The sequence below is a fragment of the Aeromonas sp. CU5 genome, from assembly GCF_002586745.1.
GTDB lineage: Bacteria > Pseudomonadota > Gammaproteobacteria > Enterobacterales > Aeromonadaceae > Aeromonas > Aeromonas sobria.
In genome coordinates this window covers 2,299,432-2,356,726 of sequence record NZ_CP023817.1, presented here as the reverse complement: position 1 = coordinate 2,356,726, position 57,295 = coordinate 2,299,432, and the positions used below count along the sequence as shown (strand labels likewise).

49 protein-coding genes and 2 pseudogenes (1 of these 51 cut by a window edge) are annotated in these 57,295 nt (G+C 60.6%); 27 read left to right on the top strand and 24 right to left on the bottom strand.

Annotated features, from left to right (window positions below; all coding sequences use genetic code 11):
* The 7 genes and pseudogenes from CK911_RS10265 to CK911_RS10235 all read left to right on the top strand — a co-directional run.
* A pseudogene (locus CK911_RS10265) lies at positions 1 to 2,425 on the top strand (efflux RND transporter permease subunit) (it extends 751 nt beyond the left edge of the window).
* Positions 2,426 to 2,452: 27 nt separating this feature from the next.
* Positions 2,453 to 3,592, top strand: coding sequence for an efflux RND transporter periplasmic adaptor subunit (locus CK911_RS10260; RefSeq protein WP_098969856.1), 1,140 nt, complete (start codon positions 2,453 to 2,455; stop codon positions 3,590 to 3,592).
* The gene (locus CK911_RS10255; RefSeq protein WP_098969855.1) at positions 3,585 to 4,274 is read left to right on the top strand and encodes an ABC transporter ATP-binding protein; all 690 of its coding nucleotides are present in this window, start codon (positions 3,585 to 3,587) and stop codon (positions 4,272 to 4,274) included. The genes CK911_RS10260 and CK911_RS10255 overlap by 8 nt, the downstream gene beginning before the upstream one ends.
* Entirely contained in the window at positions 4,275 to 5,489 is a 1,215-nt protein-coding gene (locus tag CK911_RS10250) for an ABC transporter permease (protein ID WP_098969854.1), read from the top strand.
* Positions 5,489 to 6,688 (top strand): ABC transporter permease, encoded by a 1,200-nt coding sequence (locus CK911_RS10245; protein ID WP_098969853.1) that lies wholly within the window; start codon positions 5,489 to 5,491, stop codon positions 6,686 to 6,688. The genes CK911_RS10250 and CK911_RS10245 overlap by 1 nt, the downstream gene beginning before the upstream one ends.
* A gap of 113 nt (positions 6,689 to 6,801) precedes the next feature.
* The gene (locus tag CK911_RS10240) at positions 6,802 to 7,818 is read left to right on the top strand and encodes a lipoate--protein ligase A (protein ID WP_098969852.1); all 1,017 of its coding nucleotides are present in this window, start codon (positions 6,802 to 6,804) and stop codon (positions 7,816 to 7,818) included.
* A 223-nt stretch (positions 7,819 to 8,041) separates the two neighbouring features.
* Positions 8,042 to 9,736 (top strand): pyridoxal-dependent decarboxylase, encoded by a 1,695-nt coding sequence (locus tag CK911_RS10235; protein ID WP_098969851.1) that lies wholly within the window; start codon positions 8,042 to 8,044, stop codon positions 9,734 to 9,736.
* Positions 9,737 to 9,893: 157 nt separating this feature from the next.
* Here the strand turns inward: CK911_RS10235 and CK911_RS10230 are convergent.
* From CK911_RS10230 to yiaY, 3 genes and pseudogenes are all read right to left on the bottom strand, one after another.
* Positions 9,894 to 10,522 (bottom strand): annotated as a pseudogene (locus tag CK911_RS10230) (NAD(P)H-binding protein).
* A 183-nt stretch (positions 10,523 to 10,705) separates the two neighbouring features.
* Positions 10,706 to 11,044 carry an outer membrane protein assembly factor BamE gene (gene bamE, locus CK911_RS10225; RefSeq protein WP_042018688.1) on the bottom strand — a complete coding sequence of 113 codons (339 nt, stop codon included), beginning with the start codon at positions 11,042 to 11,044 and terminating at the stop codon, positions 10,706 to 10,708.
* Between the two features lie 136 nt (positions 11,045 to 11,180).
* Positions 11,181 to 12,332: an L-threonine dehydrogenase gene (yiaY, locus tag CK911_RS10220; RefSeq protein WP_098969850.1), complete on the bottom strand. Its 1,152-nt coding sequence runs from the start codon at positions 12,330 to 12,332 to the stop codon at positions 11,181 to 11,183.
* 382 nt (positions 12,333 to 12,714) lie between these two features.
* On the opposite strand from yiaY, the gene udp reads away from it, so the two are divergent.
* Positions 12,715 to 13,470, top strand: a complete 756-nt coding sequence (gene udp / locus CK911_RS10215) for a uridine phosphorylase (RefSeq protein ID WP_042018691.1) — start codon at positions 12,715 to 12,717, stop codon at positions 13,468 to 13,470.
* A 169-nt stretch (positions 13,471 to 13,639) separates the two neighbouring features.
* Here udp and CK911_RS10210 read toward each other — a convergent pair whose 3' ends face one another.
* Positions 13,640 to 14,335 (bottom strand): RluA family pseudouridine synthase, encoded by a 696-nt coding sequence (locus CK911_RS10210; RefSeq protein WP_098969849.1) that lies wholly within the window; start codon positions 14,333 to 14,335, stop codon positions 13,640 to 13,642.
* Positions 14,336 to 14,593: 258 nt separating this feature from the next.
* On the opposite strand from CK911_RS10210, the gene rihA reads away from it, so the two are divergent.
* Entirely contained in the window at positions 14,594 to 15,529 is a 936-nt protein-coding gene (gene rihA, locus CK911_RS10205) for a pyrimidine-specific ribonucleoside hydrolase RihA (protein WP_098969848.1), read from the top strand.
* A 33-nt stretch (positions 15,530 to 15,562) separates the two neighbouring features.
* The gene (locus CK911_RS10200) at positions 15,563 to 16,030 is read left to right on the top strand and encodes a hypothetical protein (protein ID WP_098969847.1); all 468 of its coding nucleotides are present in this window, start codon (positions 15,563 to 15,565) and stop codon (positions 16,028 to 16,030) included.
* A gap of 138 nt (positions 16,031 to 16,168) precedes the next feature.
* Here CK911_RS10200 and CK911_RS10195 read toward each other — a convergent pair whose 3' ends face one another.
* From CK911_RS10195 to CK911_RS10185, 3 genes are all read right to left on the bottom strand, one after another.
* Entirely contained in the window at positions 16,169 to 16,465 is a 297-nt protein-coding gene (locus tag CK911_RS10195) for a helix-turn-helix domain-containing protein (RefSeq protein ID WP_042018697.1), read from the bottom strand.
* Positions 16,462 to 16,992, bottom strand: a complete 531-nt coding sequence (locus CK911_RS10190; protein WP_042018699.1) for a DUF1523 family protein — start codon at positions 16,990 to 16,992, stop codon at positions 16,462 to 16,464. The genes CK911_RS10195 and CK911_RS10190 overlap by 4 nt, the downstream gene beginning before the upstream one ends.
* A 175-nt stretch (positions 16,993 to 17,167) precedes the next feature.
* Positions 17,168 to 18,790, bottom strand: coding sequence for a methyl-accepting chemotaxis protein (locus tag CK911_RS10185; protein ID WP_098969845.1), 1,623 nt, complete (start codon positions 18,788 to 18,790; stop codon positions 17,168 to 17,170).
* Positions 18,791 to 19,021: 231 nt separating this feature from the next.
* Here CK911_RS10185 and CK911_RS10180 point away from each other — a divergent pair, with 231 nt between their 5' ends.
* A complete protein-coding gene (locus CK911_RS10180) occupies positions 19,022 to 19,654 on the top strand; it encodes a LysE family translocator (RefSeq protein WP_098969844.1) in 633 nt (210 codons plus the stop codon).
* Between the two features lie 72 nt (positions 19,655 to 19,726).
* Here CK911_RS10180 and CK911_RS10175 read toward each other — a convergent pair whose 3' ends face one another.
* The 8 genes from CK911_RS10175 to CK911_RS10140 all read right to left on the bottom strand — a co-directional run bounded on the left by CK911_RS10175 (position 19,727) and on the right by CK911_RS10140 (position 27,240).
* Positions 19,727 to 20,935 (bottom strand): sodium:proton antiporter, encoded by a 1,209-nt coding sequence (locus tag CK911_RS10175; RefSeq protein WP_098969843.1) that lies wholly within the window; start codon positions 20,933 to 20,935, stop codon positions 19,727 to 19,729.
* Between the two features lie 194 nt (positions 20,936 to 21,129).
* The gene (locus tag CK911_RS10170) at positions 21,130 to 22,233 is read right to left on the bottom strand and encodes a beta-N-acetylglucosaminidase domain-containing protein (RefSeq protein ID WP_098969842.1); all 1,104 of its coding nucleotides are present in this window, start codon (positions 22,231 to 22,233) and stop codon (positions 21,130 to 21,132) included.
* A 43-nt stretch (positions 22,234 to 22,276) separates the two neighbouring features.
* Positions 22,277 to 24,004 carry a potassium/proton antiporter gene (locus tag CK911_RS10165; protein WP_098969841.1) on the bottom strand — a complete coding sequence of 576 codons (1,728 nt, stop codon included), beginning with the start codon at positions 24,002 to 24,004 and terminating at the stop codon, positions 22,277 to 22,279.
* A 281-nt stretch (positions 24,005 to 24,285) separates the two neighbouring features.
* A complete protein-coding gene (locus CK911_RS10160) occupies positions 24,286 to 24,435 on the bottom strand; it encodes a hypothetical protein (protein WP_098969840.1) in 150 nt (49 codons plus the stop codon).
* Entirely contained in the window at positions 24,432 to 25,121 is a 690-nt protein-coding gene (locus tag CK911_RS10155; protein WP_098969839.1) for a M15 family metallopeptidase, read from the bottom strand. The genes CK911_RS10160 and CK911_RS10155 overlap by 4 nt, the downstream gene beginning before the upstream one ends.
* Complete coding sequence (dapE, locus tag CK911_RS10150) at positions 25,118 to 26,245, bottom strand: succinyl-diaminopimelate desuccinylase (RefSeq protein ID WP_098969838.1); 1,128 nt, start codon at positions 26,243 to 26,245, stop codon at positions 25,118 to 25,120. Before dapE ends, CK911_RS10155 begins: the two co-directional genes overlap by 4 nt.
* A 9-nt stretch (positions 26,246 to 26,254) precedes the next feature.
* Positions 26,255 to 26,605 carry an ArsC family reductase gene (locus tag CK911_RS10145; protein ID WP_098969837.1) on the bottom strand — a complete coding sequence of 117 codons (351 nt, stop codon included), beginning with the start codon at positions 26,603 to 26,605 and terminating at the stop codon, positions 26,255 to 26,257.
* Positions 26,606 to 26,925: 320 nt separating this feature from the next.
* Complete coding sequence (locus tag CK911_RS10140; protein ID WP_172953999.1) at positions 26,926 to 27,240, bottom strand: hypothetical protein; 315 nt, start codon at positions 27,238 to 27,240, stop codon at positions 26,926 to 26,928.
* Positions 27,241 to 27,525: 285 nt separating this feature from the next.
* On the opposite strand from CK911_RS10140, the gene dcuC reads away from it, so the two are divergent.
* Positions 27,526 to 28,902: a C4-dicarboxylate transporter DcuC gene (dcuC, locus tag CK911_RS10135; RefSeq protein WP_098969835.1), complete on the top strand. Its 1,377-nt coding sequence runs from the start codon at positions 27,526 to 27,528 to the stop codon at positions 28,900 to 28,902.
* 117 nt (positions 28,903 to 29,019) lie between these two features.
* Positions 29,020 to 30,159 (top strand): M20 family metallopeptidase, encoded by a 1,140-nt coding sequence (locus CK911_RS10130; RefSeq protein WP_098969834.1) that lies wholly within the window; start codon positions 29,020 to 29,022, stop codon positions 30,157 to 30,159.
* Between the two features lie 471 nt (positions 30,160 to 30,630).
* On the opposite strand, the gene CK911_RS10120 is transcribed toward CK911_RS10130, so the two are convergent.
* The 3 genes from CK911_RS10120 to asnS all read right to left on the bottom strand — a co-directional run bounded on the left by CK911_RS10120 (position 30,631) and on the right by asnS (position 34,615).
* Positions 30,631 to 31,974, bottom strand: a complete 1,344-nt coding sequence (locus tag CK911_RS10120) for an anaerobic C4-dicarboxylate transporter (protein WP_042036941.1) — start codon at positions 31,972 to 31,974, stop codon at positions 30,631 to 30,633.
* Positions 31,975 to 32,348: 374 nt separating this feature from the next.
* Positions 32,349 to 33,104, bottom strand: coding sequence for an ABC transporter substrate-binding protein (locus tag CK911_RS10115; protein WP_098969833.1), 756 nt, complete (start codon positions 33,102 to 33,104; stop codon positions 32,349 to 32,351).
* A 110-nt stretch (positions 33,105 to 33,214) separates the two neighbouring features.
* A complete protein-coding gene (asnS, locus tag CK911_RS10110; RefSeq protein WP_098969832.1) occupies positions 33,215 to 34,615 on the bottom strand; it encodes an asparagine--tRNA ligase in 1,401 nt (466 codons plus the stop codon).
* A 180-nt stretch (positions 34,616 to 34,795) separates the two neighbouring features.
* On the opposite strand from asnS, the gene CK911_RS10105 reads away from it, so the two are divergent.
* Entirely contained in the window at positions 34,796 to 35,158 is a 363-nt protein-coding gene (locus tag CK911_RS10105) for a hypothetical protein (protein ID WP_098969831.1), read from the top strand.
* A gap of 4 nt (positions 35,159 to 35,162) precedes the next feature.
* Here CK911_RS10105 and CK911_RS10100 read toward each other — a convergent pair whose 3' ends face one another.
* Positions 35,163 to 35,981 carry a HAMP domain-containing protein gene (locus tag CK911_RS10100; RefSeq protein ID WP_098969830.1) on the bottom strand — a complete coding sequence of 273 codons (819 nt, stop codon included), beginning with the start codon at positions 35,979 to 35,981 and terminating at the stop codon, positions 35,163 to 35,165.
* Between the two features lie 176 nt (positions 35,982 to 36,157).
* Complete coding sequence (bioA, locus tag CK911_RS10095) at positions 36,158 to 37,432, bottom strand: adenosylmethionine--8-amino-7-oxononanoate transaminase (RefSeq protein WP_172953998.1); 1,275 nt, start codon at positions 37,430 to 37,432, stop codon at positions 36,158 to 36,160.
* Between the two features lie 192 nt (positions 37,433 to 37,624).
* On the opposite strand from bioA, the gene bioB reads away from it, so the two are divergent.
* The 5 genes from bioB to htpX all read left to right on the top strand — a co-directional run bounded on the left by bioB (position 37,625) and on the right by htpX (position 42,429).
* Entirely contained in the window at positions 37,625 to 38,713 is a 1,089-nt protein-coding gene (gene bioB, locus CK911_RS10090) for a biotin synthase BioB (RefSeq protein WP_098969828.1), read from the top strand.
* Complete coding sequence (bioF, locus tag CK911_RS10085) at positions 38,710 to 39,906, top strand: 8-amino-7-oxononanoate synthase (protein ID WP_098969827.1); 1,197 nt, start codon at positions 38,710 to 38,712, stop codon at positions 39,904 to 39,906. The genes bioB and bioF overlap by 4 nt, the downstream gene beginning before the upstream one ends.
* Entirely contained in the window at positions 39,899 to 40,714 is an 816-nt protein-coding gene (bioC, locus tag CK911_RS10080; RefSeq protein WP_098969826.1) for a malonyl-ACP O-methyltransferase BioC, read from the top strand. The genes bioF and bioC overlap by 8 nt, the downstream gene beginning before the upstream one ends.
* Before the next feature lie 60 nt (positions 40,715 to 40,774).
* Positions 40,775 to 41,452, top strand: a complete 678-nt coding sequence (gene bioD / locus CK911_RS10075; protein ID WP_098969825.1) for a dethiobiotin synthase — start codon at positions 40,775 to 40,777, stop codon at positions 41,450 to 41,452.
* 104 nt (positions 41,453 to 41,556) lie between these two features.
* Complete coding sequence (gene htpX / locus CK911_RS10070) at positions 41,557 to 42,429, top strand: protease HtpX (RefSeq protein WP_068977564.1); 873 nt, start codon at positions 41,557 to 41,559, stop codon at positions 42,427 to 42,429.
* 84 nt (positions 42,430 to 42,513) lie between these two features.
* Here the strand turns inward: htpX and CK911_RS10065 are convergent, their stop codons facing one another.
* Together CK911_RS10065 and CK911_RS10060 are read right to left on the bottom strand one after the other, a co-directional pair.
* Positions 42,514 to 44,226: a methyl-accepting chemotaxis protein gene (locus tag CK911_RS10065; protein WP_068977563.1), complete on the bottom strand. Its 1,713-nt coding sequence runs from the start codon at positions 44,224 to 44,226 to the stop codon at positions 42,514 to 42,516.
* A gap of 221 nt (positions 44,227 to 44,447) precedes the next feature.
* Complete coding sequence (locus tag CK911_RS10060) at positions 44,448 to 46,250, bottom strand: MOSC N-terminal beta barrel domain-containing protein (protein WP_098969824.1); 1,803 nt, start codon at positions 46,248 to 46,250, stop codon at positions 44,448 to 44,450.
* A gap of 125 nt (positions 46,251 to 46,375) precedes the next feature.
* Here CK911_RS10060 and CK911_RS10055 point away from each other — a divergent pair, with 125 nt between their 5' ends.
* The 7 genes from CK911_RS10055 to yciA all read left to right on the top strand — a co-directional run bounded on the left by CK911_RS10055 (position 46,376) and on the right by yciA (position 55,703).
* On the top strand, positions 46,376 to 47,128 hold the full coding sequence (locus tag CK911_RS10055) for an ABC transporter substrate-binding protein (protein WP_068977561.1): 753 nt from the start codon (positions 46,376 to 46,378) through the stop codon (positions 47,126 to 47,128).
* Between the two features lie 176 nt (positions 47,129 to 47,304).
* Entirely contained in the window at positions 47,305 to 48,951 is a 1,647-nt protein-coding gene (locus CK911_RS10050; RefSeq protein ID WP_098969823.1) for an NAD(P)-binding protein, read from the top strand.
* Entirely contained in the window at positions 48,948 to 52,523 is a 3,576-nt protein-coding gene (nifJ, locus tag CK911_RS10045; RefSeq protein ID WP_098969822.1) for a pyruvate:ferredoxin (flavodoxin) oxidoreductase, read from the top strand. The genes CK911_RS10050 and nifJ overlap by 4 nt, the downstream gene beginning before the upstream one ends.
* 301 nt (positions 52,524 to 52,824) lie before the next feature.
* Complete coding sequence (locus CK911_RS10040; protein WP_157774552.1) at positions 52,825 to 53,622, top strand: hypothetical protein; 798 nt, start codon at positions 52,825 to 52,827, stop codon at positions 53,620 to 53,622.
* A 166-nt stretch (positions 53,623 to 53,788) separates the two neighbouring features.
* Positions 53,789 to 54,205, top strand: a complete 417-nt coding sequence (locus tag CK911_RS10035; RefSeq protein ID WP_098969820.1) for a hypothetical protein — start codon at positions 53,789 to 53,791, stop codon at positions 54,203 to 54,205.
* 185 nt (positions 54,206 to 54,390) lie between these two features.
* Positions 54,391 to 55,239 (top strand): SDR family oxidoreductase, encoded by an 849-nt coding sequence (locus CK911_RS10030; protein ID WP_098969819.1) that lies wholly within the window; start codon positions 54,391 to 54,393, stop codon positions 55,237 to 55,239.
* A 59-nt stretch (positions 55,240 to 55,298) separates the two neighbouring features.
* Positions 55,299 to 55,703, top strand: coding sequence for an acyl-CoA thioester hydrolase YciA (gene yciA / locus CK911_RS10025; protein WP_068977556.1), 405 nt, complete (start codon positions 55,299 to 55,301; stop codon positions 55,701 to 55,703).
* On the opposite strand, the gene CK911_RS10020 is transcribed toward yciA, so the two are convergent.
* Entirely contained in the window at positions 55,704 to 55,928 is a 225-nt protein-coding gene (locus CK911_RS10020; RefSeq protein WP_033138934.1) for a hypothetical protein, read from the bottom strand.
* A 106-nt stretch (positions 55,929 to 56,034) separates the two neighbouring features.
* Between CK911_RS10020 and CK911_RS10015 the strand changes: the two genes are divergently transcribed.
* Positions 56,035 to 56,880, top strand: a complete 846-nt coding sequence (locus CK911_RS10015) for an endonuclease/exonuclease/phosphatase family protein (RefSeq protein ID WP_098969818.1) — start codon at positions 56,035 to 56,037, stop codon at positions 56,878 to 56,880.
* Between the two features lie 108 nt (positions 56,881 to 56,988).
* Here the strand turns inward: CK911_RS10015 and CK911_RS10010 are convergent, their stop codons facing one another.
* Positions 56,989 to 57,252 (bottom strand): GrxA family glutaredoxin, encoded by a 264-nt coding sequence (locus CK911_RS10010; protein ID WP_042018746.1) that lies wholly within the window; start codon positions 57,250 to 57,252, stop codon positions 56,989 to 56,991.
* Between the last annotated feature and the right edge of the window lie 43 nt (positions 57,253 to 57,295).

Sequence of the window (57,295 nt, the reverse complement as noted above, 5' to 3'; positions counted from 1 at the left end):
TACAGGTGGGGCAGTTCCTGCAAAGCGAGCAGCAGGCCCGCGAGCTGGTAGTGGGGCTGCACGACGGCAAGCCGGTCTATCTGGGGGAGGTGGCCAAGGTCTCTCTGGGTCAGGAGACTCCGACCAAGCGCAGCTGGATGGGGCTGGGGGATCGCAGCTATCCGGCGGTGACCCTGGCCATCGGCAAACAGCCGGGCCAGAACGCGGTCGATGTGGCCAAGCGGGTGGAGGTGCGGGTCGAGAGTTTGCAGAACCGGCTTATCCCTGCCGGGGTCGAGGTGACGGTGACCCGGGACTACGGCGTCACCGCCGAGACCAAATCCAACACCCTGATCGGCAAGCTGATTTTTGCCACCACGGCGGTGGTGCTGCTGGTGCTGGTGAGCATGGGCTGGCGCGAGGCGCTGGTGGTGGGGGTGGCCATCGTTATCACCCTGGCACTGACCCTGTTTGCCAGCTGGGCCTGGGGCTTTACCCTCAACCGGGTGTCGCTGTTTGCGCTGATCTTCTCCATCGGCATTCTGGTGGATGACGCCATTGTGGTGGTGGAGAACATTCACCGCCATCGCGGTTTAGGCAAGGGGTCGCTCAAGGATCTTATTCCGGGGGCGGTGGACGAGGTAGGCGGGCCGACCATACTGGCGACCCTGACCGTGATCGCGGCCCTGCTGCCGATGGCCTTTGTCAGCGGTCTGATGGGCCCCTACATGAGCCCCATCCCCATCAATGCCAGCATGGGGATGCTTATCTCCCTGCTGGTGGCCTTTATCTTCTCCCCCTGGCTGGCGAGCCATTTGCTCAAGGGGGAGGTGCAGGCTGCCCACGGCGAGGCCAAGGCTGGCCTCTTCCAGCGGCTGATGACCCCCTTCCTGATCGGTGACGGCGCCAAGAGGGCCAGACGCAAGCTCTGGCTGGTGGTGTTGCTGCTGGTCGGGGCGGCTGCCGCCATGCCGGTGGTGCAGTGGGTGGTGCTCAAAATGCTCCCCTTTGACAACAAGTCGGAATTTCAGCTGGTGCTCGATATGCCAGAGGGGGCCACGCTGGAGCAGACCGAGCGTACCCTGCTGGCGGTCGGGCGAGAGCTTGCCAAGGTGGAGGAGGTGAAGGATTACCAGATCTACGCCGGTACGGCGGCCCCCATCAACTTCAACGGGCTGGTGCGCCACTATTTTATCCGCAGCGGCGCCAACGTGGGGGATATTCAGGTCAATCTGGTGGACAAGCATGAGCGGGATCGCAGTAGCCACCAGATCGCCCAGTCGGTTCGGGCGCCGCTGCAGGCCATCGCCAGTGCGGCAGGGGGCAACCTCAAGGTGGTGGAGGTGCCCCCGGCCCGCCGGTCTGGTCCCCCATAGTCGCGGAAGTGTATGGCCCGACGCCTGCTGCCCGTGAAGCGGCGGCGCGCGCCGTACAGGCCCGCTTTGTAGCCACGGCGGATCTGGTGGATGTGGATATCTATCTGACCGACCCGCAGCCCAAGTGGCGACTGGTGGTGGATCGCAGCAAAGCGGCCCTGCTCGGGGTCGACCTCGGGGACCTGGTGAGCACCCTCAATGGCGGGGTGGGTTATCAGGATGCCAGCTGGCTGCAGGGGCACGGCGCCAAGTATCCGGTGCCGATCCGCATCGAACTGGCTCCCGGTGACAAACGGGATCTGGCGGGCGTGCTGGCCCTCAAGGTGCGCAGCCAGAGTGGCCAGCTGGTGCGGGTCTCCGAGCTGGTGAGTCGCCGTGATGAGGTGGCTCCCAGCTATATCATGCACAAGAACATGCAGCCCATGGTGATGGTGGTGGCCGACATGGGCGGCCATACCGACAGCCCGCTCTACGGCATGTTTGCCGCCGGTGCTGACATCGACCTGCCCCAATATTACGTGCAGCAGCCCGACAAGCTGGGGGAGGTGGCGCTGTTGTGGGACGGGGAGTGGAAGATTACCTACGAGACCTTCCGCGACATGGGTATCGCCTACGGGGTGGGGATGATCCTCATCTACCTGCTGGTGGTGGCCCAGTTCCGCTCCTATCTGGTGCCGCTCATCATCATGGCCCCCATTCCGCTCACCCTCATCGGGGTGATGCCGGGCCACGCCCTGCTGGGGGCCCAGTTTACCGCCACCTCGATGATCGGGATGATCGCCCTGGCCGGGATCATCGTACGCAACAGCATCCTGCTGGTGGACTTTATCGAACAGCAGCGCCGCGCCGGAGTGGCGTTCGAGCAGGCGGTGATCGAAGCGGCGCAGGTGCGGGCCAAACCCATCATGCTGACGGCGTTGGCGGCGATGATCGGGGCCCTGTTTATCCTCGATGATCCCATCTTCAACGGACTGGCCATCAGTCTGATTTTCGGGATCCTGGTCTCCACACTGCTCACTCTGGTAGTGATACCCTTGCTCTATTATGCCCTGCTCTCCCGACGCTCATGACGGGAGTCACTAGCGAAAGGATGCGCGATGAAGAGAGGTTGGCTGTGGTGGGGAAGTGGCGCCGTGGTAGCGGTGGCTGCTGTGGCATGGTGGTGGCGACCGCAGCCGACGCCGATCAGGCTGGCTGAGGTCGGGCGGGGGAATGTGCTGGTCACCGTGGTCAACACCCGGGCTGGCACCATCAAGTCGTGCCAGCGGGCTGGGCTCAGTCTGCCCGGTGGTGGCGTGGTGGAGCAGATCGCCGTCAAGGCAGGGGAGCGGGTAGCGCAGGGAGATCTGCTGCTGACCCTCTGGAGTGACGATATTCGCGCCGATCTCGACCGTGCCCGTGCCCAGCAGGCGCTCGGCAAGACCCAGCGTGAGGAGCGCTGCAGCGAAGCGGCCTACTACGAGCGGGAGGCCAATCGGCTGGCTACCTTGTTGGCCAAAAACCTAACCTCCCGCACGCTCGCCGAGCAGGCCCAGAATCTGGCCGATACCCGCCGCTATATCTGTCAGGCATCCCGTCAGCAGGAGCGGGTTGACGAGGCGCAGGTCGCCCAGGTAGAAGCCCGTTTGAGCGAGCGCCGCCTGCAGGCGCCGTTTGCCGGTGTGGTGGCGGAGGTCAACAGCAAGCTGGGCGAATACATGACCCCCTCACCGCCCGGAGTGGCCATGCCTCCGGTTATCGATCTCATCGACGATCGCTGCCTCTATGTCTCAGCCCCCATCGATGAAGTGGATGCCGCCCGCCTCAAGGTGGGTCAGTCTGCCCGGGTACTGCTCGACGCCATGCCCGGACGCGATTTTGCCGCCACCGTCACCCGCATCGCCCCCTATGTGAAGGAGCTGGAGAAACAGGCCCGCACAGTGGAGGTGGAGGCGGTACTCACAGCCCCGCCTAGCGACGTGCCCCTGCTTATCGGCTACAGCGCCGATCTCGAGGTCGAGGTGACCCGCGCCACCGATGTGCTTCGGGTGGCGGCCAGCAGCCGGGCCGACGATGGCAGCGTGCTGCGGCTGGAGGGAGATAAGCTGGTGCGGGTGCTGCCCCGCTGGGGCGTGGAGAACTGGAACTGGATTGAGGTGGCAGAGGGGCTCGCCGCCGGTGACCAGCTGGCGGCCCAGCCCGGCCAGATAGTCGGGGAGGGGCCCTTCAGTGCCGCCACGGAGCCGACGGATGAGTGATCTCATTCGCCTTGATGCCGTCAGCCGTCGTTTCACTCTGGGGGGGAGCGAGGTGGCCGCCCTCGATCGCGTTTCTCTGCGAGTTGCCGAGGGGGAGTATCTGGCGGTGATGGGCCCCTCGGGCTCCGGCAAATCGACCCTGCTCAATGTGCTGGGGCTGCTGGATCGGCCCGATGAGGGGCGTTACTGGCTGGGAGGGGAGGATACCGCCACCCTGTCAGAACCGGCGCTGGCCCAACTACGTGGCCATCGCATCGGTTTCGTGTTCCAGTCGTTTCACCTGATCTCCCGCCTCACCGCCCGTGAAAACGTCGAGCTGCCGCTGATGCTGTGCGGGATTGCCCCCGCCGAGCGCGATCGCCGCAGCCAGCAGTTGCTGGGGGAGCTGGGGCTGGAGAACCGGGCCGGACACCGCCCTGCCGAGCTTTCCGGCGGTCAGCGTCAGCGGGTGGCCATCGCCCGGGCCATGGCGATGGCGCCGCGGCTGATCCTGGCCGACGAGCCCACTGGCAATCTCGACTCCCGCTCAGGGGAGGAGGTGATTACCCTGCTGGAGGGGCTCAACCGCGAGCAGGGGATCACGCTGGTGGTGGTGACTCACGACCCGCGCCTCGGTGAGCGGGCGGGCAGGCGGATCCTGATGAACGATGGCCGCATCAACACTGATAGCGGCGGGGGCTGAATGCGGCGGCCCGATGTGATCCGCTTTGCCGCCGTGGCCCTGTTGCGCCAGCGCTCCCGGGCGCTGGTATTGATCCTGGCGGTGAGTCTGAGCGTCACTTCCGTGCTGCTGCTCACCGCGCTGGGGGAGGGGGCGAGGCGCTATGTGGCCGACCAGTTCAGCTCCCTTGGCAAGGATCTGCTGGTGATGTTCCCGGGCCGCAAGGAGACCACCGGCGGGCTGCCGCCGGTCACCGGCAACAGCCTGCGGCAGATCACTCTGGATGACATGCACTACCTTGGCCAGCACCAGCCCAAGGTGCGGCTGGTGCCGCTGGTGATGGGCTTTGCCGAGGCCAAACAGGGGGCGCGGCTGCGCCAGACCATGCTGCTTGGCAGCAGCAACGGGCTGCGCGATACCCACGGGCTGGAACTGCTTTCCGGCCGCTGGCTACCGGGGGATGCCGCAGAGGATCGACCGGTCGTCCTGCTCGGGGCCGTGGTGGCCCGTGAGCTGTTTGGTCAGGCCGATCCTGTCGGCCAGTGGCTGCGTTTTGACAATCGCCGCTTTCGGGTGGTGGGGGTCTTCACCAGCCAGAGCAGCAATCTGGGGATGGATATGGCTGAGGCCGCGCTGATCCCGGTGGGCAGCGCCATGCGGCTGTTCAACACCGAGGGGCTGTTTCGCTTGCTGATCCAGCCGCTGGCGGGGCAAGCGGTGTCTCCGCTGGTCAAGGGACTGGAGCAACTGATGCAGGCGCGCCACGGGGTGCTCGATGTGACCGTGGTGCGCCGTGACGCCATGCTGGCCACCTTCTCCACCATTCTCTCGACCCTTACGCTGGCGGTCGCCGGTATTGGCGCCATCAGCCTGCTGGTCTCCGGTATCATGATGATGAATCTGGCGCTGATCAGCACCCGCCAGCGCACCGGCGAGATCGGCCTGCTCAAGGCGCTGGGGGCCGACAGTCGCCAGATCCGCCAGCTGTTTTTGTGGGAGGCGCTGCTGCTGAGCGGCAGTGGCGCGCTGTTTGGTACGGCTTTGGGCTATGCCCTGGTGGCCCTCGCCGGACTGGTGTGGCCCAGTTTTCCGGTGGCGGTCCCTTTGCTCGCGACCCTCTGCACCATACCGGCGGCCCTGCTGACCGGGCTGTTTTTTAGCTGGCTGCCCGCTTCCCGGGCGGCAAGACAAGATCCGGTCAGCAGCCTGCGCAGCGGGCAATGGAGTGGTGGCTGATGCGCCTCGCTGATCTGCTGTTCTGGCTCTGGCGCGCCTTGCTGGCAGGACGCAGTCGCAGCCTGCTGTCGGCGCTGGGCATCGCCATCGGGATCGCTTCGGTGACCCTGCTCACCGGTATTGGCGAGGGGCTCAGGCTCTATCTGCTCGACAGTTTCTCCCAATTCGGCACCCGCTTGATCGCCGTGACCCCGGGCAAGACCGAAACCGCTGGCGGTCCGCCCGGTATCCTCTCCAGCAGCCGTCCCCTGCTGCTGGAGGATGCCGATGCCCTCGCCAGATTACCGGGGATCGAGGCGGCGCTCCCTGTGGTGCAGGGGCAGGGAGAGGTGCGCAGCCGCGGGCTCACCCGCAGCACCGCCATTCTGGGCACCGGTTCGGCGGCGCTCTCCGGCTGGCGACTCACCCTGGTGCAGGGGCGTTTTCTGCCCGCGGATGACAGTGCCATGCCCCGCGCTTATGCGGTGTTGGGCTCCAAGGTGGCGGCGGAGCTGTTTCCCCGCGGCGATGGGCCGGGGAGTCTGCTGCGGGCCGGTGATCGCCGTTTTCGGGTGGCCGGGGTGCTGGCTCCCAAAGGGCAATTTCTCGGCTTTGATCTGGACGACATGATCTATCTGCCCGCCGCCCACGCTCAGGCGCTGTTCAACAAGGAGGGGCTGCAGGAGATCGACGTCATCTATCGCGCCGGGCAGACGGAGGCCGAGATTACCGCCCAGATCCGGCGGCTGCTGATCGCCCGCCACGGCGCCGAGGATTTCACCCTCACCTCCCAGCAGGACATGCTGACCAGCCTCGACAAGATCCTCTCCATCATCAAGCTGGCGGTTGGCGGGCTCGGTATTATCTCGCTGCTGATCGGGGCGGTCGGCATCTTCAGCATCATGAGCATCGCCCAGCAGGAGCGGATCCCCGAAGTGGGCTTGCTGATGGCGCTGGGCTGCCCGCGGCGCCGCATCCTGCTGTTGTTCCTGCTGGAAGCCGTAGTGCTGGCGCTGCTGGGTGGGGCCATGGGGCTGGCCCTGCTCGGGGTGCTCAAGCTGCTGTTCGCATTGCTGGCGGCCGGCTTGCCGCTCACCCTCCATCCTCTCTATCTGCTGCTGGCGCTCGGTTGCAGCGCTCTGGTCGGTCTGCTGGCCGGGGTCGCCCCCGCGTTGCGGGCGGTGCGTCTCGACCCCGTGGTCGCCCTGCGCGGGGATTAAGCCATCCCGCCCTGTGCCGCCCAGTGGTCGTTGTCAACGCGCGCGGTAACAAGCGAGTCAGGTGGCAAGGTGGTAATATCCCTTCGCTACTGACTCGATATAAGGTTCCCCCGATGACTACGCTGCGTCTGCTTGTCTCCGACTCTCACGATCCCCTGTTCAATCTGGCCGTCGAGGAGTGCATCTTCCGCCAGATGGACCCCGGCCAGCGGGTGCTGTTCCTGTGGCGCAACGCCAATACTGTGGTGATCGGTCGTGCCCAGAATCCGTGGAAGGAGTGCAATACCCGCCGGATGGAGGAGAATGGGGTGACGCTGGCGCGCCGCAGCAGTGGTGGCGGCGCCGTGTTCCACGACCTTGGCAACAGCTGCTTCACCTTCATGGCGGGCAAGCCGGAGTATGACAAGAGCATCTCCACCGCCATCGTACTCGATGCCCTCAAGCGGCTCGGGGTGAGTGCGTTTGCCTCCGGTCGCAACGATCTGCTGGTCGCCACCCCGGACGGGGAGCGCAAGGTATCGGGGTCAGCCTACAGGGAGACCCTGGATCGCGGTTTTCACCACGGCACCCTGCTGCTGGACGCCGATCTCGGCCGGCTCGCCAACTACCTCAATCCTGATCCCAAGAAGCTGGCGGCCAAGGGGATCACCTCGGTGCGCGGCCGGGTGGCCAATCTGTGCGAACTGCTGCCGGGGATCGACCACGATCAGGTGAGCGAGGCGCTTGCCGAGGCGTTCTTCCACCATTACGGCGCGCGAGTTGCGCCCGAGCATATCTCTCCCGAGCAGATGCCGGATCTGCCGGGCTTTGCCGAGACCTTCGCCCGCCAGCGCAGCTGGGAGTGGAACTATGGCCATGCCCCTGCTTTCAGCCATTTGCTGGAAGAGCGGTTCAGCTGGGGTGGGGTGGAGCTGCACTTTGATGTGGAGAAAGGGGCCATCACCCGGGCGCAGCTGTTCAGCGATACCCTGGAACCCGCCCCGTTTGATCTGCTGGCGGCCGAGCTGGCGGGTTGCGACTATCGACCGGAGGCGGTCGCCGCGCGCCTGCAGCCCTGGCTGGCGGCCTTTCCGCAGCAGCAGATCGAGCTGGCGGAGTTTGCCGAGTGGCTGTTGGCCTCCCTGCGTTGAGGGTGGCACTGTGCTGATGGCGGTCTGGTAGTAAGGACTATGTCAGCCAGGATGGGAGCAAGATCACGAAATATAAAGAGGCGCCTCAAAGGCGCCTTTTTGCCAGCCCTTGTCATGGCTGATACATGACAAAAAGTAGGGTAGGCCATTAGATATTGTCGCTGTCGGCCCCGCTGGCACAGGGGTATAACGGCCGCACATTTGCTGTACTAATGGTATAAAAATGAGTGACTTAGTTTATCTGAAAGACGAAAGCGTCAATGCCGACCACCCCGAATTCGCTGCCCGTTTCGCCACAGTCAAAGCCAACTTTTTCTCGCGCAATCCCGATCTCTGGCCCGTTTTTCGCGAACCCGGATTTGCCACCCTCAATGAATTTCGTGCCCGTGGTCTGGCCCCGGATGCCCGCCTGAACGCCTGGCCTGATGGCCGCGCGCGCCTTGCAGATCTCTGCGAGACCATGCCGGTGCCCGCCACCATGCGCACTCCGGGCGAGCCGATGGCCGAGCTGCTGTTTGCCGCCGCCCTGTCGAAGGATTGGGAGAACCCCTCCAGCGTCGAGAACGTCATCACCATGTCGGCGGATCCCGCTATCTACGGTGCCCAGCTGGGCATTCTGGCCAACCCCAATCTGGTCTACTCCGAATATGCCGGGGTGGCCGAGGAGCTTGAGAAGAAGGTGGTGCGCCAGATAGCGCTGCTGGCGGGTTATGACCCCGAGCGAGCCACCGGCATCTTCACCCAGGGGGGAACCTTTTGTAACCTCTATGGCTACCTGCTCGGCATTCGCAAAAGCCTGCCGGAGGCCAAGCACAAGGGGCTCGGCCACTATCAGGATTACCGCATCATCAACTCCCAGGGCGGTCACTACTCCAACATCACCAACCTCTCCCTGCTTGGGGTCGATATCGAGAACAAGACCATCCGGATTCAGGTCGGCGAGAACAATGACATCGATCTTGACCACCTCGAGCGCACCCTGACCGCCTGCTTCGCCCTGAAGCACGTGGTACCCACCATCATGCTCACCATGGGCACCACCGACACCTTCGGGGTGGATCAGGTCAAGCCGGTGTTCGAGCTGCGCAATCGCCTCTGCGAGCAGTTCGAAGTGACGGTCAAGCCGCACATCCACGTCGATGCCGCCATCGGTTGGTCGATGATCTTCTTCCTGGGTTACGACTTTGCCGCCAACCCACTCGCCATCAACAGCGCGACTCTGGCGGGGATCGAGCGCAACGTGGCGCGCTTTGCCGAGCTGAAATATGCCGACTCCTTCACTGTCGACTTCCAGAAGTGGGGCTATGTGCCCTACACCTCCAGTCTGGTGATGATCAAGGAGCAGGATGATCTCAAGGCGATGGAGAATGACCCGGAGAACTTCTCCTACTTTGAGCGGGACATTCAGGGCCAGACCCACCTGCAATCCACCATCGAGTGCTCCCGCGGCGCGAGCGGTTTGTTCGGTGCCTATGCCGCCCTCAACTATATGGGGGTGGAGGGTTATCGCACCGTGCTGGCCCACTGCCTGCAAAATGCCAACTACTTCCGCTTCCGGTTAAGCCAGCTCGGCAACGTCAAGCTGGTGGCGCAGGAGAATCAGGGGCCGAGCGTCGGCTTCAAGATCTACAACCCCGAGTGGGTGAGCGACCCGGAGGCCGAGTTTGCCTTCGAGCTGGCCCGCTCCAGCGATCCTGCCTACAAGGCCCGCTTGCAGCGCAACACCGACTACCACCGCAGCCAGTTCAAGGGGCGCGGCAAGGTAGGGCTCTACACCAACTGGGTGGAGGCGGTAGCTCACTCCGACTATGACTCCCGCGGCAAGTACTCCTACATCGCCGGGGAGAAGGCAGTCTTTATGAACCCCGCCTGCACCCGCGAGCAGATCGACGCCTTTATCGACCATATTCGCGGTTGATGGCGGTCGCCCTGACTGCCGAGTGCGGCCAATAGTAGCCAGTGATGGCTTGGGTGTGTCACGCCAATAAGATAAAGAAAGGGCAAGCCGATTGGCTTGCCCTGCTGTTTTAACTGCTGTGGCGCTGACTGTGCGAAAGCGGTGGGGAAGGTCGGGTTCAGAGAGCCAGCAACTGCTCGTTCTCGACAATCTCGCACCCAGCGGGCAGTTTCGAGAGGGCGATCATGGCGTGGGCCACCTGCTGGGCCTTGATGGCGCGCCAGCGGGCGAGCTTGCCCACCAGCAGCGGCCGAAACAGCGGATAGATGGCCTGAAAGATCTGCTCAGAGAGGCGCGGTGGCTGGCGATCCCCCAGCAACATGGCTGGCCGCACGATGGCGAGTCGCGGCCAGGATTGGGCCAGCAGGGCCTGCTCCATCTCCCCTTGGTACGCGGATAGAGGGCCGGTGAGCTTGCGTTGGCCCCCATGCTCGAGACCACGATCAGCCGCTGACAACCGTGGCGACGGGCCAGTTCGGCAAAGGCGAGCACATAGTCGAGATCGACCAGGCGAAATGCCTCAGCAGAGCCCGCCTCCTTGCGAGTGGTGCCGAGGGCACAGAAGGCGATATCCACCGGGCGGGAGAGGGTGACGCTGGCCAGATCATCAAAATTGACCGGCAGCCAGTGGTGGGCCTCCTTGCCCGGCTTGCGACAGAGCAGGGTCAGTTCATGTTCGGCAGGCAGTTGCTGCACCAGTTCGCGACCGATAAGGCCGCTGGCTCCGGCAATCAGGATCCGGCTCATGAGGATTCTCCCTGTGTCATTCGATGGTGTTGATGCCATGGTGGCTGCTCATCAGCATCAGTCAATTTGCGGGCAGCTGCAATGGGGAGGCAATGACTAACTGCTGCCTGACGGGATAACGGGCAGGATAAATAGCGAGGGCTGGATAAAACAAAACCGGCGCGAGGCCGGTTTTGCGGGATATCAGAGCGGGGTATTGAAGGCCGCTGGCAGCGGGAAGTCACCCGTCACCGTGGTGAGCCGCTCATTGGCGAAGGTGACGGTGAGCTCTTTACGCTCCTTGTCGCCGTGGCCCGGCTGGAATTCATAGAGGTAGTACCAGCTGTTGGGGTCAAAGCCGTCGCGCAGCATGGGGCTGCCCAGCACATAGCTGACCTGCTCGCGGGTCATCCCCTGGCGCAGTTTGTCGACCTGTTTTTGTTCCACATAGTTGCCCTGGGGAATATCAATGCGATAGACCAGGCTGCAACCGGAGAGGGTGAGGGCGGTCAAAGCCGCGGCAATCAGGTGTTTCATCCGCATATCGAGTTCAGATCATCCATACAGTCTTTTTGGCTCGGCAAATCATACCGACTCCCTCCACGGAAGTAAAAAGCCATTGATCCATCAGCCAATAAAAAGGGCCGCACTGCGACCCTTATCGGCAATCACGCAACCATTACATCGCCGCGCGGAAGATGGCGACGATCTCTTCGTGGCTGGCCTGTTTCGGGTTGGTGAAGCCGCAGGCATCTTTCAGGGCGTTGCTGGCCAGGGTATCGAAGTCATCGGCCTTGACGCCCAGCTGCTCCAGACCGGCCGGGATCTTCACATCCAGCGCCAGCTGTTTGATGGCGGCAATGGCGGCGGCGGCACCTTGTTCGTCGTTCATGGCGCTCACGTCAACACCCATGTAGCGGGCCACCTCTTTCAGGCGGGCGGCGCTCACCTGGGCGTTGTAAGCCTGAACGTGGGGCAGCAGCACGGCGTTGCAGACACCGTGGGGCAGATCGTAGAAACCGCCCAGCTGGTGCGCCATGGCGTGTACGTAACCCAGGCTTGCGTTGTTGAACGCCATGCCGGCCAGGAACTGGGCATAGGCCATCTGCTCGCGGGCGTGCAGATCATCGCCGTGGTTGACGGCGGTGCGCAGGTGCTTGGCAACCAGCTCGATGGCCATCACGGCGCTGGCATCGGTCACCGGAGTGGCGATGGTGGAGACATAAGCCTCGATGGCGTGGGTCAGGGCATCCATACCGGTGGCGGCGGTCAGACCGGCCGGCTTGGCCAGCATCAGTTCGGGATCGTTGACCGACATCAGCGGGGTAACGTGCTTGTCGATGATGGCCATTTTCACGTGGCGCGCTTCGTCGGTGATGATGCAGAAGCGGGTCATCTCGGAGGCGGTACCGGCGGTGGTATTGATGGCGATGAGCGGCAGTTGCGGCTTGGCAGAGCGATCCACCCCTTCGTAATCCTTGATGCTGCCACCGTTGGCGGCAACCAGCGCGATGCCCTTGGCGCAGTCATGGGGCGAGCCGCCGCCGAGAGAGATGACGCAGTCGCAGCCGTTGGCCTTGATCATGGCCAGACCCGACTCGACGTTGGTCATGGTGGGGTTCGGCTTGGTTTCATCGAAAACCACGCTTTCAATACCATGTTCAGCCAGCAGGGTGGTGAGCTTGGCGACCACGCCGATCTGGTTGAGGATCTTGTCGGTAACGATCAACGCTTTGCGATAGCCGTAACCCTTGATATCGGCGGCGGCCTCTTGCAGACAACCGGCACCCATCAGGTTGATTGCAGGAATATAGAACTTGAATGTAGCCATGATGGACTCCCTATAGTTAGCCATTTAGTGGTAAGTGAGCGCTAAGTTACCATCATGGGTGGGATACAAAAGCATCTTGTTTACAACTTTACGGGGTCGATCACGAGTCGCTAATTAAGCGTTGAACCAGACTTGACTTTTCCGCTTCCTGTTCACTTTTCAGAAAAACGTTTGTCAATTATTTCATTGGGTTAGCAAACGTTTTGCGCGGATTTCGTGACTGTCAATGCGTGGAAGTGTGAGGCGCTTCAAGGAATTGGAAAGCGCTTTCGACCATAGTTGGCGCCTCCCCAGAAAGGGGGGTAAAGGCTTGAAAGTATCATAAAGAATCATCTTAACTTGCGCCCTGACCATGCTGGCAGGGGGCAACCAGGAGTCCAATATGTCTGATGTATTTCACTTGGGTTTGAAGAAAGCGGATCTGCAAGGCGCCACCCTGGCGATCGTCCCCGGTGACCCCGAGCGCGTCAAGCGCATCGCAGAGATGCTGGATAACCCGGTGCACCTGGCCAGCCATCGTGAATTCACTTCCTGGCGCGGCGAGATGGACGGCAAGGCCGTGATCATCTGCTCTACCGGTATCGGTGGCCCGTCCACCTCCATCGCGGTAGAAGAGCTGGCCCAGCTGGGTATCAACACCTTCCTGCGTATCGGCACCACCGGTGCCATCCAGCCGCACCTGAACGTGGGCGATGTGATTGTGACTACCGGTTCTGTGCGCCTTGACGGTGCCAGCCTGCACTTTGCACCGATGGAGTTCCCGGCTGTTGCCGACTTCGACTGCACCACAGCGCTGGTCAACACCGCCAAAGAGATGGGCTCCAAGCTGCACATTGGTGTGACTGCCTCTTCCGATACCTTCTACCCGGGTCAGGAGCGTTACGACACCGTATCTGGCCGCGTAGTGAGCCGTTTCCAGGGTTCCATGAAAGAGTGGCAAGCCATGGGCGTGCTGAACTATGAGATGGAATCCGCAACCCTGCTGACCATGTGCACCAGCCAGGGCCTGCGTGCCGGTATGGTGGCTGGCGTTATCGTCAACCGTACCCAGCAGGAAATCCCGAACGCCGAGACCATGGCGAAAACCGAATCTGATGCCATCAAGATCGTATTGGGCGCTGCCCGCAAGCTGATCTGATAGCAGAGCTCTTGTTACAAGAGCACCGAGTGGGGGGTGGGGGCCGTTGCGAAAGCGCGGCCCCTATCTTTATCCGCCGTTTGCCCCTGTTCTTCTCCCGTCACCCCTTTCACTGATCCCGCCGCACTCGTGCTGATTGCCATCTACTGACGGCCTCTACTCATTGCCTCTAAAAAGGGGCTGCACAGCGGATCTGCATCGGCTCGCCGCTCACCGGATGAGTAAAATCCAGCTCGCTGGCGTGCAGCATCAGCCGCGGTGCCTGTTCGCAGCCAGGCAGCAGCAGGCCGCCATAGAGATCGCAACCGAGAATGGGGTGGCCCAGCAACTGGCTGTGGATCCGCAGTTGATGAGTGCGGCCGGTCTCAGGCACCAGCCGCACCCGGGTCAGTGGCACAACCTGGCCTTGCATCTGCTGATCCAGCAGCTCAATCACCTGATAGCGGGAGCGGGCGGGTTTGCCGCTGGCGGCGCAGATCTTCATCAGCGGGAAAATCGCCGGATCCTTGGCAATAGGGGCGTCGATCACCCCTTCATCACTAGCTAAATGGCCACAGAGCAGCGCGCTGTAGGCCTTGCTCACCGCCCGCTGGCTGAATTGCTGGCAGAGCTGGGCGTTGATGGCCTTGTTTTTGGCCACCACCATGATGCCCGAGGTGCCAAAGTCGAGGCGATGCACCAGGGTGCAGCCGGGGTGATCCTGCACCAGTCGATAGTGAACCGAGTCGAGGTTCTGCGGGTTCTTGCCCGAGAGGCTCAGCAGGCCGCTTGGCTTGTTGATCAGCAGCAGGTGCTCATCTTCAAACAACGTCTCGATGGCGGCACTGCAGGGCGGGGCGATAAAGGTGTCGACGATAACGGACATAGGGGGCACGGGCTGGAAACGGGGGGGCGATCATACCCGAACCGGCGCGGCCGGGCGAATGGGCGGTGCGCTACCTCGGGAAATGAACGGGATTGCGCCATGCAACCTCTTGATAATGAGCCGCTTTGATCGCGCGACGGCGTGAAGTGCAAACCGCTTTGGTCACCAACAAGGCCCCGTTTTGTGACCCCTTCCCGAGTTCATCCGAAGCTTGCTTGTTAAGGTATGGCTCCCTGTTATGTTGTAAGGACCCTTTCCATGGCACTGCCCGTTATTCTCGATTGTGATCCCGGCCACGACGACGCCATTGCCCTCATTCTAGCGCTGGCCAGCCCTGAACTTAAGGTGCTGGCGGTCACCACCAGCGCGGGCAACCAGACACCGGATAAAACCCTCAACAATGCCCTGCGCATCCTCACCTTGCTGGGGCGGGACGATATTCCGGTGGTGGCGGGGGCGCCGAAGCCACTGGCCCGCGAGCTGATTATTGCCGACAACGTCCACGGCGAGTCGGGGCTCGATGGTCCCAAGCTGCCGGATCCCGCCTTTGCGCCGCAGGCCATGACGGGGATTGAATTGATGGCCAAGTGCCTGCGCGAGAGCCCGGAGCCGGTGACCCTGGTGCCGACCGGGCCGCTCACCAATATCGCCCTGCTGCTGGCGGCCCACCCGGAGCTCAAACCTAGGATTGCCCGCATCGTATTGATGGGGGGCGCCGCAGGGGCCGGCAACTGGACCCCGGCGGCGGAATTCAATATTTATGTCGACCCACAAGCGGCCGATATGGTGTTCAAGTCAGATATTCCTATCACCATGTGCGGCCTTGATGTGACCCATGAGGCGCAGGTGATGGACGAGGATATCGAGCGGGTGCGCGCCATCACCAATCCGGTGGCCCAGTGCGTCGCCGGGCTGCTCGATTTTTTCATGATCTACCATCGGGATCCCAAGTGGGGATTTGCCGGTGCACCGCTCCACGACCCCTGTACCATTGCCTGGTTGCTGGCTCCCGAGCTGTTCCACGGGGTCGAGTGCCGGGTCGATATCGAGACCAGAGGGGAGCATACCGTGGGGATGACGGTGGTGGATCGTTATGGTCTGACCGGCAAGCCAGCCAATGCGCTGGTATTGCTGGGGCTGGATCGTCCGGGCTTTATCGATCTGCTGGTGACGCGGCTGCGGGCGTTTGACTGAGCGCCGGTTCATTTTTGCAAGAAGGGGCGGGGAATGTGGAAGAGAGGCTTGGTGCTGCTGGCCGGGTTGCAACTGACGGGCTGTGCGACGCCATTCGAGCGGATGTGGCAGGGGCTGGCGACCTGTGAATTTACCGATCTCTATGTAGATGAGACGGGCAGGGCTGCCAATCTACAACTGACCAACTACACCCCCTACAAGGTGAGCGACGGCTTTGCCTGGTACAAGGTGCACGAGGAGCTGCACGGCCTGCCGGTGGTCGGCTTTATCGTGCCTGCCGCAAGCTTCGAAGTGCATGCCCTGTTTGTCGATACCCCCATCGCCAACGCCCGCCGGTTGACCCACAACGCCTACGGCAGCGAGTTTAGTGACGAGCAGAAGCATGACGAGGGGTTGGCGCCCCTGCTGCTGCGCGACCCCAACAATCCCAAGCGATCTATCATCGATTGCACCAAGGGGGAGTCCGACGAGGAGTTGCAGGATTCGGCCATGCCCGAGTAGGGCTGCCATCACCCTATCCCCTGTCAGCCTGTCAGCCTGTCAGCCTGAAACATGCGGCCGGAAAATAGAGGGGCCAGCCTTGTCGGCTGGCCCCTCTATTTATTTAGTACCGAGTGTTATTGCAGAGCTGTTCCCGGCTTAGGGATAGCTCAGCGTCTCTTTGATAAAAGGCAACTGGGCCTTGATCCATGCAGGGTTGATGGGGCCCCAGTCACTGATGCGGTAGTGCCCTTGCAGGTGGCGAGCCCCTTCGGTCTGCTCGAAGGCGCAGTTGATATCGAGCTCGGCCAGCGCGCTCAGGGTATCTTGCGCGGTGCGGCGCGGCATGCCGGTCACCTCCATGATGGCGGGCACCGTATCCGTGCCCTGGCTGATCAGCCAGGCCACGTAGAGCCGCCGGTAGAAACTGGTGCGGGTTTTACTCGGCTCACTCATATCTCGTCCTCAAGACGATCGAAGTAGCGCCAGGTCGCAATGGCCGCTTTGCCCATCACCAGTGCCCAGAGGCCGAACCAGAACCAGCGGAAGAAGCTCCAGGTGGAGGCATCAGGCTCGGTGCTTTCGATCTTGGTAACGTTGGGGAACAGGGAGAACATGTTCACGCGCCAGCCGTAGGAGGTGATGATGGCCAGACGCTTCTCGAACTCCATCGACTTGGCTTTGGCCTGCACATCGGCGGCGTTGAACTTGAAGTAGAAGGGCCAGCCCCACTCGGTATCTTCATTGCGGAATACCCGGATCTTCTCGCCGGGGCGCTCGGTATAGATGTAGTAGACGTCGGAGGTGGGGCCATCAGCCGGGTTCTTCTGGCTGATGGGGCCATCCTTGTCGGTGCGCTTCACCTCGACACCGGTAATGGTGGCAATGGTGTGCTCCGGCAGGTAGAAGTCGAGCCAGGTGGCGGAAACGAGGGCGATGAGCCCCAAAGCGATAAAGGCGGGTTTCTTGAATCTCAGGCTCATGGTGTGCTCACGTGAGGGGGAGTAACGTGCCTCTACCATACCGATATTTGGTGGATCAGCCCAGCCCCCTATGGAGCCATTGGCCAAAAAATGGCGTTTAAAACAGAGACAAAGCCATTGCCCTATCAACAAGAAAGGCCCTTGCGGGCCTTTTTGTCTTGTTCGCTTTGTGCGCTTACAGCTGGAATCGGGAGAGCTGCTTGCGTTGCTGCTCGGCGAGCTGCGAGAGTTCGTTGCTGGCACTGGCGCTCTGGCTGATGCCGGCGGAGCTCTGGCTTACGATCTCGTGAATATTGGTGATGTTGCGGTTGATGTCGGCAGTGACGCAGGACTGCTCCTCGGCTGCGGTGGCTACCTGGGCGTTGGCGTCGTTGATCTGGCGCACTGCACCGGTAATACCGCTTAGAAGCTCCTGCACCTGAGCCGACAGGCGCTGGTTATGGCTGAGGATCTCCAGGGTCTCTTGCACGCCGTTGTTGGCGGATTGGGACTGGCCCTGCAGCCGCTCGATGATGGCCTGGATCTCCTTGGTGGAGTCCTGGGTGCGGGCCGCTAACATTCTCACTTCGTCGGCCACCACCGCAAAGCCACGGCCCGTTTCACCGGCACGGGCCGCTTCGATGGCGGCATTGAGCGCCAGCAGGTTGGTCTGCTCGGAGATCCCCTGAATAACTTCAATCACCTTGCCGATCTGCTCGGACTGGGATTTGAGCTGGGTCACGATGGCGGCGGCATCTTCCAGACTGCCCGCCATCCGGCTGTTGGCTGCGATGCTTTCGGTAAAGAGGGCGAGCCCCTGTTCGACCCGGCCATTGGCATCGCGCGCCAGTTCATCGGCGATTGCTGCGTTGTGGTTGACGTTGTCAGCGGTGCTGGAGAGTTCGGTTACGGCGGAAGCAACCTGTTCGATCTCGCTGTGCTGCTGCCTTGCATTGGCCTCGGACTGGGTCATCACGGCGGCCAGCTCGGTGGCGGCGGAGGCGACGCTGTTGCTGATCCCGGTCAGGCTTTCGATGGTGTTGCCGAGCTGGGTCAGGGTGAGGTTGATATCTTTGGCCAGACGGGTCAGCTCGTTGTTGCCCTCCGCCTTGGCACGCACGTTGAAGCGCCCTTGCGCCACCGCGTGCATCACTTCCTGCAACTGGGCGATGGGGCTGACGATGCGACCAGAGAGCACCCAGCCGCAGATCAGCGCCGCCAGCAGGGTACCGGCGGTGAGCAACAGGGTACGCAGCACGGTGGCATCGTAGTGGGCCTGCTCTTCGGCCAGCTCTTGCTGGATCAACTGGTTGATGTGGGCCGACATGCTGTCGATCTGCTTGATCAGCTGTTCACCCAGCTCGCGGAAATGGAGGCGGGCCGCCTCGTAGGCGACTGGATCGCTGCCACCCTGATGTTTTTGCGCCAGCAGCGGCAGCATGTTGCTGCGGGTATGGCTGAGGTAGGCCTGCAGGGCGGCAGCGACCTGACGGTTATCCTGCTCGGCACCGGGGAGCACCAGACGACCGAGGATTGTGTTGATCTCCTGCTCGGCGCTGTTGAGGTTTGCGGGCAGTGCGGCAAACAGCTTGGCATCGTAGAGGCCATAGATGGCGCTGGTGCGCAGCCGATAGGTGGCGTGGATCAGTTTGGCAATGTCGTCCTTGTTTTCAACCACGGTCTGGGTCGTCTCATCTATGTCACTGATGGCTTCATCCAGACCCTGTTTGCTGATGGCGATCATCACCATCATCAGCAGGCTGGCCAGCAGCAGAGGTATCAAGACCTGGATGCGTATTGATAGATTATTCAATGACATAAATGGCTCTAATCCGGAATTGGAGGAGCCGACATATTACACATGCACGTCAGGAGCTGTCACAGGCTTTTATTGCTGAAATGAGCTGAAGAAAAGGTTTTTCTTGTGATAAAGGAGCCGTTTAGGCATGATTGAGCGCTTTATCACCTGAATATGTGGTACAACTGGCTGGGTTGTGTCAATCCTGTCCCGTTTTCGTTATTCCCCGCTCTCGTCCCATGGAGGTGTGTTGTGTCCAGCTGGATCGATCCGGCCATTCTGGCTCTGTTTATCCCGACCTTTTTCTTTGTCTCGGTGACCCCCGGCATGTGCATGACCCTGTCGATGACCCTGGGGATGAGCCTGGGTGTGCGCCGTACTCTACACATGATGTGGGGGGAGCTGATCGGAGTCGGGCTGGTCTCGGTGCTGTCGGTGATCGGGGTAGCTGCCATCATGCTCAACTATCCGGGGATCTTCGCCGCCTTCAAATATGTGGGGGGCGCCTATCTGGTGTGGCTCGGCATCCAGATGTGGCAGGCCAAAGGGAAGATGGCCATTCCGGCGGATCTCTCGGCCGGTCAGCAGACCAGCCCCATGGGGCTGGCGGTGCAGGGGTTTGTCACCGCCATCGCCAACCCCAAGGGGTGGGCCTTTATGATCTCCTTGCTGCCCCCCTTTATCTCTGCCGACAAGCCGATGGCGCCGCAGATCACCGCGCTGGTGGCGCTGATCCTGGTCATCGAGTTCTCCTGCCTGCTGCTCTACGCCTGCGGTGGCCGCACCCTGCGCCACTTCCTCGCCAAGAGCGGTAACGTCACCCTGATGAACCGCATCGCCGGTACCCTGATGCTGGGGGTGGGAGTCTGGCTGGCGCTCGGTTAAGAGCCGTCAATTACCCGCGCTATGAAAGAAAAATGCCACCGGTCGGTGGCATTTTTTATGGGCCAGCGTGGCTCAGCGCGGTTTGAAGCGCTCGACCCAGGGGTTGGCGGTGATGCCGTGCAGGATGACGCTCAAGATAATTGTGCAGAGCACGGTGGCGATGATGGGGCGCTGGCCAATCAGCGCGGGCTGGTTTTGCAGCACCATCACCGCAAAGACGATGCTGGCAAGGCCCCGCGGCCCGAACCAGCCGATAAAGAGCTTGAGCTCTGGCTTGAGGCCGGTGCCGATGAGGCTGAGCCAGACCGGCACCATCCTTAGCAGGGTGAGGCTGGCAATGGCATAGAGCCAGTATTGCCACTGCAGAAGCTCCGGCAGGATGGGCATCAGGGTGGCGCCAAACACCATCCAGATCACCACGGAGAGCAGGTCGCCGTAGCCTTCGCAGCTGTCCATATAGGCGTGCTTGTGCTCGCCGAGCCGGTGGCCGATAAAAAGGCCGCCGACAAAGGCGGCGATAAAGCCGCTGCCACCCAAGGTCTGGGCCAGCGCAAAGCAGAGCAGGGCGAGACCCGGCATGGTGAGCTGACGCCAGAGCGGCAGTTGCCAGCCGTTGAGATAAGAGATTTTCAACAGCCGGATGGTGAGGCTGGTCAGCACAAAGGCGACCAAGAGGCCAATGCCGATCTCTTCGAGCATCAGGGTGATGGCCAGGGTAGCGGTGCCTGCGTGCTGTTCGGTGGGGGCGATAAGGGCTAGCAGCAGAAGCAGTACCGGCACGCAGATGCCGTCGTTGAGGCCGCTCTCCTGATTGAGCCCTTCGCGCAGCGGTGCCGGTACCGCGGGGTTGCTCACCACCGCCTTGCCCAGCGCCGCATCGGTGGGGGCAAGAATGGTAGAGAGGATGGCCATCTCCAGCAGTGGCAAATCGGGGAAGATCCAGTGGCCAAACAGGGCGCCACAGAGCAGGGTGAGGGGCAGGCCGATCAGCAGCAGCCGGATCGGGAGCTGGCGGTTGGCCAGCAATACCTGCCAGTTGGTGTTGGCGGCATCGTTGAACAGCACTATGACCAGGGTCAGCTCGGCCAGCAGCTTGATGCCGGCGCTGTCGATAGAAAGAGAGAGCAGCTCCAGCCCGCCGGGCCCCAGCAGCCAGCCGGTCAGCAGAAACAGCAGGGGGCCGTTGACCAGTTTTGATTCAAAGCGCCCCGCAATCAGGCTGTAGATCAGCAAGAAGGCAGCGATCACAGCCAGATTCTGGTAAAGCAGATGTGTATCCATACAAGCTCCCTTGAAACCATCTTGTCAGGGCTGTTTAACTGCCATCCTGGCCCCGGGTTATGCCCGATATTCTCAGTTATGAACTCTTCATTGCCGTAGCTGTGCGCACACTTTGCCCAGACTGGCTGCGCGCATCACGCCCATCACGGCAATCACGCCAGCCGAGACTGGCTCAGCCTGCCCCCCAGGGTGATTTAATCGGTCAGACAGTCGGGGTCGAACACATACTCCCCGTCCAGCCAGCGCACGATTTCGTCGACGCAGGATTGGTCACGAAACGGCAGGTAGCGCGCCTTGAGGGCGGCAATCTGCTCGGGGGTGAGCTGCGCCAGCCCCAGATCCTGAAACAGCGGTAGGTCGGCCTCGATCATCGCCGAGATCTGCGGGCCGCAGGTGGCGTTGAGGGCGGCATGCAGCGCCTTGTCGGGGTCGTACTGCTTGCCGAGCCGGTAGCTCATCGGCAGGGTGGCGAGCGGTAGGGCCGACAGCGCCGCCTGCTTCATCGGGTTGACCGCGTGGCCAGAGACTAGCTCCGCCAGCTCGGCGGGGCGGTTCTCGAAGGCGCGCAGGTGCAGGTAGCTGCTCGCCTTGCTGCCATCGTTGACCGGGTAGTTGTCCCACAGGAAGGGCTTGCGGCCGAGCAGCTCGGTCACCTGTTTGAGGTGGCTGGCCGGATACTCGCTGGAGCAGACCCTGGGGCCGGTCCAGAAGATCTCGAAGCGGCGGTCGAGCTGCTCGCCAAGCTCTTCCAGATAGCGGGGTGGCATGGCGCCGAACACCTTCTCCAGCACCGGATCGGTCGAGTAGTAGCTGGGGCAGAAGATGAGGCGGCTCGCCTTGCTGTGGGCCGCGATATCGTGGGCGATGGTGAGCTGGTGCCGGGCCAAGTCCGGGGTATCCCCTTTCATGTCGTCAAACAGCACCGCCAGAATGTCGGGCTGGAGCATCTCGTCGATCAGACGCACCTTTTCGAGCAGCGCCGGGCGCTTGCGATCGTAGTCGTGGTGCGCCCCCATGGGGCTTAAGCCCACCCCGAAGGCGAGCCCGTTGGCACGGCACTGGCGCGCCAACTCGGCCAAATCTGCCAGCTGCTGCTCGGGCCAGGGGAGGGCCCAGTGCTTGCGCAGATAGCCATCCTCTTTCGGGGCATAGATATAGAAGCCGTAACCGTGGCGCGGCAGCCACTGGGCGTAGCGGGCGCGGGCCTGCCAGCTCCATCCCTTGCCAAAAAAGCCTTCAATGACCCCCAGATTGGCAGCGGGGGGCAGGGGGCCGGACAGCAAACTTTGATATGGCATAACTCTCTCCCTTCTTGCTGGGGACTTGATACGGGACGGTCGGTCAGACCGGGTCCTCTTCCTGAAAGCGCACCCCGATCTTGCTCGGCACGCTCTCGTCCATTTCGGCCACGGTCCAGATCAGGCCCTGCCATTCGATGTTGTCACCGACCACCAGATTATCGCCCAACTGGCTGGCAATAAAATCGCCCAGTGTCTGATCCGCCACCTCGCTCACATCCAATCCGTACAGGGGGGCGAGATCCACCAGCCGCGCCGCCGCCTCCAGCAGGAAGTCACCGAAGAAGCGGGGGCCGAGATCCTGCTCCGGTGCCTGACTGAACAGTTGGCCGAGGGCGGAGAGATCGCGCTCGTGGCCAATCACGCAGAGGATGTCATCGGCCTGCAGACAGGTACTACCCGAGGGGTGAAGCAGCTCGCGGCCACGAAACAGGGCGCAGATCCGGGTGCCGGTGGGCATCTGCAGATCCCGCAGTGGCGAGCCGATGCACCACTTATCGGCCCCCAGCTGGTAGACGAAGGTCTCCCACTGACTGTCGAGATCGATCTCGAGCCCCGAACGGTTGATGGGCGAGGGCGGTGCCGGTACTTCAACCCGCGCCAGCTTTGATGCCAGCGGCAGCGAACTGCCCTGCAAAATCAGCGAAACCAGCACCACGAAGAAGGCGACGTTGAAGTAGAGCTGGGCGTTGGGCAGCCCCGCCATCATAGGGAACACCGCCAGAATGATCGGCACCGCACCGCGCAAGCCGACCCAGGAGATAAACCAGCGCTCGCGGGGGGCGAAGTTCTTGAACGGCAGCAGCCCGATCCAGACCGACACCGGGCGGGCTATCAGGATCATCCACATCGCCAGCGCCAGCGCGGGCAGGGCGATGGGCAGCAGATTACTCGGGGTGGCCAGCAGCCCCAACACCAGAAACATGCCGATCTGGCTGAGCCAGGTCAGGCCGTCCAGCACCGACAAAGTGGTGCTGCGGCTGCGCAGGGAGAGGTTGCCGAGCAGCAGACCTGTGAGGTAGATGGCGAGAATGCCGCTGCCCCCCACTGCCGTGGTGAGGGCGAAGATCAGCAGGCCACCGCTGACGGTGAGCAAGGGGTAGAGACCTGCAGCCAGCTTGGCAGTGTTGATCAGTCGCCACAACAGCCAGCCACCGGTCAGACCAATCCCGGCCCCCATGCCAAACTGCTGCAACAGTTGCAGCAACAGGTAACCACCATCCAGCCCCTGCTGGGCGGTGGCCAGCACTTCGATCAGGGTCACGGTGAGAAACACCGCCATGGGATCGTTGCTACCTGACTCTATCTCCAGGGTGGCGCTCACCCGTTCGTTGAGGCTGCGCCCACCAAGCAGGGAGAAGACCGCCGCCGCATCGGTGGAGCCGACGATGGCGCCGATCAGCATTCCCTGCATCAGGTTGAGGTCAAACAGCCAGGCGGCGGCCAGACCGGTCAGGCCGGTGGTGATGGCTACCCCGACCGTGGCCAGCGACAGCGCAGGCCAGAGTGCCACCCGAAACGAGGAGACCCGGGTGCGCATGCCGCCGTCGAGCAGAATGATGGCGAGCGCCAGGTTGCCCACCAGATAGGCGATGGAGTAGTCAGCGAAGTGGATGCCACCGGGGCCATCCTCACCGGCCAGCATGCCGACGGCGAGGAAGATAACCAGAATGGGAATACCGAGGCGGGAAGAGAGGGCGCTCAACAGGACGCTGGCACCCACTAGCAGTGCGGCGACAAAAAAGAAACTGTTGATGGTAGCGGCATCCAAGGGCGAACTCCTTCCTGGTAATGTGCAAAGTAGGCGCATTATATGCAGTTAGGCACTATCGTGTGGCTTATTTGTGCATCAATTTGCATTTTTTTACATTTTTTCCCCTCATGGATGCGCCATATTCTGACTGCAATGAGCGGAATGAAAAGGAGTCAAAGGAGCGTCGATTTCAGGATGTGCAGATGCGCGCGGATGGGGTACTAGTGGGGTGGCACTGAAGAGGGGCAGGGGAGCGCCAGCGCTCCCCCTCGGGGTGATGGGGATCCGGTGATGCAGGGTCAGTAGTCGTCCTCGTCATCCTTCACTTCGCGGATCTTGTCCTTGTAGTTGGGCAACTGCTTCTCCAGCCGTTTCATGTCTTTGATGGCATTGAGAAACAGCCCGAGCAGGAACAGCAGCGGCAACCCTATCCACAGCCAGAGACTCATAGTTTTTTCCTTTCGTCAGGACAGGTGGTGACATAACGGGTCAAAATGTCATCCAGGTTGGCCAGTATGGTCGACTTGCCTTCAATATCCGCCTGTTGCAGACAAAGCGCCAGCGCAGCAGGATCAAGCTGCAGGTCATCGGACTCCAGCGAGAAGCTGATATGCCAGGGCTCGTAGGCGACGCCGCTCTCTGCTCCTACCGGTTTGGCATAAGGGAGAAAGAAGCCGAAGTCGCTCATATGATCGCTGAGCCACTCGCTCAAGTCAGCAAACCAGCCTCCCTCTTCATATTCCCACGGCTCCAGCGCCAGCTTGGTGTCGGCAGGCAAGCAGTCCGGATCATAGATGTCGAGATCGGTCCCCCAGTGGTGGCGGCTGGTGCCCGGCAGGGCACTCCAGCGCAGGATGGCATGCAGCCGATCCACCTCGCTTAGCTGCAGGGCATCGATGGGTTGGCTGTTGGCATCGAGCAGAGGTCGTTCGCCGCGCCACTTGCCATTCCAGATGGCGAGCTGGCGCTCGAAGCTGCGCCAGCTGGAGGCTGCCTGCAGGTTGAACCCCTCATAGGCTGCTGCCACCTGCATGTCGTTGAAGGCCGCTGCGGTGGCGGCAGTCAGACGATGGGGGCCGCGTCCCACCACAATAAGGTGGCTCTCGTCGAGCCCCAGCAGTTGTTCCTGCGTCATGCCAGCAATCTCTCGAGCACCCCTTGATACATGTCCGCCAGCAGATCCAGATCGTCCGCCTTCACGCACTCGTTCACCTTGTGAATGGTGGCGTTGACGGGACCGAGCTCAATCACCTCGGCGCCGGTGGGGGCGATAAAGCGCCCGTCGGAGGTGCCGCCGGTGGTGAGCAGGGCCGGTCGCTGACCGTTCACCGCCTCGATGGCCGCCACAGCCGCATCGAGCAGCGCCCCGGTGTCGGTGAGGAACGGTTGGCCGGAGAGGGTCCAGCTCAGCTGATAATCCAAACCGTGTCTATCCAGCAGCGCTTCGACCCGCTCGCGGATATCCATGTCGGTCAGTTCGGTGCTGAAGCGGAAGTTGAACTGCACCTGCAGCTCGCCCGGAATGACGTTAGAGGCGCCGGTGCCGGCCGAGATGTTGGCGATCTGGAAGCTGGTGGGGGGGAAGTAGGCGTTGCCCTCATCCCACACGGTGGCGGCGAGTTCCGCCAGCGCTGGCGTGGCTTTGTGAATGGGGTTATCCGCCAGATGGGGATAGGCGACATGGCCCTGCACCCCGCGCACCAGCAGATCGCCGGTGATGGAGCCGCGGCGGCCATTTTTCACCACATCCCCGACCACGGCGGTGGAGGAGGGCTCGCCGACGATGCACCAGCGGATCTTCTCGTTACGGGCCTCCAGGGTGTCGATCACCCGGGTGGTGCCATTGATAAAGGGCCCCTCCTCATCTGAGGTGATGAGAAAGGCGATGGACCCGGTGTGATCCGGATGCTCGGCCACGAAGCGCTCGACCGCCACCACCATGGAAGCCAGCGAGCCCTTCATGTCGGCGGCGCCGCGTCCGTAGAGCACGCCATCCTTGATGGTCGGCTCGAACGGCGGGGTGTGCCATTTGTCCAGCGGCCCGGCGGGCACCACGTCGGTGTGACCGGCGAAGCAGAACAGTGGCCCCTCGCTGCCACGACGGGCCCAGAGGTTGGTGGTGTCCTCAAACACCATGGGCTCGATGACAAACCCGAGCTTGGCGAGGCGCTCCGCCATCAGGGTCTGGCACCCTTCATCGAGGGGGGTAACGGAAGGGCGGCGGATCAGATCCTTGGCCAGTGCGATGACATCCGACATCAGTTGTCCTTAACGGGAGAAGAGGGATTGGTAGTGATCAGCCTTGAAACTCAGGGTCAGTTCGCCGTCACGGTCCAGCAGCGGGCGCTTGATCATGGCCGGATGCTCCAGCAGCAGGGCGCGCGCTTTGGCAGTGTCGAGCCCCTGTTTGGCCTCATCCGGCAGGGCGCGGAAGGTGGTGCCACGGCTGTTAAGCAGGGCTTCCCAGCCGAGTTGTGCCAGCCAGCTGTCCAGATCGTCCGGGTTCAGGCCGTCGGCACGGTGGTCGTGAAAGCGGTAGTCGATACCGGCTTCATCCAGCCACTTACGGGCTTTCTTGATGGTGTCGCAGTTCTTGATGCCATAGAGGGTGGTGGCCATGGGGAGTCCTTCTCTTGTGGGCGCTGGCCGTGGGCCGCTGCCCGAAAATCCGAATCAAAACAGTGCAAGGGCCTGATTCTGGCATTGTGGCGATCTCATGGCAACGCTGATGGTCTAGCTCGCGGGTTTTACCGGGACGGGTCGCACCTGAACGGCGTTTTTGTGCCCAAGGTCAGGCGCTTTGCGGTGGGTGTGCCCGATGGGGGCGGTTATTGCGGGAGAACAGCGGCTATTACGGGAGAAAAAGAGAAGGGGACAAACGCCAGATAGCCAAAACGCGCCAGCGGGCGCGTTTTGGTCGGCATCTTCAAGCACGTCAATCAGTGCAGGGTGGTCCACTCATGGTCAAAGACCCGGGCCCGCTCCCAGGGTGCATCAGGCAGGCTGGAAGAGAGGCCAGTATATTTGCCCACATCATCCACCACTATGGTGGAGAGGATCGGCAGGTTGTTTTCAGTGCAGTACATGCGGATGCGTTGCAGCAGGGTGCGCAGTTCATCCTGGCACTGCTCCAGCCCGGCCAGCTTGGCCAGTTTGGAGTAACGAATGGTAGTGCGTTCCTTTGCAGACTCGACGAGGATGTCCCACAGCTTGTAGTCGCAGGTCGAGACACCTGCGGTGGCTTGGTTTGTCATAACTCTCTCCGGCGCGAAATGGTCGCTAAATGTCGAAGCGCATCTTCGCCACTTCGGCGTTGTCATATGTTGATCCAACGCAAAAAAGAGGGGAGTCGTGTCACACAATCCCCGGATAGCGGTTGATAAAGGTTTTCCGGTAGTTTAAACAACGAAAATTTGTTACATCACCGACATATTATGCTGATGGTACCCAGTGAAGGCACCTTTATTGATAGGGATCAAAGGCAATCTCTGGTCAGAACACTAGATTCCGCTCTTCGATAAATTTATCAGGAGTGAATATTGGAACTTTTATTCGTCTTGCTCGTTCTGGTCGCCGTGGTCTACGGCATTATCAAGGATTACAACCCGCAGGCGGTGCTGGCGCTGGCGGGCATGGCCATTTTTGCGGTGGCCTACTGGCTGGGGCTGCACCCCATTCTCCCCGCTGACAAGAGCACCGGCTTCGCCCTGTTCGACCTGTTCGAAGTGTTCAAGGGGATCTTCTCCTACCGCGCGGCGGGGCTGGGCCTCACCATCATGGCAGTGGCGGGCTTTGCCACCTACATGTCCCATATCGGTGCCTCCCAGGCGTTGGTGCGGGTGGCGGTCAAACCGGTGGCTGGCATCCAGTCCAGCTACCTGATGCTCTCCATCTGCTATCTGGTGGCGGTATTTGTCTCCCTGTTCGTCACCTCCGCCACCGGCCTTGGCCTGCTCTTGATGGTCACCATGTACCCGGTGATGCGCAACCTCGGCATCAGCCCGGCCTCCGCCTGTGGCGTCATCGCCACCTCTCAGGCGTTCGAGATTGGCCCGACCCAGACCAACGCCATCTTCTCCGCCGGTCAATCCGGCATGGATCCGACCAGCTACTTCGTTGACTACCAGATCTGGCTGGTGGCCCCCATGCTGCTGGTGACCATGGTGCTGCACTTCTTCTGGCAGCGTCACTGCGATCGCAAGGATGGCTGGGATCCGGCGTTGCATCGCGGCGATCACGCCGAACTGGACGAGCAGGGTACTGATGCGGTGCAGGCGCCAACCTGGTATGCCCTGCTGCCGATCATCCCCTTCGTGCTGATGATGACCTTCTCCAAGCTGCTGGTAAGCGACATCAAGATGAGCGTGGAGGTAGCCATGCTGCTGTCGGTCTTTATCGGCATGTTGTGCGAGCTGCTGCGTAGCCGCTCGCTGCGCACCGCCATGGCCGGGTTGTCGAGCTTCCTCGATGGCATGGGCAAGGTGTTTGGCCCTGTGGTGGCGCTCATCGTCTGTGCCGAGCTGTTTGCCGAATCCCTCAAGGCCATCGGCGCCATCGATACCCTGCTGCACTCTGCCAGCAATGCCGGTATCGGCAGCGGCCTGATGACGCTAGTGATGGTGGCGCTGATCATGGTGGCGGCGGTCATCATGGGCTCTGGCAACGCGGCGTTCCTCAGCTTCTCGACCCTGGCACCGGCAGTGGCGGCCAAGTTTGGTGTGCCTGCGGTGACCATGCTGCTGCCGATGCAGCTGGCCTCCAGTATTGGTCGCACCATCTCCCCCATAGCAGCGGTGCTGATCGCCTGTGCGGGGATTGCCAAGGTGTCGCCCTTTACCGTGGTCAAGCGCACCAGCGTGCCCATGGCGGGGGCGCTGGTGACGGCGTTGACCCTCAACTATCTGCTGTTCATGTAGTGGTGTTTGGAATTTACCGGTCGGGCGGGTGGCATGGTTGCCCGCCTTTTTCTCACTGTGTCGCATTGTTGCAATAGACGATCGGCCATCAACGCTGATTGTTGCATGGAGAAGATAATGACAGTTGTAAAGAGCCCGTTTTCCCTCGATAGCTATCTGGCCGACTTGGCCCCGCTCATCAACCTCGATTGTGGTACCCGCACCCCGGCCGGGGTGGCGAAAGTTGCCGACATCATGACCGAGAAATATGAGGCCATCGGCTGGCAGGTGACCCGCCACCAGTTCGCTCCTGAGTGCGGCCCTTGCCTCGAGATCACCAATGCGCCGGGGGCCGATCACTACGACGTGATGCTGTGCGGCCACATGGATACCGTCTTCCCCGAGGGGACTGCGGCCAAGCGCCCGCTGAAAATCGAAGGCAATCAAGCCTTTGGCCCCGGCGTGTCGGACATGAAGAGCGGCCTGCTCTCTATCTGGTACGCCCTGAAAGAGATGGATCCGGTGCTGCTGGCCAAGCTCAAGGTGCTGGTCTGCTACAACTGCGACGAAGAGATTGGCTCCCCCTGGTCCAAGGATTGGCTGGTGAAAAAAGCCAAACAGAGTGGCTGCGTGCTGGTGGCCGAGGCAGCCCGTCCCAACGGGGATCTTATCAGCGCCCGCAAGGGCAATGCCAAGTACCGCATCACCTTCCACGGCAAGGCCTCCCACGCCGGTTCGGCCCTCACCGAAGGGATATCTGCCATCACCGAGCTGGCGCACTGGGTGCTGGCCATCAACGAGCAGGTCAACATGACCACGGGCACCACCATGAACGTCGGCGTGGTACAGGGCGGCACCGGCGTCAACGTGGTGCCGGACTTTGCCGAGGCGATCGTCGATCTGCGCTTCTGGAGCAACGAAGAGGCTGCGGCGGTGCATGACCGGCTCACCTTTATGGCCAACAATCCCTTCCTCGCCGGTTGTCGGGTCGAGGTGGATCGCCAGACCTTCAAGCCGGCGATGCGACCGAGCGGTGACACCGAGGCGCTGATGGCGCTGGTGGAGGCGGCAGCCAAAGAGGAAGGTATCCCCTTCAACTGGCTGGAAGCCGGCGGCGGCTCGGATGCCAACTTCACCGCCGCCGCGGGTGTGCCGTCCCTCGATGGTTTCGGCCCCATGGGGGGCGGTTTCCACTCGGAGGCGGAATTCCTGCTGCTGGAGAGCATCGAACCGCGCATCCGCCTGCTGCAGCGGGTGCTGGGCAAGCTGGCGAAATAAGCCGGTTTATTCCTTGTTCGGGTCGTTATTGGCCCGCTCAAAATTGGCCCGTTCAAACTTAAACGGGAGGCTGCTGCCTCCCGTTTTTTTATCTCGATTTCTCGCGCGTCCCTGAACGAGCTGGCTAGGTGCCTCAGCGCCGTTACCCCTGCAGCTCGGCTAGATAGGCCAGATGATCCTGCCGTGCCACCTGCCAGCCATCGAGGCACAAGGGGATGGCAAAGCCCGGACTGTCGGTGGCGTGTTATGCCCTCTGTTGCGCTGGCATGGCTGAGGGCCAAGATGGCGCTGCGCCAGAGCAAAATGAGGGGATAGATGGGGAGGATGTTGCTGGCGAAAGAGGGGGGGATGTTGCCCTGTGGCCGGGGCTGGGCTAACGCTGCAGGGTGCGTCAGGGGAAAAGTCGGGGAAAAAGAACAGGCCCCCGAAGCGGGGGCCTGTCTGGCAATGGCGCGATAAACGCAACTGCGATTAGAGCAAAATGGTGGTCAGCAGATAACCCAGGGCGCAGGAGCTGCTTACCCCGATCAACCCCGGAATGATGAAGCTGTGGTTGATGATGAATTTGCCGATGCGGGTGGTGCCGGAGCGGTCGAAACCGATACAGGCCAGATCGCTCGGGTAGGTCGGCAGCACGAAGTAGCCGTAGCTGGCTGGCAGGAAGGCGATCAGCAGTTTCGGCTCTACGCCCAGTGCCAGACCCATGGGGGCAATGGCGGTCAGGGCGGCGGCCTGGCTGTTCACCAGCTTGGAGATCAGGAACAGCACCAGCGCGTAGGTCCAGGGCTGGGCCTGTACCACGTGAGCCAGGGTCTCTTTGAGCAGCGGCATGTGAGCCTGGAAGAAGGTCTCACTCATCCATGCCACCCCGAACACCGAGAAGATGGCGACCATACCGGCCTTGAACACGGGGCCGTTGGAGATCTCACCCGGCTTGACCTTGCAGCGCATCAGGATGATGGCACCGGCGATCAGCATCATCATCTGGATCACCAGATTCATGGAGAGCGGGCCTGTTTTGTCCTTGATGGTGAATACCGGACGCAGACCTTCGTTGGCGCCGAGCAATACCACGGCAGCGATGGCGGCGAAGAAGATCCAGGTAGACCAGTAGGCCTCTTTCGGGAACTTGGTGTTGAGCAGAGTTTCACCACCGCCGTAGATGAAGGTGCGCTGCTCCGGATCCTTGATCTTGGCCTGGAACTCTTCGTCCTGATCCAGATCCTTGCCGCGACGCAGGCTCCACAGGGCCGCCATGACCACACCGGTCAGGGAGGAGGGGATGGCGATCATCAGGATGTCGAGCAGGCCGTAAGCCTGACCGATGCCATGACCGGCCGCCAGAATGGAGACCATGGAGACCACGGCAACGGAGACCGGGGAGGCGCAGATCGCCATCTGGGAGGCAACGGATGCCACGGCCATTGGACGCTCGGGACGGATGTTCTTCTGCAGCGCTATGTCAGCGATGATGGGGAACATGGTGTAAACCACGTGGCCGGTACCGCACAGGAAGGTGAGGGTCCAGGTCGTCAGCGGTGCCAGAATGGTGATGTATTGCGGGTGACGGCGCAGCAGACGCTCGGCCACCTGCATCATCAGGTTGAGGCCACCGGCAGTCTGCAGGGTGGCGGCACAGCCGATCACCGCCAGAATGGTCAGCATCACCTGCACTGGCGGTTCGCCCGGCACCAGGCCGAAGACGAAGGTCAGCAGGAAGAGACCGATACCACTGATGAGACCCAGTCCCATGCCACCAAAGCGGGTACCCAGCAGCAAGCAGCCGAGTACCACCAAAAATTCCATCAAGATCATTCCATTACCTCGTGTGATTCAACCCATATTGCCGCGGGTAGCCTGAACCATGAATTGTCATTGTTTGTTTTATTTAGCCCAAAAGGGTTAGTTGCTATTCTGCTCCCCTGCATAAGTGAAAAAATTGAGTTACTTCAATAACTCGATGAATTTTTGATTAAACCACTTAAAAACCTCTTGTTAACAAAAAAATCAATTTAATGGTCGTGTGGTATCACACGGAGCCAAGCCTTCAGGTCGTCATGGTGGCGGCAAGGAGAGAGAACAAGGCTGCAGGGGAGGGGCAGAAAAAGTGATAAATAGCGAGAGAAGAGGGTCAAAAAGCCGGTGCTCAGGCCATCTCTGCCTGCAAACGGGGACTTCGGCGGGTTGGCTCACTTGGCCGCAGGTGCTGGCTGCAGATAGCGACGCTGATAATCCTCACTCAGCTTGGCAATATCGAGTCTGGCAATGGCCTGCGCCAGCCGCTGCTGCAGCGCCTGTTGATCGGGGCGAAACATAATGTGCAGGCTCTTGTGCTCGAGGATCTGTGGGTGAAACTGCAATCCGGCCGTTTGTAGCTTGCGGTCGTGATGGATCAGCCAGTAGAAAACATCCCGGTCGATCACCGCCAGATCGAGCCGGTCACGTTGCAATTTGCGCAGGTTGAGCAGATCTGCATCGACGGCAAAGGTGTTGAGGCGTTTGCTGGTCATCAGGGCATCAAATTCCCGGGTGTTGACATACCCCTCTACCACGCCGATCCGGTAGGGGGCGAGATCTGCAAGCCGTTGCCATGGAATGGGGGGGCCAACTCGCTGCGCCATGCCCAATACGCTGTCCCCCACGCTGGGGGAGCTGCGCCACAGGGTGGGCAGGGTGTCTGAGAGGTACTCGGGGAAATAGCCGCTGTAGGGCTGGGCCGGATCGGCGGCCAGCCGCACCGCCCGCTGCCAGGGATAGAAATCGAACTCCACCTCCAGCCCTGCCTCGGCAAAGGCGCGTTTGACGATATGACCGGTAAGACCGCCATCGGGTAGGCTCTGGCTGGTGAAGGGGGGCCACTCGAGAGTGGTCAGACGAACGGGCTCGGCCCACAGTTGAACAGGCATGCAGAACAGCAGTAGCGAGAGCAGCGGGCGATATCCCATAGGCGACCAGTTCCTTGTGCCGATTGATACTGAGTATCACCCATAACGGTGACAATAAAAAAGCCGACCCCAGGGTCGGCTTTTATGATGCAGTGGCAAGATGCCGCTGATCAGAACTCGGCGGTACGCGGTGTGCGCGGGAACGGGATCACGTCGCGGACGTTGCCCATGCCGGTCACATAGACCACCAGACGCTCGAAGCCCAGACCGAAACCGGCGTGGGGTACGGTACCGAAGCGACGCAGGTCGCGGTACCACCAGTAATCTTCCTTGTTCAGGCCCATCTCGGCCATGCGGGCATCCAGCACCTCAAGGCGCTCCTCACGCTGGGCACCACCGATGATCTCGCCGATCCCCGGTGCCAGTACGTCCATGGCGGCAACGGTTTTGCCGTCGTCGTTGAGGCGCATATAGAAGGCCTTGATATCTTTCGGGTAGTTCTTCACCACCACTGGAGACTTGAAGTGCTCTTCGGCCAGATAGCGCTCGTGCTCGGAGGAGAGATCGATACCCCAGGAGACCGGGAACTCGAACTTCTTGCCACAGTTCTTCAGTACTTCGATGGCATCGGTGTAGTCGATTTGGGCGAAGTCGGAGGAGACGAAACGCTCCAGACGACCGATGGCATCCTTGTCCACGTGCTGGGCGAAGAACTCCAGATCGTCGCGACGCTCTGCCAGTACGGCGTTGAAGACGTATTTGAGCATGGCTTCGGCCAGGGCGGCGTTGTCGTCCAGGTTGGCGAAGGCAATTTCCGGCTCTACCATCCAGAACTCAGCCAGGTGACGGCTGGTGTTGGAGTTTTCGGCGCGGAAGGTGGGCCCGAAGGTATAGACCTTGGAGAGGGCACAGGCATAGGTTTCGACGTTCAGCTGGCCAGATACGGTCAGGAAGGTCTCCTTGCCGAAGAAGTCCTTGTCGTAATCGATTTTGCCAGCGTCGGTGCGCGGCAGGTTTTCCATGTCCAGGGTGGAGACGCGGAACATCTCGCCAGCACCTTCGGTGTCAGAGGAGGTGATGAGCGGGGCCGCAATCCACAGATAGCCCTCTTCATGGAAGAAGCGGTGGATGGCTTGGGCCAGGCTGTTGCGTACCCGGGTCACGGCGCCAACGATGTTGGTGCGCGGGCGCAGGTGAGCCTGTTCACGCAGGTACTCGATGCTGTGACGCTTGGCTGCCATCGGGTAGGTGTCCGGATCTTCGACCCAGCCGACAACCTTCACGTCGGTGGCTTGCAGTTCAAAAGCCTGGCCGCTGCCCTGAGAGGCGGCAACCACGCCGGTCACTTCCACGGAGCAGGCAGTGGTCAGACGCAGCACTTCATTCTCGTAATTGGCCAGGGTATTGGGAACAACCGCCTGTACCGGATGGAAACAGGAGCCATCGGATACGGCCAAAAATGAGATCCCCGCCTTGGAATCACGGCGAGTCCGGATCCACCCTTTTACAGTTTGGGTGGTGCCAACCGCATATTTACCGGTCAGCACATCTACTACGGATGCGTGCGTCATCGAAATATTGTCTCCAGCTTGTTCTTGCAGCGCTATTTGCAACACTAGGGGTCTGGCCGGGCATTCATTGGCCCATCATGGCAGACTAAGCCGTCAATCTTACCCGCGCGGGTTTGATAAACAAGCAAAAATGTCGGACTCTGGTGGGGTTTTCAGCATGGTTGGCGCAACCCGGGTGTCATGGCAAAGGAGCTGTGTGTGAAAGATAGGCGGCATGGACCTGATTGGCTGACGAAGGCATTGCAGTGGCTGGTGGTGCTCTGCTGGGGCGGCTTTATTGTGCTGCTCTCCCTTTACCACTATGCCCGTCCCGAAATTGCCTACGGTTTTCTGGTCTATGGCGGGATCGCGGTGCGCGATTATTGGGATCCTGCGTTGACCCCCTGGTTACTCTATTGGCTTTGGGGGAGCTGCGGGCTGACGCTGACGGTGTTACTGCTGGAGCGGCAGCGCAGCCGGCGCAAAGAGGATTCGATGCACGTCAATCTGGCCATCCTGTTGCTGATCCTGATTGCCAGCCTGCTTTTTTACTACGTCCCCTGATCGATTACTTGTTCAGAGGCTCTTTTGGGTGCTTGTCCGCAGGCCTGGGGGGCTTGCCCAGCTGACGCGCCACGCTGTCGAGCATCTGGTTGTAGGCGAGGGCCACCCGCCCTATCTCATCGTCGTCATCTCCTTCCAGCCGGTGGTCAAAGTCGTGCAGATCGGTGGCCTCCTCGATGGAACGGGTCAGGTGATTGAGCGGGCGAACTATCCAGGTGCGGATGACCCACAGGGTCAGCAGCAGTCCCAGCCCGAAGATGGCGGTGAGAATGAGTGCCGAGGTGAGGATGTTCTGCTCAACCCGGGTAAACAGCGAATCGAGGGAGTAGTCAAAGCGCACCGCACCCAGCACTGTGTTTTCCGGTACCAGATGGCAGCTGGTGCAGTCGGTGCCACGAAGATCTTTTTTAGCCAGCAGCGGTCGGGTCACTACCAGCCGGCTATGCATATCGTCATACACCACCGCCATACTGCCTGTTCCCGCTAACGCCAGTCGATCATATTCATCCTTGGCCTGTTCGGTCGCCCGTGCTGGTCCGTACTGCTTGTTGACCGCATCACCGCGCACGATGCGGGCATCTTCCACATGGGCGTGGTCGAGAAACTTGGCGCGCAGGGTATCGCGGGCTTCCATCTTGCCGGTCAGCATCAGCATATTGAGGCCATCGAAATAGGCATCGGTCTGCTCGCGACTCTGCTCCTTCATGAGGGTCAGGATGAGATCACGCTCGCGCACCGCCTGATAGGCTGCGGAGAAGACCAGTACCATGGAGAAGATGAAGAGCAGGAAAAAGTTGATTTTGGCAGCAATGGAGAGGCGCATGAGCAATCTTTCTTGATGGTAAAACCGCAGCAGTTTACCCCTCTTGGTGCCTCAGGTCTGGTGTTTTGCTCACATTACGGCAAGTGAAACCGCACTGAAGTAGATAAAGTTGCCCTCTTTATATATCAAATGTGGGTAGTGAAACGGGCGGCTGCAATGGCCGCCCGCCGCTTGCCTTAAAACTCGCCCTCGGCGATGGCCTGACTGATGGCGCCGGTCAATACCCGCAGCTCCTCGGTGGTGATGACGAAGGGGGGCATCAGGTAGACCAGCTTGCCAAACGGGCGGATCCAGGCTCCCAACTCGACAAACTTGCGCTGAATGCGCGCCACATCCACCCGCTCTTTCATCTCCACCACCCCGATGGCGCCGAGTACCCGCACGTCTGCTACCGCCGGGTTGAGGGTCAGTTCCACCAGCTCGGTACGCAGTTGATGCTCGATAGCGCGCACTCTCTCCTGCCACGGGGAAGCCAGCAGCAGATCGATGGAGGCGTTGGCCACCGCGCAGGCGAGCGGGTTGCCCATAAAAGTAGGGCCGTGCATAAAGACCCCTGCCTTGCCGTCACCGATGGTGCGGGCTACGTGTTCGGTGGTCAGGGTCGCCGATAGGGTGAGATAACCGCCGGTGAGCGCCTTGCCGAGGCACATGATGTCGGGGCTGATCCCCGCCCAGTCACAGGCAAACAGCTGGCCGGTACGGCCAAAGCCGGTGGCAATCTCATCAGCAATCAGTAATACGCCGAACTCATCGCACAGGGCGCGTACCCACTGCAGGTAGCGGGGGTGATAGAAGCGCATACCGCCCGCCCCCTGCACTATGGGTTCGAGGATGAGGGCGGCAATCTCTTGGTGATGATCGGCCACCAGCGTTGCCAGCTCCACCACGCACTGCTCGTCCCACTCTGCGTGGAAGCGGCAGCTGGGGGCTTCGACAAAGTAGTGCTCTGGCAGGAATCCCTTGTAGAGCTCATGCATGCCGCCATCGGGGTCACAGACGCTCATGGCGCCGAAGGTGTCGCCGTGATAACCGCCGCGCAGGGTGACAAATTTGGCTTTTGGGGTGCCCTTGCTGTGCCAGTACTGCTGGGCCATCTTGAGCGCCACTTCCACCGCCACCGAGCCGGAATCGGCCAGAAATACCCGATCCAGCTTAGCTGGCGTGATCTCGACCAGTTTGCGGCACAGCTCGACCGCCGGAGCGTGGGTCAGGCCGCCAAACATTACGTGGGACATCTTGCCGAGCTGGGCGGTGGCGGCGGCGTCCAGTTCCGGCACCTGATAGCCGTGCACGCAAGCCCACCAGGAGCTCATGCCATCCACCAGTTCACGGCCATCGCTGAGGGTAAGGGTCACCCCTTTGGCGCTGGCCACTTCATAGCAGGGCAGGGGGTGAGTGAGGGAGGTATAGGGGTGCCAGATGTGGTGCAGGTCGAATTCTTGATTGGTCATTTGTTGTTCTGTTGTCAATTGATTTGATCTGGTCGGTGTTGACAGTCTACGCGTGCTCTTTACACTAGCCAACAATTTCAGCCACTTGGCGCGGCGCATCACCCTGATCGCGCGGGCCCGGCGGCGGGTTTTGTGGCTGGCCATCGCGTGATGCGGGCGCAGGATCCCACTAATAACAACCGGAAGCCATGTATGAATGCTCTCACCGCGGGCGGTCACGCCCTTCGTCATGACTGGACCCTCGCTGAGGTTCAGGCCCTGTTTGCCCTGCCATTCAACGATCTGCTGTTTGCGGCCCAGACCGTCCACCGCGCTCATTTCGACCCCAACGAGGTGCAGGTGAGCACTTTGCTTTCCATCAAGACCGGCGCCTGCCCGGAAGATTGCAAATACTGCCCCCAGAGTGCTCGCTATCACACCGGGCTCGAAGCCGAGCGGCTGATGGAGGTGGAGAAGGTGCTGGAGCGGGCCCGCGAGGCCAAGGCCAACGGCTCGTCCCGTTTCTGCATGGGGGCCGCCTGGCGCAACCCCAAAGAGAAAGACATGCCTTACGTCATCCGGATGATTGAGGAGGTGCGCGGGCTGGGGATGGAGACCTGCATGACCTTGGGGATGCTCACCGCCGATCAGGCTGCCCGTCTGGGCGCTGCGGGGCTCGATTACTACAACCACAACCTCGATACCTCGCCGGAGTTTTATGGCGAGATCATCTCCACCCGCACCTATCAGGATCGGCTCGATACCCTGGAGCATGTGCGCGGCGCGGGCATGAAGGTCTGCTCCGGCGGCATCGTCGGCATGGGGGAGCAGGCCAAAGATCGGGCGGGCCTGTTGATGGCGCTGGCCAACCTGCCCCGTCACCCCGAAAGCGTGCCCATCAACATGCTGGTCAAGGTGAAGGGGACGCCGCTGGAGAACGAAGAGAACCTCGACCCGTTCGAATTTATCCGCACTATCGCGGTAGCGCGGATCATGATGCCCGCCTCCCATGTGCGCCTCTCTGCCGGGCGGGAGAAGATGAACGAGCAGATGCAGGCGATGTGCTTTATGGCGGGAGCCAACTCCATCTTCTACGGCTGCAAGTTGCTGACTACCCCCAATCCGGACGAGAACAGCGATATGCAGCTGTTCAAGCGACTCGGCATTCGCCCCGCCCAGCGCGCCCAGAAGCCGGATCAGGTACAAGAAGAAGATTTGCTGGCCGAGGTGAGCCGCCAGAGCGAACCAAGCGATCTCTTTTATGACGCCACCCGTCCCCGTGCAGGGGCCTTACGGTCATGACTGGCCCTGCAGTCACGGGCCCCTTTGCATTGGGCGCTGCGTTGGCCGGGCGTGAGCAGGCCAATCTGCTGCGTTGCCGCATCGCGACGCAAGGTAGTGTGGCAGGGCGGTTGCAGGTCGCCGGGCGCGACTATCTCAACTTTTCCGCCAATGACTATCTGGGGCTGGCGGATCATCCCGCCATCAAGGCTGCCTTCAAAGCGGGGATTGACTGCTATGGCACGGGCTCTGGCGCCTCGCCGCTGGTGACCGGTTACAGCCGCGCTCACCAGCAGTTGGAAGAGAGCCTGGCCGAGTGGCTCGGGGTGGAGGCGGTGCTGCTGTTCAATTGCGGTTTTTCGGCCAATCAGGCGGTGCTCAAAGCCCTGCTCGGCAAAGAGCATCTGTTGTGGCAGGACAAACTCAACCACGCCTCCTTGCAGGAGATGGGCAGCCAGCTGCCCTGCAAGATGAAGCGCTTTGGCCATAACGATATGGCGGCCCTTGAACGGCTGCTTGAGCCAAATCACGGGCTGATTGTCTCGGAAGGGGTGTTCAGCATGGATGGGGATCAGGCCCCCTGGCGCGAGCTCGCAACACTCGCCGCCCAGAGCGGCAACTGGCTGATGATCGACGATGCCCACGGCCTCGGCGTGCTGGGGCCCGAGGGGCGCGGCACTCTGGCGGCGCAAGGGGTGGAACCGGCTAGCGTGCATATCCAGATGGGCACTTTTGGCAAGGCGCTCGGCGTCGCTGGGGCCTTTGTTGGCGGCAGCCGCGAGCTGGTGGAGTATCTGGTCAACTTCGCCCGTCACTATGTCTACAGCACCCATATGCCTGCCGCGCAGGCTTGCGCCGTCAGCAAGAGCATCGAACTGGTGCGCGCAGCTGATGACTCTCGCGCCCATCTTGGCCAGCTGATCGCTCGCTTCCGTCAAGGGGCAAAGGCGCAGGGTTGGCAACTTGGTGCGAGCAATACCCCCATCCAGCCGCTGCTGGTGGGGGAGAGCAGTGCTGCCCTGCAACTGGCTGAACGGCTGCGCGAATGCGGCGTCTGGGTGAGCGCCATCCGCCCGCCCACGGTGCCGGTCGGTACGGCACGGCTGCGTATTACCTTGAGCGCGGCTCATCGCGAGCAGGATGTGGATCGTCTGCTCGATGCCTTGGGGGTCTGCCCCACAGCGACAATGGTTGGGGAGGTTCGCCATGGCTGAACGCTTCCAGTTGGTGGACAAGGCGCAGCTCGCCCGCCGTTTCGGCGCCGCCGCTCGTCATTACGATGCCCACGCCCATTTTCAGCAGGAGGTGGGTCAGGCGCTGCTGGAATTGATGCCGGACAGGCCGGTTGGCGCTGATCTGACGGTCAACGGGCTGGATCTGGGCTGCGGCACCGGCTTCTTCTTGCCTCAGTTGGCGAACCTATGTCACCAGCTGGTGGGGCTGGATCTTGCTCCCGGTATGCTGGCGCAGGCCGCCTTGCGCGGCAGCGGCGCTCGCCTGCTCTGCGGCGATGCGGAGCAGCTCCCTTTTGCCGATAACGCGTTCGACTGGGTCTTCTCCAGTTTGGCGCTGCAGTGGTGCGAGCGTCCGGCCCACGCCTTTGGCGAGCTGCTGCGGGTGGTCAAACCGGGCGGCCAGATCTTTTTCTCGACCCTGCTCGATGAGTCGCTCTGGCAGTTGCGAGCCGCCTGGCAGCAGCTGGATGGTCGAGCCCATGTCAATCGCTTCCTCAGCCTGCCACAATTGGAGCAGGCGCTGGCCACCGCCGGAGTATCTGCTCCCGAGCTGCGTTGTATCACCTGGGATCTCGCCTATCAGGCATTGCCGCAGCTGTTGCGCGATCTCAAGGGGATCGGGGCTAATCAGGTCAACGACAATCAGCACAATGCCGCACCGTCCGGGCTGAGCGGTCGCGCCAGATTGCAGCAGCTGGCACAGGCGTATGAAGTGTTTCGCCAGCCTGATGGTCGGTTGCTGGCGAGTTATCGGGTGTGTCTTGGCCAGCTCAGCAAGCCTTGCTGACCGTCGGGAATGGCAATATCTGCAGGGCAGTCAACGGCGCCCTGCCAAGGAGATAATCGTATGAAATCATTCTTTATCACCGGCACCGATACCGATGTGGGCAAGACGCTGGTGGCGCGCACCCTGCTGCGAGAATTCAGCGCACAGGGGATCAACTGTGCTGGCTACAAGCCGGTTTCTGCGGGATGTGCCCGCACCCCGGACGGGCTGCGCAATCTCGATGCGGTGTTGCTGCAAGAGGCGGCGAGCCTGCAACTGCCCTATGAAGTGGTCAATCCCTTTGCCTACGAGTCGCCGATTGCACCCCACATCGCCGCCAGCGAGGCGCGCCAGCCCATCACCATGCAGGGCTTGAGCGAGGGGTTGCGCAAGATTGAGCAGGCGGGGGCCGAATTGACGGTGGTGGAAGGGGCGGGGGGCTGGTATCTGCCGCTCGATCGCAAACACCTGTTATCGGATTGGGTAAAACAGGAAAACATGGCGGTGATCATGGTGGTGGGGGCCAAGCTGGGCTGCCTAAATCATGCATTGCTCACCTTTGCCGCCATTCGTAATGATCAACTGCCGGTGGCGGGCTGGGTAATTAATCGGCTCCATGGTTCCATGAGCCATTATCAGGAAAATCTGGACACCCTCAGAAGCTTGCTGCCTGCTCCCTTTCTGGGGGAAATTCCGTTTATAAACAATCCGCTTGAGGCCGATTTGCAGGGGCGTATCGATATATCTCCGCTACTTTAACGGCACATTCAGCGAACATTCATCGAATCCATCTAGAATGGCCACCATTAACATGAACAGGTGGATGACCGGCTGTCATGTCCTATTTTTCACAAGGAGTCTATATGAAGCGAATTATGCTATTCCTGGTGACCAACCTGGCCGTCATGCTGGTGCTGGGGGTGGTACTCAATATCCTGTTCTCGGTTCTGGGTATCAACAAGTCCAGCATTACCGGCCTGTTGATGTTTTGTGCCGTGTTCGGTTTTGGGGGTTCCTTTATCTCCTTGTTGATGTCCAAGTGGATGGCCAAGCGCAGCTACGGTGTCCAGGTCATCGAGCAACCCCGTAACGAGACCGAGCACTGGCTGGTGAGCACTGTGGCCCGTCAGGCTCGTGAAGCGGGTATCAAGATGCCGGAAGTGGGGATCTACGACTCTCCCGAGATGAACGCCTTTGCGACCGGTGCCCGCCGCGATGATTCGCTGGTCGCCGTATCTTCCGGCCTGCTCTACAGCATGAGCCGTGACGAAGCGGAAGCGGTGCTGGCCCACGAAGTGAGCCACGTAGCCAACGGCGACATGGTGACCCTGACCCTGGTGCAAGGGGTGGTGAACACCTTCGTGATGTTCTTCGCTCGCATCGTGGCGGGTATTATCAGCAACTTCTTCAGCTCCAACAACAGTGAAGAGAGCAGCAGCAGCGGCGGCTTTGCCTACATGATCACCGTATTCGTGCTGGAGATGCTGTTTGGCGTACTGGCCTCCATGATCGTCATGTGGTTCAGCCGTCAGCGCGAGTTCCGTGCCGATGCCGGTGCCGCCAAGCTGGCGGGTCGCGACAAAATGATTGCCGCCCTTGAGCGTCTTTCCCGCGGTGCAGAGCCGCAGCTGGAAGGCTCCATGATGGCCTTTGGCATCAACGGCAAGCGCTCCATGAGCGAGCTGTTCATGAGCCACCCGCCCATCGAGCAACGTATCGCCGCCCTGCGTGGTTGATTGATGCTGGATGTGGATGGCAGGGGATAACCCCGAATAAAGAAACGGCTGCCTTGGGGCAGCCGTTTTGCTTTGTCGCGTTTTTTAAAGTTTGAAGTGGCTCATCTCCTGGCGCAGCATGCGTGACAGCTGTTTGAGCTTGGATGCCTCTTGCGACACATGGCGGGCGGCATCCCCCGACTGCTCCGAGAGGGAGGTAATGTTGCCGACGGTGGAGACCACTTCGTTGGCGGCGGTAGATTGTTCGCGCAGGGTGTGGCTGATCTCCCCCATCAGGCCGGTCAGGTTAGAGGCGTGACTGCGGATGCTTGAAATCGCCTCACCGGTCTGGTTGGCCAGACTGACCCCGCGGGAGACGTTGTTGACTGTGGTTTCCATGCTGCGGATGGAGGCATCGGCCCCGCTCTGGATCTTGCTGATCATCCCGGTGATCTGCTGGGTGGAGGCCGCAGAGCGGCTGGCCAGATTGCGCACCTCGTCGGCGACCACCGCAAAGCCACGGCCTTGCTCCCCTGCCCGCGCTGCCTCGATGGCGGCGTTGAGGGCCAACAGGTTGGTCTGATCGGCGATACTGCGGATCACCCCGATGATCTCCGAAATCTGCTGGGTATGACCGTTGAGCTCGGAGATGGTGCTGGCTGCTTCGCCCACGGTGGTGGAGATATTTTCGATGCTGTCCAGGGTCTCCTTGATAACCCCGGAACCCTCCTCCAGGGTATTGGCAGAGACCTTGCTCAGCTCGTCAGCATGGGTCGCGTTGTCGGAGAGGTGGCTGATGCTCACCACCAGCTCCTCGATGGCGGCGGCCATGGTCTGGGTACTGCTCTGCTGGGAGGTGGCAAACAGCGCGGTCTGTTCGGCGATCTGGGCGATGCTGTCGGCAGAGTCGGACAACTCTTCGGTGGAGTGGGAAACCTTGGCGATGATCCCTTTGAGGGTGCTCTGCATGCCACCGAGCAGGCCGATCAGACTCTCTTTCGAGCCTTGTGGCACCTTGATAGGCAGTGAGAAGTCCCCCATGGCGAGCAGATGGAGATCGGTTTTGAGTTGTTCGACGGAAGTCCCCACCAGATCGAGCAGGGAGCGATAAGTACGCCAGAGGAAAAACATCAACACCAGGCCGAGGGCGATAAACAGATAGCGCAGCATGTCGGTATTGGTCATGGCGCTCTCGACCGCCTCCTGATTACGCGCCTCCATCATCACGTAGAAGTCATCAATGGGGGACATGATGCGCCCCTTGTTCTGGTGATAGGCCTTGTCATGCATCATGGCGATGGCCTTTTGCTGGTTGGCGATCGGGTCGCCATCGGTCTGCTGCACCAGTTTGAAGGCAGCGACCTCGGTGTTGACCAGCGCATCCGAGTTGTTTTTGGCCTCGTTGAGCTTGGCGAGCTCCCCTTCGGTAAAACCGGCATCTTTCATCAGGTCGATAAGGCCACGACGAACATTGCTGTCGGGGCGGGGATTCTGACCGTTGGCGGCGACGAAGTCCCAATAGATACGGTTGTAGCCATCCGGTCTGGCTTGCTCACCGTTGCGAATGGCCAGGATCCGCATGTACTGCTGCTCGTAGGCGGGATCCTTGGTGATGACGTAGGTGCGCCCGAGTCGGGTCAGATCATCGGAGGATTGGCGCAGCTCATCGGCCAGCAGGTAGGAGACATATTGTTGCCGATAGCTCTCTTCCAGCTGTTTCCCCGCCCAGCTGTAGGCGAAAAACACCAGTGATAGCAGGATCAGGGTGATGACGGATAGCAGCAGGTTGAGCTGAAAGGCGGGCTTGTTCTGTTCCATGGTGTGGGCGTCCTTTCCCTATGGGGGAGTGTCGTATGGAGCATCGCCAAGTCAATGTCTGGCAAGGCTTTTTGCCCTGAGAGTATAGGAAGGAAACGCGCTCTTGCGGGTGGGGGAGGACGAAAGGAAGGGCTCGTATCGAACAAGGTGACAAAAAAATGACCGGGGTCAATTCCCCGGCCATCTGAGTTGACGTGAGTTAACGCGGCCCGATCACCAGATCATAAGATCTCAAGGTCGGTGAGCGGCACGGCGCAGCAGGTGAGGATCTTGCCCTCGGCCCGCTCGGCGGCGGTGATGGCGGGGGCATCGGGATGATCCACCTCGCCCGAGACCAGCGTCTGCTTGCAACTGCCGCAGATCCCGGCGCGGCAGCTCCAGGGCAGCTCAACCCCCTGCTTGTTGGCCTGATCCAGCACGGTACCCTGATTGTTGCCGGTGAATGCCTGCTCCCCGATCTTGAGTTGCACCGCCTGATGGGGGCGGGCCACCGAGAGAATGGCGCCGCCAAAACTCTCCTGTTTGATCCGTGCAGCCGGGACGCCGAGGGCTGCGACTCTGGCTGCGGCATCGGCCATAAAGCCGTGGGGGCCGCAGATAAAGACCTCTTTTTCGGCCAGCCCTTTGACCAGTCGCAGATGCTCATCATTGAGTCGCCCTTGCAGCCCCTGCCAGTGGCTGTCTGGCTGGCTCAGAATAATGGTCAGGGTCATCCCTTGCTGCGCCATGGCGTGCAGCTCGTTGGCGGCCGGAATGTCCGCTTCGCTGCGGCACAGGTGCATAAAGTGAACATCCCCCAGCTCCCCGCGCAGCGCCAGGGTGCGGGCAATCGCCAGCATGGGGGTGACGCCGGAGCCTGCGGAGAGCAACAGGAGATTGCGCTCGCGGCCCAAGTGAAACTCGCCTGCGGGATTAGCTGCCAGCAGCCGGTCGCCCACCTGCAACTGTTGGTGCAGCCAGTGGGAGATGCGGCCACCTCCCACCTTCTTGACGCTGATGCTGTCACGCTCCGGGTGATCCGGCGTGGAGCTCAGGGTATAGCGCCGTTGAATCCGCTCGTTTTTGATATCAAGGCTGATGGGCAGATGCTGGCCCGGCAGGTAGTCAGGCAGCGGCTCGCCATCGGCCGCCTCGAACCAGAAGGTCTCCAGATCTCGCGCCAGCGGTTCGCGGGCCACGCAGACCAGCTCCCGCTTTTTCGGTGCGGCGGCGGGATAGACCACCGGACGGGTGCGCTCCAGCACCTCGATCTCGCTGCCCGCTTCAATCCACCCCTCGTTCAGCGCCACCAGATTCTGGCCGAAGTAGACCTCGCCATCCTCGCCACGGCGGTAGCGGGTGAGGGTGGCCAGCGGCTCTTTCAGGGCGTTGAAACGATCGGTGCCCGCTTCCACCGTGGTCATGATGCAGCGGCTGCAGGGCTTGACCACCTTGAATTCCACCTCGCCGATGCGGATACGCACCCAGCTGTCCTCCTCGAAGGGCAGGGTATTGCTTGCCACCAGATTGGTGCGGAACTGGCTCATCTGGTGCAGGGCATCGGAGCGCAGATTGAGATCCTCCAGGGAGGCCTGGCTTATCAGCAGCAGCGGATAACCGTCGGCAAAGCTGACCCGGGTGCCGGTCTTTTCGCGAAAACGATCAGAGGTTTCACCCAGCCAGAGCAGTTGCACCGCTTCCCCAGCCACCCGGCTTAGCCACCCATCGGCTTTTGGGTCGGTATGCAGGGCGGTGAAGCGGTCGCTCCAGACCCCGGTGGCCTGCGGGGCGCGGCTGAAGTCGACCTCTTGCAGGGTGAGCGGTTCAAAGCCCGGATAGCGCAGTTGCAAGCCCCCTTCGATGGGGGTGGCAACGACCTGTTGCAGTTGGGGATGGGTACGGGCGGTGATAAAGGTGCCGTCCGGTTTGACCACCATGTAGCGGCGATCCCCGGCGAGCCCTTCTTCGGTCACCCGGGCGCGAGCCAGCGGCATGCCTGCAGTCGATTTGATGGGGTAGAGGTGAATGCTGTCTAGCCTGGGCATCTTCGTATCCTTGTGACGCGGCGCGTTCGCCTGGAAAAAGGGGAACATAACGGTTCCCTGGCGATCCGGCAATCCTTTCAGGGGGGCGGTCTATAGTTGGGAAAACAGAACAAGAGGGCATCGGGATGAAAATAAGCTGGTTGCTGGCGGGGAGCCTTTTTTGCCACGGGCTCTGGGCGCAGGAGCTGACCCTGACCACGGGAGAGTATCCGCCTTACTGCTCCGAGACGCTGAAATATCAGGGGCTTATCCCCCATGTGGTGAGCGAGGCGTTCAAGAGTGAAGGGGTGAGCGTCAAGTTCCAGTTTCTGCCCTGGAAGCGAGCCTTTCGCTTGTCGGAGGAGGGAGTGGTGGATGGCACAGTCCACTGGTATGAGTCGAGCGAGCGGCGCAAAACCCATCTCTACAGCGATCCCATCCTGAGCGAAACCTACGTCTGGTTCTATCTCAAGTCAGATCCGCTTGAATGGAAAGGCTATCGGGATCTGGCGGATCGCAAGCTGGCTGCGGTCAGTGGCTATACCTACAATGCAGATTTTTTTGCAGCCATCACGCAGGTGCCACTACAGGTACAGTTCGTCACCCGGCTGCGCCAGAGCTTCGATCTGCTGCTCTCCGGTCGCGCCGACCTGACGCTTGAGAACATCGATGTCGGCTACTACTCCCTGCGTCAGTTCTACCCGGCCAGCACGGTCGATCTCTTCGCAACCCATTCAAAACCCGTGATGAAAGTCGAAGGTCACCTGCTGATCAGCCGCAAGCGCGCCAACGCTGACGAGCTGATCAAAACGTTCAATCGGGGGCTCGCCAAACTGAAAGCCAGCGGTCAGCTGGATAAGATGTTACTTGAGTCACGTTCTGGTCTCTATGAACCATAAAGTGCAACATTTTTTGATCCTGATTCGCTAATCAGTACAAAAAAGCCGCCACTATCGACTTAGTTCCCAGTTTCTAACGCTTTCGCTTCTTCCCTCTCTGGCCACCGTCCGCTTCGGCGACACGGTATCAAGTGCTATCGGAGTGGGCCTGTTACCCAACAAGAAGAAAGCAATGTATGAGCAAACAACTGGATATGACCCCACAACCGGATCTCTCCCTGAAAACGGGAACAGGCCCGGTGCGTACCCGGCTGCCCGTTTGGCGGCCGGCCCTGCCACCCTGCAATCACGCCTGCCCGGCCGGAGAAAATATCCAGGCCTGGCTCTCTTTGGCGCAGGCCGGTCGCTTTGAGGCGGCGTGGCAGACCCTGATCGAAGAGAACCCCTTGCCCGCCATTCATGGCCGGGTCTGCTATCACCCCTGCGAGAGCGCCTGCAATCGCGGTCAGGTGGATGAATCCGTCTCCATCCACGCCATCGAGCGATTCCTCGGCGACGAGGCGCTGGCCCGTGGCTGGCAGCCAGCGCCGCCAGCTCCTGCCAGCGGCAAGAAGGTGCTGGTGATTGGCGCCGGGCCCTCCGGCCTCTCCTGCGCCTGGCACCTCAACCGGCTCGGCCATCAGGTGGAGATCCGCGAAGCGGGGCCGCTGGCGGGCGGCATGCTGCGTTTTGGCATTCCCGCTTATCGCTTGCCCCGCGATGTGCTGGATCGGGAGGTGGCCCGCATCGTCGCTGCCGGGGTGACGCTGACCCTCAACCACAAGGTGGAAGATGTGCTGCGCGAGCGCGACGAGGGGGGCTTCGACGCCGTCTTTATGGCCATCGGTGCCCATCTGGCCAAGCGGGTCGATATTCCGGCGCGGGAAGCGGGCAAGATCCTCGATGCGGTGAGCTTCCTCGAACAGGCCAGTCTGGCCGAAGAGCAGGGCTTGCCGCCCCCCAAACTGGGACGGCGGGTAGCGATTTATGGTGGTGGCAATACCGCCATGGATGCGGCCCGTACCGCCCGTCGCCTCGGTGTTGAAGAGGCGATGATCATCTACCGCCGCGATCGGGACCATATGCCTGCCCACGCCTTTGAAGCCCTTGAGGCCGAGGAGGAGGGGATCAAGATCAACTGGCTGCGCAGTATCCGCCAGCTCGACAACACCAGCATCGAAGTGGAGGTGATGGCGCTGGATGCAGAGGGCAAGCCGGTGCCCACCGGCAAGTTTGAAACCCTCGAAGCAGACTCCCTCATTCTGGCTCTGGGTCAGGAGGTTGATTTGAGCGTGCTGGAGAGCATTCCCGGCGTGCGGGTCAACAAGGAGGGGGTGGTGCAGGTGGCGGGCAACCTGATGACAGATGTGTCCGGCCTCTTTGCCGGTGGCGACATGGTGCCCTCCGAGCGCACCGTCACCATCGCCACCGGCCACGGCAAGAAGGCGGCGCGCCATATGGATGCCTGGCTGCGCGGTCGCCACTATCAGAAGATGGTCTCCTACCCGCAGGTGGGGCCGGAGCAGTTGCAACTCTGGTTCCAGACTCACGCCCCGGCCAGCAGTCAGCCGGTCAAACCGGCGTGGGCGCGGGATGACTTTGGCGAGATCATCGGCGGGCTGGATGAGGTGGCCGCCCGTTACGAGGCGGCGCGCTGCTACTCCTGTGGCAACTGCTTCGAATGCGACGGCTGCTATGGCAGTTGTCCCGAGCAGGCCATCGAGAAGCTGGGGCCGGGCAAGGGCTATCGGGTGGATGCGGCGCGCTGCACCGGCTGCGGTGCCTGCCATGACCAGTGCCCTTGTCACGCCATCGAGCTGCGCCAACCGGAGGAGTCCCAATGAAACATGAACTGATCATGGTCGACGGCAACGAAGCCGCGGCCCGGGTGGCCTACCAGCTGAGCGAAGTGTGTGCCATCTATCCCATCACCCCCTCCTCAACCATGGCCGAGCTGGCCGATGCCTGGGCGGACGAGAAACAGACCAACCTGTGGGGCAACATCCCCACAGTGGTGGAGATGCAGAGTGAAGGGGGGGCGGCCGGTACGGTACATGGCGCCCTGCAGGCGGGGGCGCTCGCCACCACCTTCACCGCCAGTCAGGGGCTGATGCTGATGCTGCCCAACATGTACAAGATTGCCGGGGAATTGACCGCGGCGGTGTTCCATGTGGCGGCCCGTTCGCTGGCGGCGCAGGGGCTCTCTATCTTTGGCGACCATCAGGACGTGATGGCGGCGCGCAGCACCGGCTTTGCCATGCTTGCTTCCGGCTCGGTGCAGGAGGCGCAGGACTTGGCCTTGGTCGCCCACAGCGTCACCCTGCAGTGCCGGGTGCCCTTTATCCACTTCTTCGACGGCTTTCGTACCTCCCATGAGGTGAACAAGATAGTCGCGCTGCATCGGGATGAAATTCGCGCCCTTATCGACAACGACTGGGTGCGTGCCCACAGGGCCCGGGCGCTGAACCCGGATCATCCGGTGATGCGCGGCACGGCCCAGAACCCGGACACCTATTTCCAGTCCCGTGAGAGCGTCAACCCCTTCTACGAAGCGGTGCCAGCGCGGGTACAGCAGTGCATGGACAACTTGGGCGAGCTGACTGGCCGTCACTACCAGCTGGTGGAGTACCACGGCGCAACCGATGCCACCGATGTCATCGTGCTGATGGGCTCGGGGGCGGCCACTGCCCGCACTACCGTGGATTGGCTCAACCAGCAGGATCGCAAGACCGGGGTGCTGGTCATTCGTCTCTATCGCCCCTTCCCGGTGCAGGCGCAGCTCGATGCGCTGCCCGCGAGCGTGCGCCGCATGGCGGTGCTGGATCGCACTAAGGAGCCGGGTGCCGGTGGCGAGCCGCTGCTGCTGGATGTGCAGAGCGCGCTGATCGACGGTTTGCAGCGCGGCCTTATCAAGCGGCTGCCGTGGCTCAGTGGCGGCCGCTACGGTCTCTCTTCGAAAGAGTTCACCCCCGCCATGTGCGCGGCTGTGTTTGAGGAGCTGGCCTGTGATGCGCCGCGCCCCCGCTTTACCGTGGGGATTGTCGATGACGTATCGGGCCTCAGTCTGGCCTGGCACCCCATCGGCGATCTGGAGCCCGCCAGCCGGGTGCGTGCGCTCTTCTTCGGCCTTGGTGCCGATGGCACGGTCGGCGCCAACAAGAACAGCATCAAGATCATCGGCGAGCTGGAGGGGTTCCACGCCCAGGGCTACTTCGTCTACGACTCCAAGAAGTCGGGCTCGCGCACCGTCTCCCACCTGCGCTTTGGCCCCGAGCCCATCGACGCCCCCTGGCTTATCGAGCAGGCGAGCTTTATCGGCTGCCACCAGTGGGGCTTTGTCGAATCGGTGGATCTGCTGGAGCACGCCGCCGAAGGGGCGACCCTGCTGCTCAATGCCCCCTATGAGGCTGACAAGGTGTGGTGCCAGCTGCCCGAGCGGCTGCGCGCCCGCATTCGCGCCCTCAATATCCAGCTCTACTGCATCGATGGGGATCGGGTGGCTGAGCAAAATGGCATGGGCAATCGCATCAACACCATCATGCAGACCTGCTTCTTCGCGCTGGCCGGGGTGTTGCCGCGGGATGAGGCGATTGCGCTGATCAAGGAGAGCATCGAGAAGAGCTATGCCCGCAAGGGGCCCGAGGTGGTGGCGCGCAACTTTGCCGCGGTGGACGATACCCTGGTTCACTTGAGCAAGGTGGTGATCCCGGCCGGGGACGAGCAGATCAGCGACTATCCGCTGCCACTGGCAGCGGGCGGCAGCGAGTTTGTTCAGCGGGTCACCGGCGAGATGCTGGCGGGGCGTGGCGATCTCATCCCTGTCTCCATGCTGCCGGTGGATGGTACTTACCCCACCGCCACCAGCCGCTTCGAGAAGCGGGATATTGCCCGCGAGATCCCGATCTGGCACTCCGATATCTGCATCCAGTGCGGCAACTGCGTCTTTGTCTGCCCCCACGCGGCGCTGCGGGCCAAGTTCTACCATCAGGACTGGCTGGCGACCGCCCCCGAGGCGGCCCAGTCGGTGCCGGTCACCGCCAAGGGCTTCCCCGACAGCCGCTACACCTTGCAGCTCTATCCGGAGGATTGCACCGGCTGCGGCCAGTGCGTGCAGGCCTGTCCGGTACGGGTCGGGGCTGATGAGGAACATGAAGGCACGCGCGCCATTACCATGCTGGACAAGGCGCCGCACCTGGCGGGCCAGAAACAGGCGCTGCGCTGGTTCGAGAGCCTGCCCTGGCCTGCCCGCGAGCGGGTGGACTTCTCCACCGTGCGCGGTGCCCAGTTCCTCGAACCCCTGTTCGAGTTCTCCGGCGCCTGCGCCGGTTGTGGCGAGACACCTTATCTCAAGCTGCTGACCCAGCTGTTTGGCGATCGCATGCTGGTGGCCAACGCCACCGGTTGCTCCTCCATCTATGGCGGCAACCTGCCGACCACGCCGTGGGCCAAGAACGCGGAAGGGAAGGGGCCCGCCTGGTCCAACTCATTGTTCGAGGACAACGCCGAGTTCGGCTTTGGCTTCCGTCTCACCGCCGATCAGCATCACGGTCAGGCGGTGGCGGCCTTGCAGGCGATGAAGGGGGAGCTGGGGGAAGCATTGGTCGATACCCTGATCAACGCCCCGCAGCGGTTGGAGTCGGATATCCGCGCCCAGCGGGGCCGGGTGGCCCAAGTGCGCGAGCGGCTGGAAGAGGTGAAATCCGGTAAGGCTCGCGAGCTGCTCTCCTTGATTGATCAGTTGGTGCGCCGCTCGGTCTGGATCATCGGCGGCGATGGCTGGGCCTATGACATCGGCTCGGCGGGGCTCGATCATGTGCTCGCCTCCGGCCGCGATGTGAACGTGCTGGTGATGGATACCGAGGTCTACTCCAACACCGGCGGCCAGATGTCGAAATCGACCCCGCTCGGTGCCGTCGCCAAGTTCGCGGCGGGAGGCAAGACGCTGGCCAAGAAGGATGTGGCGTTGCAGGCCATCTCCTACGGCAACGTCTATGTTGCCCGCATCGCCTTTGGTGCCAATCCGCAGCAGGCGCTGCAAGCCTTGCGTGAGGCCGAAGCCTATCCGGGGCCGTCGCTGATCATCGCCTACAGCCACTGCATCGCTCATGGCATCGATATGGAGTTTGGCCTGACCCAGCAAAAACGCGCGGTGGACTCGGGCCACTGGCCGCTGATGCGCTACAACCCGGTATTGCGTAGCGCGGGGCAGAACCCCTTCAGCCTCGACAGCCTGCGCCCCTCCATTCCCCTTGCTACATACCGCCAAGAGGAGACCCGTTATCGGGTGCTGGCCCAGAGCCATCCGGAGGAGGCTGAGCGACTGATGCAGGTGGCGCAAAAAGTGGCGTGGCAGAAGTGGGCCACTTACGAGGAGATGGCTACCCGCGAGGCCAGCCATTTCCATCCGCCGGTGTGAGAATGGGGTTAACTCTACATAAAACGAAGCGGGCCACTGGCCCGCTTTTTATCTGGTATAAGGTGGTGTTGGTTTTATGAAAGGATGCACTACTACAAGCAGTGGTGTTTAAAAAATGAGCGCTGGTGAATATACGGACTGTCTCAGGGATGTGTTCATCCATCTGAAACTGATCTCAGTGCTATGCGGTAACATCAGCAGCAAAAAATAAAAACAATATACTGATTTTATTGATGAATCTTGGGAATGTGGGCAGGATATACAACGTGATATATTTGGCGTCGGCATTTGGAGATTTAAATTGAAAGAAAAATATGATAATAATATATCTTTTGGTCATGAAGCCATTGTGGGTGTTGCTATAACCGCGATATCGTACTTAGTGGCATATATTTTTGAGAAAAGTTATCTTTCATATTTTGAAATCCCAGAGGGGCTAGTTCAAGTTGAAATTAAATCTATAATTTTAGCAGGCCTGTCTGTTTTAGGTATAACAGCATTGGTTTATCAATTTTCAGACATATTGGCAACGTTCATACAACATAATTTTGCCGATAAACCAATGGCTAAAGTTTTTGACTCGTATGGGATTATTTTTACTGCCTTTTTGATATTGTGTCTGTTTGCTGATTTAGCATGGTACAAAAAAGCATTTCTTCTTACCATTCCATTTTATAATATGTGGTTACAAATAGTCATGCCATTTTTCGAAATGAAAAGATATGGGTCATATAGTGAGGCTCAAAATAAAATAATTGAATGGACAAACTGCCATGGTGGCTTAGAGCAGAGATACACATTTTTTGGTAATACATTTTTTTTGCGGTTTGTACTACTTGCTATTTATTTAATGATTGCCGGACAAACGGCAGGCTATATGTTGGCATCAAGTCAGAAAGAATATTTTGCGGATGAATCAGGTCGTGTGCTTATTCGTGCTTATTCAGAAAGTGCCATAATGGCGTATTCTGATGGAAATAAATTAACGGGTGTGTTTATTGTGCAACCTATAAATGGCTTAAAGCTTAAAAAAATTGATTCAGAAATAAATGTATTTGATAAAAAAGGTGTAGATAGTCAAGTGTATGGGGGGGGTTGACAAGTTATATAACTCAGTGAAAAATTTCTTTTCTAGGTTCATATGAGTTTCATTGTATACGTGGTGTGTTCTTTAATTATTTACCAGGGGTTAAGTTATAGGTCATATTTGTTGTTATTCGATACCAACTATTTAGTTAGCATCGCTATAGAAGGAACTCACAACAATGAAAGTTGGTACAAACTCAGAATATATAGAGCTTGAATCTCTTGAGAAAAATCAAAAGGGGTGTCCATGCGAGGGAGATATTAGAGTGAGGGTGGTTTTGAACTTACAGGCATTCTCTGGCGCACATAATGGCATTTGGTTTGAATTTACTGAAATGAATCGGTTTATCTCTGACTTGAAGTCGCTTGATGAGACTCGAGTCGGTAGTGCAAAAATATCAAGTATTAGCCCCGATGAGTTCATGTTGGAAATTCGTCCTTCAGACTCATTAGGTCATATTGAAATGGAGGTTCAGTTACATAGATATCAATATAGTGGTGTCAAAAATTGGCCTGTATATTTAAAGGGAGGTTTTTTTATTGAATCAGAGGATGTTAAAAAGTTAATATCATGCTTTACCGAGTTTACAAGCTGAACACTGTTAGTGAATTGAAAATGAATGAGAATAAGAGCTGAGTGGATAGCATAATGTGTTGGAGAGCTTGCGATGCCAAATCCGATATTAACTGTCGGTATATCGCTAGCTGCTGGCCAAAGCTTTCTTTTTATTCCAAGGCAGGTAAGCTGCGGGGCAAATAGCGTCAAGCAGGAGAAGGGACGATGACAGAACAACATATCGCCGGGACGATCGGCATTCTGGGGGCGGGGTGGCTGGGGCTGCCGCTGGCGCGGACCCTGTTGGCGGCAGGCAAGCCGGTAGTGGTGACGGTTAGCAGCGCCGAGAAGGCGGCTCGTCTGCAGGGGGAGGGGATCAACGCCTATCCGCTGATTATTTCTGCTGATATGGCAACTGCTGATATAAGCGCCGCTGATAAAAAAGAGCAGTGGCCCATCCCCTGCGAATCGCTGGTGATCTGCGTACCGCCCAGCAAGACCGATGACTATCCGCAAGCGGTGGCAAAGGCCTGCGCGCTTGCCAAAGCGAGTGGCACCCGGCGGGTGCTGTTTGTCAGTGCCACCTCGGTATGGGGCGCAGGTCAAGAAGAGGGTGAGCAGCCCAAACCGCGTCATGCCCGTGGCGAGCGAATGCTGGCGGCAGAGCAGGCGGTGCTGGCGGTCGGTTTCGAGGCGGTGATGATAGTGCGCCCCTCTGGCCTTTATGGCCCGGATCGTCATCCCGGCCGTTTCCTGGCGGGCAAGACCCTGGATGGCGGCGCCCAGTCGGTCAATTTGGTCCATCTGGACGATGTGGTGGCGGCTTGCATGCTGCTGCTGGAGCGGGGCAAGGACGGGGATGTGTTCAACCTGAGCGCGCCTGTGCATCCGCGCCGCGAGCAGTTCTACCCCTTTGCGGCTCGCCAGCAGGGGCTGCCCGCACCGGTCTTTATCGAGCCTGCCGGTGAATTTCAGCCCATCGACGGTCAGCTGATTTGCCAGCAGATGGGATTCAACTATCGCTGGCCCGATCCGGCCCACTGGTTTGCCGAGCTCGCCGCCTTGGGCAATTGAGGTTTGCCAAGGGGGTGATCGCCCCCTATCATGCCGCCATCCATGAGAGAGAGGCGGTAATGATGGTAGATACAAAACGTCACCCCGATGGGGAGTTGTTGCTGAGAACCCTGGCAATGCCAGCCGATACCAACCCCAATGGCGACATCTTTGGTGGCTGGATCATGTCCCAGATGGATATAGGTGGGGGCATTATGGCCAAGGAGCTGGCAAAAGGACGTATTTGTACCGTATCCGTCGAAGGCATGACGTTTCACAGTCCGGTCAAGGTGGGCGATGTGGTCTGCTGCTACGGCCGCTGCATCAAGATTGGCCGCAGCTCCATGAAGCTCAAGCTGGAGGTGTGGGTCAAGCCGGTACTGCGGGAAAACGATGCCCAGCGTTACTGCGTGACCGAGGGGGTCTTTACCTATGTCGCCATCGACGACTGCGGTAAATCCCGCCCGGTTCCGGTCAGCGTCTGATCAAATCAGCCGGGCATTGATGATGGATATTTCCTGCTCAAGCCCGGTTTTTTGCCGTATCATGCGTTCCAGTATCTCTTCCGACCCCACGTATTGCAGGGTGTCAAACAGGCAGAGATCGCATTGAGAGTCCCGTCTTATCTGATAGACGGTGGCAAGCTCCACTTGATGACAATTTCCTTGTTGATCATAAAACGTCACGCAATACCGAAGTTCTCTCGCCATTGCCAGGCTCCTTCTGGTTGGGTGGAACAGGGACTATCAGCGTAGTCGGCGCGGATGACGTTTGTGATGGTCGCAACAAAAAGCAAAGGCGGGCGGTTGTTAGCCAATGAAAAATAGTTATCGCATTCTTGGCACCTCCCTGCTGACCCTGGGGTTGGTAGGCTGTTTTGAGGTGCCGGATCAGAATCATCTGGTCACTGCTCAAGGGATTGTGCCGGGAATCGACTGCCAGCGTCCGCCGCTGGTAGCGTTGGCGACCACGGCGCTGCCCCGGGAATTCGGGGTGACGGTGTGGAATCTCTACAAGGGTCAGCGCAAGAACTGGCGTGAAGGGATGGACAGTTATGCCAAGGGGCAGGATCTGGTGCTGCTGCAAGAGTCGGCCACCCGTCCCGAGATGCTCGACTGGCTGCGCGCCGGTGATTTCCAGTGGCAACAGCTGCAAGCCTTCACCCAGGGTGGCGTGTCGTTCGGGGTGATGACGGTGGCCAAGACCCCGCAGGCGTTCGTCTGTGGCGTGCGCTCCCCCGAGCCCTTGCTGCGCATCCCCAAATCCGGGCTGGTGAGCCTCTATCCGCTGCAGGGCGACCCTGACGGCGTGCTGGTGATCAACCTCCATGCGGTCAACTTCGAACTGGGGATGGCCACCTTCCGCGAGCAGCTCAACGATTTGACTGCCTTGGTGCGCCGCCATCAGGGGCCGGTGATCCTGGCCGGTGATTTCAACACCTGGAGCGACAAGCGCCAGTTCTGGCTGAACAAACTGGTGGACGAGCTGGGCCTGCAGGAGGCGCTGCCGGTGCCGGATCTGCGCCGCACCGCTTTCGGTCGTCCGCTCGATCACCTCTACTACCGCAATCTGGATCTGGTCGAGGTGAGCTCACCGGCCACCGACAGCTCGGATCACAACCCCATCATTGCGCGCTTTGCCGCCCAGTCTGTGACCCCCTGACTGGGTATGATGTGCGCGTGTTGCCCATAAAAAATCCGGCGCCTGATGGCGCCGGATTTTTTTATACGCAACTGGCAACAGTGGCCAGCTCGGGATGACCCGCAAGGATTACTGGTAGAGACCCAGATTCGCTTTGGCGTAGGCTTCGAAATCGGTGCAGCCACCGATGTGCTGCTCGTCCAGGAAGATCTGCGGCACGGTATTGACCGGCTTGCCGGCGCTCTTGGCCAGATCTTCTTTGGTGATGCCTTCGGCATGGATATCCACGTAGCGGAATTTGAAGTCATCGCGCTGTTCGGTCAGCTGCTCGGCGACCTGTACGGCACGGACACAGTAGGGGCAACCCGGGCGACCAAAAATCACTGCAAACATATTTTCTCTCCGTTCTTTAAGCCGTTTTTGTATGGCCGTTGAT

Bases quoted from the DNA above. Each gene is read 5' to 3' on its own strand.
- CK911_RS10260 (WP_098969856.1), top strand. From the start codon at position 2,453: ATGAAGAGAGGTTGGCTGTGGTGGGGAAGTGGCGCCGTGGTAGCGGTG.
- CK911_RS10255 (WP_098969855.1), top strand. From the start codon at position 3,585: ATGAGTGATCTCATTCGCCTTGATGCCGTCAGCCGTCGTTTCACTCTG.
- CK911_RS10250 (WP_098969854.1), top strand. From the start codon at position 4,275: ATGCGGCGGCCCGATGTGATCCGCTTTGCCGCCGTGGCCCTGTTGCGC.
- CK911_RS10245 (WP_098969853.1), top strand. From the start codon at position 5,489: ATGCGCCTCGCTGATCTGCTGTTCTGGCTCTGGCGCGCCTTGCTGGCA.
- CK911_RS10240 (WP_098969852.1), top strand. From the start codon at position 6,802: ATGACTACGCTGCGTCTGCTTGTCTCCGACTCTCACGATCCCCTGTTC.
- CK911_RS10235 (WP_098969851.1), top strand. From the start codon at position 8,042: ATGAGTGACTTAGTTTATCTGAAAGACGAAAGCGTCAATGCCGACCAC.
- bamE (WP_042018688.1), bottom strand. From the start codon at position 11,044: ATGCGGATGAAACACCTGATTGCCGCGGCTTTGACCGCCCTCACCCTC.
- yiaY (WP_098969850.1), bottom strand. From the start codon at position 12,332: ATGGCTACATTCAAGTTCTATATTCCTGCAATCAACCTGATGGGTGCC.
- udp (WP_042018691.1), top strand. From the start codon at position 12,715: ATGTCTGATGTATTTCACTTGGGTTTGAAGAAAGCGGATCTGCAAGGC.
- CK911_RS10210 (WP_098969849.1), bottom strand. From the start codon at position 14,335: ATGTCCGTTATCGTCGACACCTTTATCGCCCCGCCCTGCAGTGCCGCC.
- rihA (WP_098969848.1), top strand. From the start codon at position 14,594: ATGGCACTGCCCGTTATTCTCGATTGTGATCCCGGCCACGACGACGCC.
- CK911_RS10200 (WP_098969847.1), top strand. From the start codon at position 15,563: ATGTGGAAGAGAGGCTTGGTGCTGCTGGCCGGGTTGCAACTGACGGGC.
- CK911_RS10195 (WP_042018697.1), bottom strand. From the start codon at position 16,465: ATGAGTGAGCCGAGTAAAACCCGCACCAGTTTCTACCGGCGGCTCTAC.
- CK911_RS10190 (WP_042018699.1), bottom strand. From the start codon at position 16,992: ATGAGCCTGAGATTCAAGAAACCCGCCTTTATCGCTTTGGGGCTCATC.
- CK911_RS10185 (WP_098969845.1), bottom strand. From the start codon at position 18,790: ATGTCATTGAATAATCTATCAATACGCATCCAGGTCTTGATACCTCTG.
- CK911_RS10175 (WP_098969843.1), bottom strand. From the start codon at position 20,935: ATGGATACACATCTGCTTTACCAGAATCTGGCTGTGATCGCTGCCTTC.
- CK911_RS10170 (WP_098969842.1), bottom strand. From the start codon at position 22,233: ATGCCATATCAAAGTTTGCTGTCCGGCCCCCTGCCCCCCGCTGCCAAT.
- CK911_RS10160 (WP_098969840.1), bottom strand. From the start codon at position 24,435: ATGAGTCTCTGGCTGTGGATAGGGTTGCCGCTGCTGTTCCTGCTCGGG.
- CK911_RS10155 (WP_098969839.1), bottom strand. From the start codon at position 25,121: ATGACGCAGGAACAACTGCTGGGGCTCGACGAGAGCCACCTTATTGTG.
- dapE (WP_098969838.1), bottom strand. From the start codon at position 26,245: ATGTCGGATGTCATCGCACTGGCCAAGGATCTGATCCGCCGCCCTTCC.
- CK911_RS10145 (WP_098969837.1), bottom strand. From the start codon at position 26,605: ATGGCCACCACCCTCTATGGCATCAAGAACTGCGACACCATCAAGAAA.
- CK911_RS10140 (WP_172953999.1), bottom strand. From the start codon at position 27,240: ATGACAAACCAAGCCACCGCAGGTGTCTCGACCTGCGACTACAAGCTG.
- CK911_RS10130 (WP_098969834.1), top strand. From the start codon at position 29,020: ATGACAGTTGTAAAGAGCCCGTTTTCCCTCGATAGCTATCTGGCCGAC.
- CK911_RS10120 (WP_042036941.1), bottom strand. From the start codon at position 31,974: ATGATCTTGATGGAATTTTTGGTGGTACTCGGCTGCTTGCTGCTGGGT.
- CK911_RS10115 (WP_098969833.1), bottom strand. From the start codon at position 33,104: ATGGGATATCGCCCGCTGCTCTCGCTACTGCTGTTCTGCATGCCTGTT.
- asnS (WP_098969832.1), bottom strand. From the start codon at position 34,615: ATGACGCACGCATCCGTAGTAGATGTGCTGACCGGTAAATATGCGGTT.
- CK911_RS10105 (WP_098969831.1), top strand. From the start codon at position 34,796: ATGGCAAAGGAGCTGTGTGTGAAAGATAGGCGGCATGGACCTGATTGG.
- CK911_RS10100 (WP_098969830.1), bottom strand. From the start codon at position 35,981: ATGCGCCTCTCCATTGCTGCCAAAATCAACTTTTTCCTGCTCTTCATC.
- bioA (WP_172953998.1), bottom strand. From the start codon at position 37,432: ATGACCAATCAAGAATTCGACCTGCACCACATCTGGCACCCCTATACC.
- bioB (WP_098969828.1), top strand. From the start codon at position 37,625: ATGAATGCTCTCACCGCGGGCGGTCACGCCCTTCGTCATGACTGGACC.
- bioF (WP_098969827.1), top strand. From the start codon at position 38,710: ATGACTGGCCCTGCAGTCACGGGCCCCTTTGCATTGGGCGCTGCGTTG.
- bioC (WP_098969826.1), top strand. From the start codon at position 39,899: ATGGCTGAACGCTTCCAGTTGGTGGACAAGGCGCAGCTCGCCCGCCGT.
- bioD (WP_098969825.1), top strand. From the start codon at position 40,775: ATGAAATCATTCTTTATCACCGGCACCGATACCGATGTGGGCAAGACG.
- htpX (WP_068977564.1), top strand. From the start codon at position 41,557: ATGAAGCGAATTATGCTATTCCTGGTGACCAACCTGGCCGTCATGCTG.
- CK911_RS10065 (WP_068977563.1), bottom strand. From the start codon at position 44,226: ATGGAACAGAACAAGCCCGCCTTTCAGCTCAACCTGCTGCTATCCGTC.
- CK911_RS10060 (WP_098969824.1), bottom strand. From the start codon at position 46,250: ATGCCCAGGCTAGACAGCATTCACCTCTACCCCATCAAATCGACTGCA.
- CK911_RS10055 (WP_068977561.1), top strand. From the start codon at position 46,376: ATGAAAATAAGCTGGTTGCTGGCGGGGAGCCTTTTTTGCCACGGGCTC.
- CK911_RS10050 (WP_098969823.1), top strand. From the start codon at position 47,305: ATGAGCAAACAACTGGATATGACCCCACAACCGGATCTCTCCCTGAAA.
- nifJ (WP_098969822.1), top strand. From the start codon at position 48,948: ATGAAACATGAACTGATCATGGTCGACGGCAACGAAGCCGCGGCCCGG.
- CK911_RS10035 (WP_098969820.1), top strand. From the start codon at position 53,789: ATGAAAGTTGGTACAAACTCAGAATATATAGAGCTTGAATCTCTTGAG.
- CK911_RS10030 (WP_098969819.1), top strand. From the start codon at position 54,391: ATGACAGAACAACATATCGCCGGGACGATCGGCATTCTGGGGGCGGGG.
- yciA (WP_068977556.1), top strand. From the start codon at position 55,299: ATGATGGTAGATACAAAACGTCACCCCGATGGGGAGTTGTTGCTGAGA.
- CK911_RS10020 (WP_033138934.1), bottom strand. From the start codon at position 55,928: ATGGCGAGAGAACTTCGGTATTGCGTGACGTTTTATGATCAACAAGGA.
- CK911_RS10015 (WP_098969818.1), top strand. From the start codon at position 56,035: ATGAAAAATAGTTATCGCATTCTTGGCACCTCCCTGCTGACCCTGGGG.
- CK911_RS10010 (WP_042018746.1), bottom strand. From the start codon at position 57,252: ATGTTTGCAGTGATTTTTGGTCGCCCGGGTTGCCCCTACTGTGTCCGT.